The following is a 57,285-nucleotide window of genomic DNA, read 5'->3' as shown; positions in this document are numbered from 1 at the left end:
ACGCCGCGCGCCGCGCAGCCGCGTCAAACCTCTCTGTCTGGAGATTTGTTGTCCCGCGCTTTAGTGGGCGAGAACGACATGCAAGACGCCGCTATTTCCCAAGCTCCTATTATTGCGGATGTTCTGCGTGCCTTATCGCAGCAAGCGGGGTGCGAGCTGGCACGTATGTCAGGCTCGGGCGCGACATGTTTCGGGATTTTTCGGTCAGACGCACAAGCCCAAGCCGTCGCGCAAGCAATTGAAGCGGCGCACCCTGACTGGTGGGTCCGCGATTGTCGCCTAGGTGACGCGGCCTAATGTTGGCGCAGAACATATGGCTTTGGGCGCAGGTCGGGGCCTTGGCTTTCTTCGCAAGCCTCGCCGTCACGGGCTTTATGTCCATTGCGGGTTTGGGCGACGCCTCAGATGGCCGATCTGCTCATAGCGGCGTCGTTCCAACCTCTGGCGGTCTGGGCATCATCACAAGTTTCGGATTAGCGCTCTGCGGCGTCGCGCTTTTATTTCCAAGCCTCAAATTGGGTATCGGGTTTGCGCCCGTCATGGCGCTTCTCTTTGCCGTTGGTTTTTTGGGCCTCGTCGATGACGCGATGACCTTAGGTCCCAAATTGAAATTTGGGGTGATGCTGGTGATCTGTGGTGCGGCCGTTTGGTCGATAGGTCCGCCCGTGACACTTCCTTTTTTGGATAGACCCATTCCCCTGCATCCAGCGCTAGGCTTTGGCGGCGCTGTGCTTTGGATCTTTGTGGTCATGAACGCTATCAACTTCATGGATGGTGCGAACGGGTTAATGGGCCTGACGATGACGATTGCAAATTTCGCGCTTTTCGGCGTCGGATTGATTAGCGGATCACCCACAACACTGCTTTTGTCGGCCCTGGCGCTTATGGCGCTTCTAGGGTTTTTGCCTTATAATTTACGGCAGGAAGCGCGCGTCTTTTCGGGAGATGTAGGCTCGTTGAGTATCGGGTTTCTTTTCGCTGTTACGATTCTGTTTCTGGTCGCCGAAACCTCAGGAAGGACGTTTCACCTCGTCGGGCCTATCCTGATTTTGCCGCTGCTCGTGGATGTCTTGCTGACCTTGGTTCGACGGGTGCGAAAGCGTGAGAACATTCTGCAAGCTCACAATACGCATCTTTACCAACGGCTGATCCGAAGCGGGCGCGGGCATTTGGCCGTCAGCGGATTTTATGCTCTGGCTGCGTTGATCTGCGCAAACATCGTTGTGATCGGGGCGGCCAAAGGCTGGTTTGACCGCATCCATGTGCCGCTGATGTTATTGGGGGCGAGTGTAACAGCCTATATTCTCATCAGCCGTGGCCTAGATAGTCGCAGGCCAGATCATTAGCGTCTAGCTAATCCGCGCGACGACGAACCCAGCCAAATCTTTGAGGGTATCGCGCAGCGACGACTGCTGGAAAACATCCAGCGCGTCTGCGGCGTCTTGCGAATATTGCTTCGCTAACTCCATGGTGGATTCCAGAGCGCCCGATGTGCGCAGCATGGATACAGCCTTTTCCAGATCGACGTCTTTTTGATCGTGATCGACAATGACGCGACGCCAAAAGGCTTTGTCATCGTCCGAGGCCGTTTGCAGAGAGCGGATCACGGGCAGTGTCATTTTACCTTCGCGGAAATCATCCCCGACGGATTTACCCAAGGCGCTCGCCATGCCGCCGTAATCTAGCGCGTCATCAACGAGCTGAAAAGCGAGCCCCAGCTTGAGACCATATTCGCGCAAAGCATCACGTTCTGCGACAGGGCGCTGTGCGATCACGGGCGCGACTTCAGTTGCCGCGGCGAAAAGAGCCGCTGTTTTGGCCTCAATCACGCGCATATAGTCGGCTTCCGTCATCGCAAGGTTACGCAGTGCCGCGAGTTGTTGCACTTCGCCTTCGGCAATGACGGAGGACGCATTGGATAAAATACCGAGCGCTTCCATTGATCCCGTTTCAACCATCAGGTTGAAGGCGCGGGCAAAGAGGAAATCACCGACCAAGATCGACGCGCTATTTCCCCAGATCAGATTCGCCGGCTTTTTACCGCGACGCAGCGCGCTTTCATCCACCACATCATCATGAAGCAATGTGGCAGAGTGAATAAATTCAACAGCGGCGGCCAGCTTGTGATGGGCGTCGCCTTCATAATTACAGAGCTGCGCGGCCGTAACGGTCAGCAAAGGCCGCAAGCGTTTTCCACCTGCACCAACTAAATGCTGGGCAAGGTCAGGGATCATCCCGACGGAGGACTGCATCCGCTCGAGGATGAGAGCGTCAACGGCTCCCATATCGTCGCCCGTCAGGTCCCAAAGGGTCTGTGCCGGGGAGAGGGCTGCATCTTGGCGTATTTGAGCGGGCGCATTCACGTGAGGGGGAGACCACCTTTATTTCTATGTGCCTTACGTAGGGCGCGCGATGGAGCGCCGCAAGCCGTTTCCACGTCGCACATGGCGGCTTTGCACATATGCAAGGGCTAAAAACGTAGGCCTCGCGTCCAATTGTACCTGTGTGCGCAAGGTCGTGGACTTGTAGAATGACAACAGCGCCTTAGGTAGAGTGTATGAAAAACATTCTGACGACGAATAATCCCGCCACGCTTAATTTTGCGGAGGCAATCCTGACCGAAGCCAAAATTGAATATTTTGTGCTCGACCAAAATATGAGCGTTTTGGAGCCTGGCATCATGATTCCTCGCCGCCTGATGGTTGTGGACGAGGATGAGAGCGCCGCACGGCGTCAGTTGAGCCTCGCGGGTATGGAGCGGGATTTAATGGCAGTTTAAGGCGATTTCCAGAGACTTCGAATCCAGTCGACGAAATCAACTAGAATTAGATCGCGAAAAACACCCGCGTCTTTCCAACCCCAACACCCGCCGAAGATGGCCAGAAGCAATCCAAGAACTAGAGCGAGATCAGAAACCCAGAGTCCAGCTTTATAGTCACGAGAGACAAATTCCCAACGACTAAGCTCTAGCAATACCTCAAAGCCTACCGCCCCAACACAGCCGAAGACAGCCGAAACCAATACGGCGATTATAGATCTTCGAAATGTTTTTGATGTGACCATGGCTAACTTCTAATGTTTTCCAAACGCTGCCGAAGGATGGTTTAGATCGAGAATATACCTAAAACCGCATTGGTTATTGTCGAAAAAATCGCCCCTGTGACGATGAGTTGCGAATGTACCCAACCCAAATATCCGCCAATCACGGCTGCGACGAGGCCCAAGCCGCCACTCACGCAGAAGATTTGAAGCTCTGTCGCTTCGCTTCCCGTTAGAAGCGCCGCGATAGAGGATGACAGGCCCAATCCCAAAAGCGCCGCCAAACCCGCAGCGCAGATCAATTTTCCGATGAAACTTGTTTCTTTCATGCCTCAGACATAGCCGAGAGGTCTGAAAATCCGGTTACAATCATAGCCCTAATTTAGGTTTCTAACAATTTAGGTAAGGCGTCTTTCAAACTTGCGCTTTTCCCGTGATTCCGTAGAACGCGCCCCATGACCGCCGAAACAAAAAAACCGTCCTCCTTCCAAGGATTGATCCTGACACTGCAAGCCTATTGGGCCGAGCAGGGCTGTGTGATCCTCCAGCCATTTGATACCGAAGTCGGGGCAGGGACATTGCATCCTGCGACGGTGCTGCGCTCGCTTGGGCCGAAGCCTTGGAATTGCGCCTATGTGCAACCGTCGCGTCGTCCTGCCGATGGTCGCTACGGGGAAAACCCGAACCGCTTGCAGCATTATTACCAGTTCCAAGTCATCATGAAGCCGAACCCAGAGAACCTACAGGAACTCTATCTTGGCAGTCTCGATGCCATCGGCATTGATCGCGATTTGCATGATATCCGCTTTGTCGAAGATGACTGGGAAAACCCCACGGTGGGCGCTTGGGGCCTGGGCTGGGAAGTCTGGTGTGACGGTATGGAAGTCAGCCAATATACATATTTCCAACAAGTCGGCGGCCAAGACCTTGATCTTGTCTCGGGCGAATTGACTTACGGTTTAGAGCGCCTCGCCATGTATGTGTTCGACGTCGATAACGTCTATGATCTGCCCTATAATGATCATGGTGTGAGTTACGGCGATGTGTTCCACCGCAATGAAGTTGAACAGTCGACCTATAATTTCGAACATTCCGACGTGGAAAAAATTCGCGCACGTTTTGAATTTGCCGAAGCCGAATGTAAGGCGCTCCTCGCGCTCGACAATCCACTGCCGCTGCCCGCTTATGAGCACGCGTTAAAAGCCTCGCATTTGTTCAATATGCTAGACGCGCGCGGCGTCGTGTCCCCAACGCAACGCCAAGAATATATCAAACGCGTACGCAATTTGGCAAAGGGCAGTGCGGAAGCTTATGCGGCGAGTGAAAAAACCTCGGCAGAGATAGAGGGAGCCGCGTAATGGCTGAATTCCTTTTTGAAATCCTCTCCGAAGAAATTCCTGCGCGTATGCAGGTGCGGGCGGGGGCTGACTTGCAAAAACTGATGGTCGCTGGCCTCACGAAAGCGGGCCTGACCGTTGAAAATATCCGCGTTCTGACGGGCCCGCGCCGCCTGACTTTCGTGGCGGACCTGCCCGTGCGCTCGCCTGATGTGACGGACATTCGCAAAGGTCCACGCGTGGGCTCGCCTGAGCGCGCGCTTGAGGGTTTCCTGAAAGCCGCCGGTCTCTCCGATATTTCGGAGGCGGAAACGCGGACGGACCCGAAAAAAGGCGAATATTATGTCGCCGTTATTCAAAATTCGGGACAAGATACGCGTGCGATCCTGCAGGCCCTAATCCCTGACGTCATGGCGAATTTTCCGTGGCCGAAGTCGATGAAATCGGGCGGATCGAATTTCCGTTGGGTGCGGCCTTTGCGTGGTCTGCTGGTCCTGTTTCAGATGGAAGTGGTTCACCTTGAGGTCGGCGGGATTACCTCGTCCAATACAACTATCGGCCATCGTCGCCACGGGCCGGGGCCTTATGCCGTTTCGACATTCGAGAATTATCGATCCCAGTTGGAACAGGCGGGTCATGTCATGCTGTCGCATGAGGACCGCAAAGCCGTGATATTGTCGAATGCGTCAGAGCTTTGCGCGGATAAAGGTCTGGAATTGGTCGAGGATGAAGGCTTGCTCAATGAAGTTGCGGGTCTGACCGAATGGCCTGTTGTTTTGTTTGGCGATATGGATGCAGATTTCTTGAACCTGCCCGATGAAGTCATTCGCTTGACACTGAAATCGCATCAAAAGACATTTACTGTACGTGATCCCAAAACTGGAAAGCTCGCGGCGCATTACATCATCGTCGCAAACCAAATCGCGCCCGATGGCGGAGAAGCGATCAAGGCGGGGAATGGCAAAGTCATTTCTGCGCGCCTGTCTGATGCTGTGTTCTTCCAAACCGAAGATGCGAAGAAAAACCTGATCGACTATTACGAGAAACTCGACACGGTTGTGTTCCATAAGAAACTTGGGACGATCAAAGACAAAGCCGAACGGGTTGCGGCGCTGGCGCGTGACCTCGCGGCCAAAGTGGACGCTGATCCGGATTTGGCAGAACAAGCGGCCAAGCTCGCCAAATGTGATCTGGTGACGCAAACCGTGATTGAGGCGACCTCGCTACAAGGGCAAATCGGACGTTTGATGTTTGAACGCGAAGGCGGAAACGCATCCGTCGCCACTGCGATTGAAGAGCATTATAAACCGCAAGGCCCCAGCGACGACGTCCCAACCGACCCCGTCGCCATCGCCGTGGCGCTAGCTGATAAACTCGACACATTGGTCGGGTTCTGGGCGATTGATGAAAAGCCAACAGGCAGCAAAGATCCGTTTGCGCTGAGACGGGCGGCGCTGGGCGTGGTTCGTATTATTTTGGAGAATGATGTCCGAATTTCTCTCATTGACGTGACTATTAAACATCTAATTCAATTAAAGATGCAATTATCACAGAATAAAGCGGCAACAGGTTGGGCGGACTCCAAAAGCAGAACTGATAGTCGTGAAAACACTGTGGTGATACAAAAACTTCTCGTGGAAATAGATACACTGAAAACTCTTCTGGACGGTAGTCCATCGAGAGAATTTGAAAATTCAGATGTTGTGCTTGTAATACCTAGCCTGCTCACCTTCATCCTAGACCGCCTAAAAGTCTATCTCCGTGATCAAGGTATGGGTCATGACATTATCGACGCGGCTCTGACTGAAGGCCAAGACGACCTCGTCGCCATCGTCAATCGCGTGAATGCGCTCCAATCTTTCCTCTCCACACCCGAGGGCGAAGACCTTCTAGCGGGGTATAAACGCGCGGCAAACATTCTGAAAGCGGAAGCCAAAAAGGGTGAGCTGCCATCTGGCGCGGCGAATCGGCCGTCCGACGAACAGGGCGCAGCCCTGTTTGATGCGCTGACTGCGGCCAAACCCGCCATCTCTAAGGCTTTGGAATCAGAGGACTACGCAAAGGCCCTAACCAGTCTTGCGGGTCTGCGCATACCAATCGATGCGTTTTTCACAGACACGCAAATTATTTCAGATGACACCGCTGTCAAAGATAACAACCTTCGACTTCTTGGCATGATTAGTGATACGTCGCGACAGATAGCAGATTTTGAGGCTATTCAGGGCTAAACCCCCAAGACTCAAGTCTGTTTGTTTACACCAAGCTTCTCGTCTGTGAGAGGCGTGGGGCGCAAAGACGAGGGACTGTCATGACAAAATGGGTATACGCATTCGGCGGCGGAAAAGCCGAAGGCGACACGTCCATGAAAAACCTTTTGGGCGGCAAAGGCGCGAATTTGGCTGAAATGGCCAGTCTCGGTTTGCCCGTGCCACCCGGGTTTACGCTGACGACGGATGTCTGCACCTCCTATTACGAGAATAACGAAACCTATCCCGAAGATATGGACGCGCAAATCGCGGACGGTCTGGCGCAGGTTGAAAAGATCACAGGCAAAGTCTTTGGCGATGCGTCAAACCCGCTGCTCGTCTCTGTACGCTCTGGCGCACGGGCCTCTATGCCTGGCATGATGGACACCGTCCTGAACTTGGGCTTGAATGACGAAACCGTCGAAGGCCTCGCAAAACTCTCTGGCGATCGCCGTTTCGCCCTCGATAGCTACCGCCGTTTCATCACCATGTATGCCGACGTGGTGTTGGGTGTGCACCACCACACTTACGAAGATATCCTTGAAAATCATAAAGATGATCAAGGCTATATGCTCGACACAGAGATGACGGCAAGCGACTGGGAAACCGTTATTGGCCAGTTCAAAGAGGCGACGAAACGCGCGCTGGGTCGGGATTTCCCGCAAGACCCACAGGACCAACTGCAAGGCGCTGTGGACGCTGTTTTTGGTAGTTGGATGAACGACCGCGCCTGTGTCTACCGCCGCCTGAATGACATTCCTGCCGCTTGGGGCACAGCCGTAAATGTCCAAGCCATGGTCTTTGGCAATATGGGCGAAACCTCCGCGACAGGCGTGGCCTTCACCCGCGACCCGTCCACGGGCGAAAACGAATATTACGGCGAGTTTCTGATCAACGCGCAAGGCGAAGATGTGGTCGCGGGTATCCGCACGCCGCAAACCCTGACGAAAAAAGCGCGCGAAGAGATGGGCGAAACCGCGCTGTCGATGGAAGAGGCGCTACCCGAAGTTTACGGGCAGTTGGCCGAGACTTTCGTCACGCTGGAAAACCATTACCGCGACATGCAGGATATTGAGTTCACGGTAGAGGAGGGCGTGCTTTGGATGTTACAAACCCGCACTGGGAAACGCACAGCCCGTGCGGCGGTGAAGATCGCCGTGGATATGGCCGAAACGGGGCAAATTACGCGTGACGAAGCCCTGATGCGGATTGACCCGCTCGCGCTGGATCAACTTCTCCATCCGACACTTAATCCTGATGCGCCGCGCGATATTATCGCGATGGGTTTGCCTGCCTCTCCGGGTGCAGCCATTGGCGAAGTTGTGTTCAATTCCGACGAAGCCGAAGCCAAAGCCAAAGCGGGCCATAAAGTCATTTTGGTGCGTATCGAAACATCGCCTGAAGATATTCATGGCATGCATGCGGCCGAAGCCATTGTCACCGCACGTGGGGGCATGACCTCTCACGCGGCCGTGGTCGCGCGCGGCATGGGCACACCTTGTGTGTCGGGCGCTGGCGGCATTCGCATTGATTATGAGGCGCAAGAATTCTCCGTCGCAGGCCGCATCGTCAAAGCAGGCGATATTGTCACCGTCGATGGCGCAACAGGGCAAGTCTTCGCTGGCGCAGTTGATATGGTCCAACCTGAGCTTTCGGGCGACTTTGGCAAGATTATGGAATGGGCTGACGAGGCCCGCACCTTGGGTATTCGGACCAATGCCGAAACACCTATGGACGTTCAAACCGCTGTCGATTTTGGCGCGGAAGGCATCGGCCTCTGCCGCACGGAACACATGTTCTTCGAAGCTGACCGCCTCGCCAATTTCCGCGAGATGATTTTGGCCGAACATAAAGAAGGTCGCGAGATGGCGCTGGAGAAAATCCTGCCCGTTCAGCGCGACGACTTCGCGGCGATTTTCCGCATTATGGGTGATTTGCCGAGCACTATTCGTTTGCTCGACCCACCATTGCATGAGTTCTTGCCACATACGGAAAAGGACATTGAGTCCGTCGCCAAGGAAATCGGCGTCCCAGCACGTGAGCTGATGCGTCGTGCGCATGAGCTCCAAGAGAGCAACCCCATGCTTGGCCATCGCGGGTGTCGCCTCGGCATTTCCTACCCTGAAATCTACGAGATGCAGGCGCGCGCAATTTTCCAAGCGCAGAAAATGGTCGCAGACGAAACAGGCACGCACCCCATCGCAGAGATCATGATCCCATTGGTGTCCTCCGCTAAAGAGCTTGAAATTCTTAAGGGTCGTATCGACGCGATTGCCGCAGAAATCGGCACATCTGATTACGTTGTCGGAACGATGATCGAGCTGCCACGCGCCGCTCTACGTGCGGGCGATATTGCGGAGTTTGCAGAGTTCTTCAGCTTTGGAACCAATGATCTGACACAGACAACCTTTGGTCTGTCCCGCGATGATGCGGGCCGGTTCTTGCCTGATTATGTCGCGGCTGGAATTGTTGAAAAAGACCCGTTTGTCTCGCTCGATCAAGAGGGTGTGGGTGACCTCATCCAAATCGCGGTGGAACGTGGACGCGTCACGCGTCCAGACATCAAGCTCGGCATTTGCGGCGAACATGGCGGCGATCCATCCTCAATCGATTTCTGCCATCGCGCAGGCCTGAACTATGTCTCCTGTTCGCCATATCGCGTCCCAATCGCGAAGTTGTCTGCGGCGCAAGCGGCAATTCGCGCGAAGGGGTAGAGCCCTCGCAGGTGAACGCTTTTTAGAAGTTAATTAACGTGGATCGCTGCGTTTCGAGCTATTTATAACACGCCGCCAATGATGCCTGCATCGCGTCCAACCCGAGGGCCCGCGTAAGTTCGATATTTCGATCTGGGATTTTTTCGGGATTTGGGTGGTTATTGATTGCGCGCTCTACACTCGCCTCACGCAAGATGTGTAGCATGGGATAGGGCGAACGGTTTGTGTAGTTGCTGGCGTCATTTTCATCCGCGCCGTCAAAGCGGTATTGCGGATGGAAACTTGCGAGTTGATAGACGCCCTCATAGCCCTGATCGTTTAGCACGGCCGTGGCAACGTCTAATAAATCTAAATAAGTTTCGAAATCTGACAGAGCTGTTGGAAAAATCAAAAGGCTCGTTTCTCTGTCTGGGTCCGCATCTAAAGCGAGACACTGCAGCATGATTTGCTCAAGCTGGCTTTGTAAATCACCGGTCTCAATCACCGCATAGTGTATGCGACCCGCATCATATTCACGTTTCGCGAAGGGGCATAATCCGTGGTGGATGATGACCTCAGAAAGCCATTTTTGGGTATGAGATATGAGTGTCAGGTGATCGGGCATGGGGGACGGGATAGGCGACATAGCGGCGGGACGATAGGGTGGATGTCGTTGGGCAGTATAGGTGCCAAGCGCTGCGGGTCTGTTGAAGTGTGGGGCAATCCGCCCCTCGTTGTTACCAGAACAGGTCCCTTATGAGGGAAGAAGTGGCCGCAAAATCTTCCTTTTCAAACTCCTTCCCGTTTTAAAAAATGAAGTGGTGATGAAATACCACTTAAAATCAATGCGTTGAATTTTTTCTAAGAGATGCGTCCCCGCTGCCAAATTCTATGTCATTTTAAAGCTGTCTTCTTTCAACGGGCGGTCATGTGCACATTGACCTGATCGGAAAGAAGCGGCGCCTGTCATTGGATGAAACTGGGTAATGTCAGTGAAGTTGGGTGGCCTAACGAGAGCTGATTACCCCACGACTGGGTTGTTCGGCCGATTCGTGCATTTCTGTTTTCACAAAAAATAGAACCATCGAAAATTGAGCAGCCTTGGCCCAATTTTCGATTCCGAATAAACAGAATTGCACCAGGAAAAAGGCGTCGTCGCGAGTGTCCCTTCGGGGTCGAAAACCAAAACCAAGCTTTTCCAGTTCCGCTGGACCCTAGAATACACTCGTGAACATCCCGACCTTCGGGGCATTTTTCCAAAGCAGAAACTGAAGACCGAGAGATACAGGACGTCACTGAAACACAGGGGCGTCTGAGGGTCCCAAAGGCGGCTGCATCAATTCGTCCTGACGCCGCACACAGATAAGATTCCGACTCACGGGCGGGTGACAATGTCTCGTGTCTGCTCGGTCGTGCCGACTTGCTGTGCGTTTCGGCATGCGACAAATCTGGAGCCCAGCACAAATAGTCCGAAATCTGACATGACAGCGCCGTGGAAGCTGACTAAGAAAAAGACATGAAACATTTAATCTCCCTCTTGGCCACGGCCGCACTGTCGTCTTGTTTCCTCGCCGCCTGTGCGACGATGCCTTCATCCACCTCCGATCCCGTTGAAACGGGTGTAACACCCATGACGTCTGCGCCGTTAGATATGTCCAAACCTTTGACCCGCATTGCTTTCGGCTCCTGTTTGGATGAGACGAAAGATCAGACAATTTGGAATAAGGTCGCTGTAGAAAATGCCGATCTTTTCCTGTTCACGGGCGATAATGTCTATGGCGACACTTATAAGTCAGACCCGCGCTGGACTGATCCGACGATGCCCAAGATGCGCGACAGTTATAACACGCTGGCCGCGGTGCCCGAATTTGCCAATTTCCGCGCCAAGACGCCGATGCTGACCACATGGGATGACCATGATTATGGCGCGAATGATGCAGGGGCCTATTATCAGTTTAAAGACCTCGCCCAAGAGATATATCTGGATGCTTGGGCCGTTCCCGCCAATGACGAACGCCGCAAGCGTAATGGGGTGCATACTTCGAAGATTATTGGTCCCGTAGGACAGCGTGTACAAGTCATCATGTTGGACACGCGGTTTTTCCGCACAGAGCTGCAGGCGACGGATGAACGTAATGCCGCCGGGAAAGAACGTTATGTCCCGCTTGAAGGTGGGCACGGGACGATGTTGGGCGATGACCAATGGAAATGGCTGGCGGCGGAGTTGAAAAAGCCTGCAGAGCTGCGTCTGCTAGTTTCATCTATTCAAGTCCACGCGGATGGCCATGGCTGGGAAGCGTGGCGGACAATGCCGGCAGAGCGCCAAAAGCTCTATGATCTGATCGACGACAGTCAGGCCGAGGGCGTGGTTCTTATATCGGGCGATCGTCATGCCGGTTCCATCTATCGCCGCAATGATATTACCGATTATCCGCTCTATGAGGTCACGGCTTCGTCTTTGAATTTGCCGCAATCCACATGGCGCGCGGAAGCCGGCAATACCGACATGGAGGACGGCCCATATCGTTTGCATCCGATGCAATTTGAGGTGAATTACGGAATTATCGACGTGGATTGGGACAAAAAACAGGCGAAATTGAAGGTTGTCAGTCCAAAAGGCGGCGATTTCGTCAATATTTTTTCCTTTTAGGCCCGTTTGCGAATTCTTCCAAAAAGCTCAATTTTCCAAAGTGTGATTGTGAAAAACAGTTATTAAACAGAGTGTTAATGCTGATTAACCTTGATTTTCTTGGCCGTAATATCACTTGCCACCCGTTGCAAAAGAGTCACAACCTTCGAAAAAGGCGCGTGATTTGCAACGGTTCACGGTGAAACACATTGTGTGGGCGCCAAAATCGGCTAGGGAGCGCGGGTTATGCGCAACGTGCAAAACATATCGGGCTGGCTGGGAGCTATTGCCACTATTGCAGTCGTCTCGGCTACGATTCCTGCGATCAGCGGTAAGACCGCCGCGCAGCGTGACAATGCCGTATGGGCGGAAGCCGTCGCAGACTTTCAAGCTTTTGACACTGCCGCGATTGAATTCGACATCACGAAAACGCCTAGATTGCGCGATGCGTCCGATATTCGAACGCTTTCTCCGCTCCGCATTGAACATCGTCGCTGGGCAGAAACACGCGCGGCTGAACATAAGTGTCTTTCGGAAGCCGTTTATTATGAGGCCCGCTCTGAAACGCGTTCGGGGCAGCTAGCTGTGGCTGATGTGGTCAAGAACCGAGTGAAGTCGAAACATTATCCCGACACGATCTGCGGCGTTGTCTATGAAGGTGCTCATCGTCCTTTCGCCTGCCAATTCTCTTTTGCCTGTGACGGATCAATGGATCGCGCGCCCAAGGGCAAAGCTTGGGAACGCTCGCAAGCGATCGCGCAGGTTTCCCTCACGGGGTTTGTGCCAGATTTAACGAAGAATTCGACGCATTATCATACGGTCGAAATTCAACCCGATTGGGCCGAAACGCTCGAGTTTAAAGCCAAGATTGGCTTTCACAAATTCTATCGCCCAAGCTGGCGCGAGCGCAACACGAGCGTATCTGCCATCGCGATTGCCCCGCCGACCTAAGTCGCGCGTCTTCGCTGATCTAAATTTTCAGTATCTCTGGGCGGTCTATTTCACGTCGGTCACAAGCGGCTAGAACCGTATTTCGTAACAAGCAGGCGATTGTCATCGGTCCCACACCGCCTGGAACGGGCGTGATGGCGCCCGCCACGGATCGGGCTTTTCTGTAATCTACATCGCCAACAAGGCGAAATTGACCTGGACGCTTTACACTGGGAACACGGTTGATTCCGATGTCGATAACGCAAGCTCCGGCTTTCACCCACTCGCTCTTCACCATTTTTGGGCGTCCAACCGCGGCGACAAGAATGTCGGCGCTTCGGCAGACAACCGGTAAATTTTCCGTACGCGAATGCGCAATCGTTACGGTGCAATTCTGCTCAAGGAACATCAACGCGGCGGGTTTGCCAACCAGAATCGAGCGGCCGAGAACAACGCAATGTTTGCTTGTCAAATCACCCAGCGCCGCTTTGGCCAAAATGACAGACCCAGTCGGCGTGCAGGGCCGTAGTCCGGGTTGACCCAAGACAAGGCGGCCTGCCGAGACCTCGGTTAATCCGTCAACGTCTTTAGAGGGGTCGATTTCTGCGATAACGGCATTGGAATCGAGATGATCGGGAAGGGGTAACTGCACAAGAATTCCATCGACCTCTGCGTCAGCATTTAAGGCGCGGACGATAGCGACGACTTCTTCCTGCGTGGCTGTCGCGGGTAAACGATGTTCTAGAGATCGCATGCCCGTTTCTTCGGTGAATTTGATTTTATTACGGACGTAGACTTGGCTGGCGGGATCGTCGCCGACAAGAACAACGGCGAGCGTTGGTGTGATTGGGAGGGCTGCGACCGCTTTGGCGACCGTATCGCGGGTTTGGGCGGCAACGGCCTTACCATCTATCAAATTGTCCATGAGGGAGCCTCGAAATGCAAACTGTGGAGATGTTAAGGCGTCCTAGCAGGTCCATCGTCGATTGCATCGGTTTTTTCAGCTTTGACACTTTGTAACGTCATAAGCTGTCGCCTTGGCAGACCTGACCCGCTATGGTTTAAAAGAAAGCTCTAGAGGCTGATTTGAGAAGGACCACATGCAGGCTGCTCGCATAGCTTTAAATACTGGAAGTGCCGTCCTTGTCGCCGTGTTGGGCTGGTTGATTGTACGTATAGTCTTGGGCGTGGCGAGTCCGTCGAGTTTACGGACTGCCGATCCAATCATCGCGCCAAATTTCGGCGGGGCCGCTCTTGCATCCAAGCGCGCCTATGATTTTACATCCGACCCTTTCTCGTTCGGAGAGGTGGCCGCGCCGCTTTCAACGGAACCTGTCGAGGACGCACCAGAGACAAGCCTAAATCTGAAGTTAAAAGGCATTGTTTCCGATAGCAGTGCCGTCTTTCGTCTCGCGGATGGGAAAGATAAACCTGTCGCGATAGGTGATGAGGTCATGAGTGGTGTCACGTTGACCCGCACGACAAAGACGTTTGTAATTTTGGATGTAAATGGGGAAACGCAGAAGCTGACACTGGAACGCGTCAAGCTGGACCCGAAAGGCGAAAATGCTGTGATTGGACGCGCGCCTGTTGCCCCAGTGACAATGCCGACCCGTGCGGAAGCGGAAGCTTTGTTCTCACAGATTTCTCTCAAGCCGCAGTTGGAAATTTTGCCGGACCGCACAACCCGTCTGCAAGGGTACCAAATCACGCCGCGCTCTGGCGCTGATCTCTCGAAATATGGGCTTCGCTCTGGGGATATCGTGACGCGCGTGGGGCCTGTGCTTTTAAACGCGAACCGTGTGAATATTAAAGAGCTCAGCGAGTTAATCTCGACCGGTGCTGCACAAGATTTAGATGTTATCCGTGATGGTTCATCCGTTACGATCCGCTTAGGCCAATGACCATGTCCATCCGAAAACTTTTTGCTTCCGCTGCCGTCGCCTTGGCGTTGTCTGCGACCCTGCCGAGTCCCGCATGGGCCGCCGATGATCATATCATAAATATGCAAGATGTAGATATGAAGGTGTTCATTGAGAATGTGGGGATCGTGACAGGCCGAACTTTTGTCATTGATCCGCGCGTGAATGGAAAGGTGAATATTGTTTCGGAAAAACCGCTCAATGAGAATCAGGTTTTTGCGGTTTTTAAGGAAGTTTTGCGCGTACATGGCTATACGGTTGTTCGCTCCGCCAATGGGGAATATCGGGTGACCTTGCTGCAAGGTGCCGCACAAGATGCCCCTTTATCGGTATCGGGCAATGGAATTGAAGGTCAATTTGCAACGACCATTTTGCGCGTCCCAGATGGTAAATCTGCGGAAGCCGCCCGCCTCATCAAGCCAGTTATGCATTCGCAAGGACAAGTCTCCGCAAACCCAGATGGCGACATTATCGTTATCACAGATTTCGCCGAAAACCTGCGCAAGGCGCGCGCCATTGTTGAAGCAATGGGCGAAGGCGGGAATGTTCGGGAGACCATTCAGCTTTCGCAACTTTCCGTGTTGGACGCGCAAGAGGCCCTAAAACAGTTGAGTGGGGCAAAGGCTCCTTATAAACTTGCAGCGCTTGAGGCGACCAATAGCTTAATTGTCGAGGGTACCCCGAGCGAAGTTGCGAAGCTGCGGACTTTACTTCAGAGTATGGATGTCGGCAGTTCTGTTCCCCGCGGCGCGATTTCGGTCGTGCCCTTGCGCTTTGCAGACGGAGAAGGCCTCAATGAGCTAATTCAACAGCTCCTACCCACCTATGTGATTGAGGGACAACCGACGCCGACCGTCGCGTATGAAGCTGGATCAAATACCCTTGTGATCAGCGCTGCAGGTCAAGTTCAAGCGGACTTAGAACAAATCATTCGGCAGCTCGATAAGCGCCGCCCGCAAGTCCTCGTCGAAGCCATCATTGTCGAAATCTCTGACAATGCTGCCAAGGAACTGGGCGTTCAATTCGCTCTGGGCGGGATTAACGGGTCAACGGTGCCTTTGCTGTCATCAAATTTCTCGCGGCAGGCAGGAAACCTCCTTAACGTCATTGGCGCGATTGGCGCGGATGACGTCGGCTTGAGCGAAACGACCCGTTCGGCATTTGAGACGGCAGCGGTCTCCTCTATCGCGGGTATTGATGGAGGTTCATTCGGGGTTGGCGGGAACAGTGGTGATACACTTTTCGGCTTGATCATCAATGCGCTCGAAACGGACGAAGACAGCAATATTTTGTCGACTCCCTTTGTCACGACCTTGGATAATGTGCCCGCAACATTTCTTGTTGGCCAAGAAATTCCGATCACAACAGGGGAAAGTTTGGGCGGGACTAATATCAATCCTTTCCGGACATTCGAGCGTCAAGAAGTTGGTATCCAGTTAGATGTCCTGCCGCAAATTTCAGATGGCGACGTTGTTCGTCTGGAAATCGAACAAATTGTTTCCTCTATTTCGGGCGTGCTAACCTCCGCAGCGGGCGATTTTGTATTGAATAAGCGTGAGATCACGACGACAGTTTTGGCCAATGATGGCGAGATCATCGTCTTGGGCGGGCTCGTGCAGGATGACGAGCAAGTCAATGTCGCGAAAGTCCCAATTTTGGGCGATATCCCCGTCGCCGGAAAGTTGTTTCAATCCAAGGGACGCACGCGAAATAAAACGAACTTGATGGTGTTCCTACGCCCGACGATTATTCGAAATGCGGCGGATGCACGCCCTCTGACCCAAGAGCGATTGAATCAAATTCGGATTGAGGATCTAAACCAGAGTGGTCGAACGGTATCCAAGATTGACAATCTGCTGGCGCCATCGCGATAATTCGAATGCGACGTTGGATTTTTCCTGCCGCCCTTGGGGGCATCGCTGCCTTTATTTCGGCACTTCCGTTGGCATGGATTGGGCCAACGGCAATGCCCGCGGAAATAAAGTCCCTCGCGCCAGAGCTGAGTTTCGGCGGGACGCTGTGGAACGGCCATGTGTCAGGACTTCCGATTTTGGGAGCGGCCAATTACAATCTTTCGCCATTGGCGGGACGTGTTGATATTGAAGCTGGAGATGGTCGAAATTATTTTTCTGGACGTGTAGGACGCTCACAGCTGGAGAACTCCGAATTCCGAGCAGATTTAAATACTATCCCCTTTAAAGATGGTCGCCTGCAAGGTTTGCGAGGTGAAGTTGCCGCTAAAATTTCTGAAATGACATTCACCGAGACGGGCTGTGAAACCGCAACAGGAACAGCGCGTACGGACGTTTTGGAACGTAATGGCGGTTCAATTCAATGGACAGGTCCAAACCTCAGCGGCCCTATTCGTTGTGAAGCTGGCGCAATTTTAGCGGATTTAACGGGACAAGATTCCCAGCAAACGATTTCGGCATTCATCCGCTTGTCTCCCGATGGAACCTATCGCGCGGATGTGACGGCACGCACCGATCGCGCAGAAGCCGATGCGGTTTTGCCGCTCTTTGGATTTACGCGAGCGGGCCGAGATTTTAAGCTGACAGAACAAGGGCGTTGGCGCTAGGTCATGAATATGCGCTGGATAGGGATGAGTTTTATGTTGTTGGCAATATCTGCCTGCACTACGACGCCGGCCCCTACGTTGGGTGATACAGCCAAGACAGCATCGCGGGACGCCGAGAGAGGCTCTAACACCTGCGCACTCTACGGGTGGACAACGGATGAGAAGCGGAGTTTTGTTTTTTACGCGGATGCTCAGACAGCGCGCTATGACACGTCCGAAGGGCCAGTTGACCTCAAAGCGCAGAGCGAATTTCCGTCATTGCTCTATACAGATCCCGATGGTGAGCGCGTTGAATTGCGGTTGGGTGAAGGTGAGGCAATGACAGACGGCATGCGCTTCCCAACTGCGCGTATCGTCACGCAGACTGATGAGGGGTGGGAGCGCTTGCGACCTGTAGCCTTGGTCCGAAACTGCCAAATTAAATAAAATTCAACCCGATGAAAGTGACCGCAATACCCGCCGCCAGAAACGGGCCAAATGGAAGTTTTAATTCTCGTCGGTTTTCTGAGGGCTGTGTTAAGATAAAGGCCAGGGCTGTACTGCTTGCGATCAGGACGATGAAGGGAAGCGCCACCGCCCCACACCAAGCACCTCCGACCGCGAGTAATTTTGCATCACCGCGCCCCAGGCCGTCCCGTTTTCGGATAAGGCGATAGGCCGTTTCGACAGTCCAAAATAAGGCATAGCCCAAAACGGCGCCCAAGAGGAAAGGGTAAAAATCCAGCGCGACGTTGAAATTATAGATCAAGCCAATCGCGATCAGAGATTTTGTAAGCGGGTTGGGTAAGCGGTAAGTTTGCCAATCAATGACGGATAGCCACAGCAGGCCCCCCAGCAGGACAAGGGTTCCAACCCACTCTATGACACCTGAACTCATGCGTAGGGCCTAACGCCTGCCATTGGTGAGGTAAAATGGATTTACGGATGCAAGCCGAGGCTTTAGGCGGGTCACACGCCATGCCAATTCGGCCATTCCCAAGGTAGACCCATGAGCCAATCTGACTCACACCTCGAAGAAGACACGCCGATCCAGGACGCGCTCGCGATGAACGATGAGGTGTTGCTGTCCGAAACGCTGGCACGCCTTCATCCTGCTGATGTTTCTGACGAGTTGGAACAGCTCTCCGCCGCTGAGCGCGTGAATCTCATTACGCGTGCGCCTGAGCTCATCTCGGGCGATGTTTTGGCAGAGATGGAAGATGATGTTGTCGAAGACATCCTGCCATTTCTGGATGCGGACCGAATTGCTGACGCCTTGTCCGAAATGGATAATGATGACGCGACGCAAATCTTGGAAGAGATGGAAGATGCGCAGCGTGACGAAGTTCTTTGCGCCGCGACCCCCGAAGATCGTGCCTCCTACGAGGAAAGCCTCGCCTTTGATGATGAAACGATTGGTCGTCTCATGCAGCGCGCATTCGTGGCTGCGCCCGAGTTTTGGACCGTCGGAGACGCGATCACCCATATGCGCGAAACAGGTGAAGACCTGCCTGAGCTTTTTTTCAACGTCTATGTCATCGACACCGCGTTTAAGCCCATCGGCTACGTGCCCGTCAGCCAATTGATGCGGGCTCAGGTCGATGTGCGCCTTTCTGATCTCATGATCCGAAAAATTGTCGCGATTGGTCAAGATGTTGACCAAGAAGAAGCGGCGTATCAGTTTGAGAAATATAGTCTTATCTCCGCGCCCGTTGTGAACGCGGAAGGTCGTCTTGTCGGTATGATGACCGTCGATGATATCATCCATATTATTCAGGATGAGAACAAAGAGGACATTCTCGCCTTGGCGGGTGTTACGGACGCTGGCCTTGCCGATACGGCCGTCGAAACGGTGCGCGCGCGCGCGCCATGGTTATTTATCAACCTTCTCACGGCCGTCTTGGCCAGTCTCGTGATTGCGCGATTTGATTACGCGATTACGGAAATTGTCGCCCTTGCGGTGCTTATGCCAATTGTTGCCAGTATGGGCGGGAATGCCGGTACACAGGCGCTCACCGTGGCCGTTCGGGCTTTGTCAGAGCGTGAATTAACTCCGCAATCGGCGTGGCGCGCAATTCGTCGTGAAACCATAGCTGCGGCCATCATTGGGTTGATCTTTGCCGTGGTGTTGGCCCTCATTGCTTATATCTGGTTTGGCGATCGGGAACTCGCTCTGGTGGCGTTTATCGCGATGATCGTGAATCACTTGTTTGCGGGTCTCGCTGGGATTGCGGTGCCTCTAGGGTTAAAGCGCGCGGGTGCAGACCCCGCCGTAAGCTCATCTGTCTTTGTGACAACCGTAACTGATGTGGTGGGCTTCTTTTCCTTCTTGGGAACCGCTGTGATAATTCTTTTATAGTTTCTTCCTAGACGCAATTTCGGCCCGAGTTTTGCAACGCCTCTCCCAACTCAATCGGGCCTTCGCCCGAGTTGTATTGATTTGGGACGCACATGAGCCAAAAACTCACAGATTCTGCGCTGGCAATATCGGACACTGGCCTCAAGCTTATCAAAGCTTTTGAGGGCTATCGTCCTGTCGACCGTGAGCTGGTGACTGGTCAACGCGTGGTCGGTTACGGGCATCGTCTCTATTCTGATACCGCGGTGATGATGAGTAAGAGCGAAGCGGAACGCGTCCTGCGCGCCGATCTTCAACCCTTTGAGGACATGATTAATTCAGAGGTTCATGCGCCGCTGACACAAAGCCAGTTTGACGCGCTTTGCTCCTTCGCATTTAATATTGGCCCGAAGGCTTTCCTGACCAGCGACACGCTACGCGCCCTCAATAACGGACGTCCGTTAGACGCGGCCAATGGTCTGGATATCTGGCGTAAGTCAGAAATTGCAGGAAAAACTTACGTCGTGGATGCCCTGATGCGTCGTCGCACGGCGGAGAAGGCACTATTTTTGCGTACAGAACGCAATTTGCCCGCTGGCTCTATCGATCTTCCGCCTGTTCGCGATACGACTATTTCAGGGCTATCGACGGAAGATGCCTTGCCCGTTTTTTCAGCAAGTGACTCCAATGGCGTGGTCGCAACCGCGCCGCATGAAGCCATCGAACCGCAACATCGCCGCCGCGAGGATGGCCCTGCGGGTGCCTTACAACTCTCCGAATTAGATGTGATCGAGGACGACACAAATCTTGCCGACATAGACGATAAGGCAACGGATGATACGCCGACCCCTGATCCGCATTTGTCTATCGATGTGAATACGGATGGGGATGAGACAGAGCTGAGCCTTGAATCATCAGATAATGTCATTCTGGCCTTCCCTGATCAGACAGCCACTATTGATCTAAGTTCAGATTTGCTGGCGGATATTTCCTCAAGCGAATTGGATATGTCTGCTGACGACCTGTCGTCGATGGATCCGGACTTGGATGCCAAAATAGAGAACGAGCTGCCAGAGACTGCGGATTTTGAGACAGATTTGGCCGCGTTTGACACATCGGACTCAGAAAGTTCAGATGCCGAAGACCCATCATCGGATGAAATCGTCTCTGACACCCCTGTTCGACAGTCTCCTATCGCAGCAGCGGCCTCAGACATTGTCGCGCGGCTCGACGCCTTGATTGAAAATGCGGATGCGCAATTTGATGACCGTGACGAGAGCTGGCCTGAGAGCCTCATTACGACAGAGCTTTCTGAGGATAGCGATCCTGAGCTACCGATGGATCGGGATGAGGATGACCAGGCAATGTCAGTTGAGCCTGAACAGCCAGCGACCCGCCGCGCCAGAAAACGCGCGACTGCCGTGACCCCGAAAGCGGGTCCTGCACCGGCTAAACCAATGATCGTAATTGATGAACTAGCCCAAGATGACGCCTTCCGTGTCCGCAATGACTCTGCCGCGAAATATATTCAATCTCGCCCGCCTTTACGTCAGGCGCAACCCGTTCCGACTGAAAGTAGCTTGGGGCTTTGGATCCCAGTGCTCCTTGGCTTCCTACTGGTCGGGCTGGCTGGCGGCACGATGATAAGCGGGGCAGAAGCGCTGCTCGGAGACTGGGGACCAATCATTGCCTTCACAGGATTTGTCATTGGTTTGGCGCTTATTCTGGCGGGTGTTTACGCGGCATTAAGGATGAATCTACGCGACTAAGGTTCGTCAAGACCTTCGCAATAAATAGGACGTAAGGAAGTTTCTATGTTGAACGATAATACTACACCTTACCATGATGATCAGCCCGAGATCAGCGGCGGGACGCCGATGGCGCCCATGATTCCAGATTGGAGCGCGCAAAATTCAGCAGCCTTCCAGAAAGAGATCACGTCTTTTGAGCATAATTTGGCGGGCACAGGCTTGTTCACAGATGAGGCTCTTATTGATTTGTTGGAGCGTCACCCCTCTGAAAAGCTAGATGTCTGCACGATGGGCGCTTCCGATCATCCGCTTTATCCTAACAAGTTCCGCACAGGTGACTTCCGCGACGTCCCAGGCAAAGTGCTTTTGGATGCCGCAAAAGCTGGTCGCGTTTGGATTAATGTGCGCGAAGCAATGAATATACATCCGGAATATAAGAGCGCGCTTGATCGCATGTATGGCGAATTATCTGAGAAGACGGGCAATCGCGCTTTCAACCCGCGTGGTGGAATATTGATTTCCTCACCTGTTGCCCGCGTGCCGTATCACTTTGACAAAACAGAAACGATCCTTTGGCATGTGCGGGGCCAGAAGAGAATGTACCTCTATCCGCTCACGCAGAAATTCATTCCGGATGAGTCATATGAAGCCAGTATTACAGACTTCTTGAGCGATGATCTGCCTTATGATGCGTCCTATGACGAGGCCGCAACAGTAATTGATATCCCCGAGGGCGCGGCTTTGACCTGGCCATTAAATCAACCGCATCGGGTTGATAATCAGACGTTTTGCGTGTCCGTAACTACCGAATATTCGACGCGCGAATCTGGGATGAAAAATGCCGCAATGGTCACAAATGCTACGCTGCGCCATCGTTTCGGTATGTCGCCCTCATATGCGACCGACAGCGAATTGTCTCGTAAGGTAAAGTCAATTGCGGGTCGGGTTTTGCGGAAAACACCCCTCGTACCTGATACGTCCTCACCGGATATGGTGACGTTTCGTATCGATGCAAATGCCGACGACTTCATCGTCGATACAGATCCATATCCGCGCACCTTCTAGCAATCGGCTTCACCCCGCTCTACATGGGTGGGGATGACCATACATTTGCAAAAACTATCCGTTGGGTCTGAATCGATACAGACGCTTATCGACTGGCAGAACCACGTCGTCGCACGGCGGCGGGATCAAGGTTTGTCTGCCCACCACGTCCACATCACCCGCATGTTCCCTAAACGTCGTGAAGAATTACTCGATGGGGGTTCGATCTATTGGGTGATCAAAGGGAACATAATCTGTCGGAATAGGATTGTCGCTTTGGAAGAGACGGTCAAACATGAACGTCGGGCTTGTGCCATTTTGATGGACCCCGAACTCATTCCCGTTCTTCCCGTCCCACGCCGTGCGTTTCAAGGCTGGCGATATTTGCAGGACAGCGACATACCTGCTGACCTAACGGGGGCGGAGAGCGGCGCTGATCTCCCAGAAGCTTTCCGTGCTAAGTTAATTGAACTTGGTGCGTGGTGATCGTCTAGGGCAACCCAATAATTATCCAGTCATAAAAAAAGCCCCGAACCTAGGTCCGGGGCTTTCGCGTTTCGTTATGCAAGCAACCTAGAAGTTGATGCGAACTTTACCGTAATATTGGCCACCATTGAAGCCAGTTGGTGCCGCTTCAGGATAAAGCTGGCCAGAGCCACCAAAACCTGGGTTCTCATCCGGGTAGTTATCGAACAAGTTGCTGGCACCGATTGCGAACTCTACGCCGCTTCTGACTTCAGCTGCGATTTCAGCATCTACGAGGACTTCGGCTCCAACAGGATTGCCGTTACCCGTATCAAACCACTTACCGTAGTAATTGGCACGTAGAAGACCGCGGAAGATGCCTTGGCTATGAGTCCAAGTTGCGCTGCCTTTCACATTTGGCAGTAGCTCTTCGAGGGACTGTACGCGTCCATCAGAAATCGGGTTAATATCACCACGATTTGTAACTTCCGTGTCTGTGTAGTTCGCAGCGACAGCGATAGCTGAATCTCCGCCCGCAAATCCAAATGGATAGCGTGCAACCAAATCAACACCGCGCGAGCGTGTGTCAAAGCTGTTAGAGAAGAAGCGGAACTGAGCCAAATCATCCAAGCCAACGAAGTCGGCGCGGTTGATTGTGCCTGCAGCGTTTAACTCTGTGAGAGCCCCACCAACAGTGTCGGCCGTTGCGCCTGCAAACTGAAGCGCTTCCAAGAAATTAACATTCGCACCCAAAGCGATCCGGTTGTCCACGTCAATTTGGAACGCATCCAATGTGACGTTTACGCCGGCTGCACTAAAGGCCACACCCGCAGAGAGGCTTGTCGCATCTTCTGTGCCCAATTCTGGTGTGTTACCACCATTTTGGGAGGCGATGAAGTCGGCTGCCAATTGGCCAGCCGCAGTGTTAAGCGGCAAAGTACCTTGGTCAACCAACACGCCATTGACATTTTGTGTTGTCACATTTGTGATGTTGGCTTGGCCAGCTGTTGGAGCATGGAAGCCTGTTGAGAACGTGCTGCGAAGTGAGACATTGTCATTGACTTTGTAAAGACCCGCGATTTTGAAATCGACAGTGTTACCAAAATCAGAAAAATCTTCATAACGCACAGCGCCCTGAAGCGTTAGCTGATCCGTAACTTCAGCTTCTAGATCGATGTAAGTACCGATAGAATCCTGCGAGTTCGAAGAAGAATTCGGGAAACCACCAAAGCCGTTTGAGCTAGACGAGAAACCTTGATCGGCGAGGGGGCCGAGTGCGAAACTCGCCGCATCACCTGCAAAGAGGTCAAATTGCTCTTTACGGTATTCTGTACCGAATGCGATTGAGAGTTCAGAAGCAAGACCGACGTCAAGAAGATAGCTGAAGTCGGCGTTAAGTGTTGTTTCGCTTTGCTCTTGTCCACCTGGAATGAAGTCTCGTGGTGTATTTGGACCTAACGATGCGTTGACAGTGTTGTTGATGAAGAAATCAACACGCGATGCGCCATGTGTCACGGATAGGTCATAGCTTAGGCCGTTTCCGAGATCGAGAAGACCGCGGAGACCACCTGTAAGACCGAAGTCGCGCAAGTCACCACCAAAGCGCGGAACGAAACCGCCAGGAATTGTTTCAATGAATGAGAAACAATTGTCAGACGCTGTAACCTGAGCCAAAACAGTGGCGTCTGGGATCAAACCGTCCGTGCCGGAAAGCGGGATACCTGCAGGGCAGGCTTCGCCGACACCTAGACCATCCAAATCACCAACGCGTACAGAGGCGAGATCGCCACCTAGGTTGCCATCGGCATCAACGCTTGGGCCGCGATAAACGCCGCCACGGTTGGTTGGGTTACGATAGAAGAACCCGCCCGTTGTTGTGCGCTCAGCATAGGTGCCTGTTGCATAGACTTCGGCTTGCTCGTTGAAAGCCAAGGCTGTGTTGAACAAGAGTTTGATATCGTTTTCGACATCTGGCTGGCCCCAATATTGAGCATATTCGTCTGTATAGCCGTTGATGACGCGGTTCTGAGCTGCGGCTGTGTTGCCGGCTGCGACTAGAGCTGTGACATCGGTACGTGGCGCGGCACGGACTGTGCCGTCTGTTTCGCCATATTCCGCTGTGACGTTGAAGAAACCTTGGTCACCGAGCGCAAAGCCCATGTTGGCACCGAAACGGTAATTGTCGCCGTCGCCATCATATGTTGAACCATATTTAGCTTCGATTGCGCCGCCTGTGGAATCGTCTTTCAGGACGAAGTTGATAACGCCAGCAATCGCATCTGAACCATACTGGGAAGACGCGCCGTCACGAAGGACTTCGACTTGCTTCAATGCCATGGATGGGATGGAAGATACGTCAACGCCTTGTGAACCATCAGCGATACCACCGCCGAGGAAGGCGATAACCGCGCCACGATGACGGCGTTTGCCGTTTAAAAGTACCAGTGTGTTGTCAGGTGACAAGCCGCGCAGGTTTGCAGGACGAACAATGGAGGCCGCATCTGAGATCGGCTGGGTGTTCACGTTATAAGACGGAACGGCCGTGCGGAGAAGGTCTTGTACATCATCTGCAGCATTGGCTGTGAATTCAACCGCTGAAATAACATCAACAGGCGCTGGTGTATCGGCCGCAGACCGCAATGCGCGGCGTGTACCTGTTGTGATCACAACGTCTTCAGCTGTGTCGACAACCGTGTCGCCAAGAGAATCTTGGGCGTGAGCGGGCAGGGCAACCAGCATGAGTGAGGAGGCAGAGAGCGCCAACCACGATTTGAGTGCAGACTTTTGCATAATAGTTCCTAGTAGTTTCTTTGTTCCTGACGCAATATTTGAAAGGTTCAGCCCCGATCCCAGAACAATAGCGACCAGCTGTCCTTATCCCTCGGGGTCGGACTCACAAAGCAATTCTACCGAAAACGACATGGTTTGTTTACTAATGTGACTAAAATGACACATTTGCGCTACATTTTAAGGCAAATTTTGCCTTAAGTGAATTCCATCTGCAATTTTGGACCTAATATGACCTTAGTTCAGACTTCCCGCGGCATATTTGATATCAGATTGTCCTCGCCTGGAGACATCCCCGCGATTGCAGCTTTGATGAAGCGGTCTATTGCCGAGCTTCAAGTCGATGTTCTGACACCAGAGGAGATTGAAGCCTCCCATTTTGGCATGGGGCTAGATACGCAATTGATAGAAGACGGCACTTATTTTTCGGTCTGGGATAAAGCGACGTTAGTTGGATGCGGCGGCTGGTCATTCCGCGCAACACTTTATGGGGGGAACCACAGCGCGGGCCGAAATGCGGAGCGCCTAAACCCCAAAAAGCATCGCGCCCGTATCCGCGCCATGTACACGCATCCAGACTATGTAAGACGGGGAATTGGTAAAATGATACTTGAAGCGTCCGAAGCGGCCGCCTGCGCAGCAGGCTTTAGCGCATTGGAGATGGCCGCAACATTAGCGGGTGAGCCATTTTATCTGCAATGCGGTTACACAATCGAAAGTCGGTGGCAGGACGAAAACGGTCCGGTTCCGGTCCCCTTGCTAACAATGGTTAAGTCGCTGTCGCCAAAGTAGAATGCGTCCGCTGCTGAAAAAACCGCATTCGCCACCGAGTTCAGAGAATTTTAATCATGTCTTGTCAACGTCCAGCGGGGGGCAATGAGGGTATGATGAAAGCTTTAAAATTGCGACAATCAGGTAATCAGCGTGTTGCAGCAGAAGACGCTGTTGCCAATATTTTGCGTGCCGCAAATATTGCTTATGCCAGCGTCGACCGAAATCGGGTCATTACGCATACCCAAGGCGACGTCGCTGGTATTCTGGGTCTCGGAACCAATGAACAGCTTGCTGGGTCTATTGTCACGGAAATATTAGGAGCCTTCCAGCTTGAAGATACTGAAACTGGGAGCCGCTATTCTCCTAAATTTGTAGCGCACAGTGTTGAGAAATCTTTGGCGTCTACAAATTCGCACGGAACTTCAGTCCGCTTGACGACATTGGATGGTCGACGCGTCCGCGTTGACACATGGTACCACGGGTCAGATGGCCCGGCTGGATGCACGATGGTTTTCCGGGATGTGACGACTGACAGCCAATATCGGAATCTTTTCGAAATCGCGATGGGGGCCGCGAACGCGGGTTTCTGGTCTATGGACCTCCAGTCAGGCGAATTTACGTTCTCGGATTCCGTGACCAAGCGATTGACCGAAACCGAACAGGCCAAGATGAAGAAGAACGGGATGTTCTCGATTTTGCATCCTGACGATCTAGCGCCAGTTGCCGATCAATGGGCGAAAGCGCTAGAGACACGCGGAGAATTTGATTTCAAATATCGCGTTTGTACCGCCGAAAGCCCGAGCATGTGGCAACGGTCGATCGGTGAGATCGTATGCGCGCCAGACGGTACCCCGCTAGGCGCGACGGCTTTCGTTATGGATATCACAGAGGACGTGAGTAAATCACTGGCGCTGTCGGCTGAACGCTCCGCTTCTAAGGCGAAATCAGAGTTTTTGGCGCGTATGAGCCATGAAATTCGGACGCCTCTGAATGCGATCATCGGCATGAGTGATAGCTTGAGAGATGAACCTTTGAGCGAAGACGTCCGTGAAGTTATTACAGATATAGAAAATGCAGCAGAGGGGCTTCACCATTTGCTCTCGCGCACACTCGACCACGCAAAGCTTATGAGTGAAAAAGTTCAGATTGATTTTGAGCCGACGAATCTTAGCGGCTTACTTGGGACAGTAACCCGTTTGTGGAAACCGCAAATCAGCACAAAAGGATTGGCGTTCAAAACGATTATTGACCCTAAACTACCTGACACGCTCTATCTGGATGAATTCCGTTTACAGCAATGTTTGAACAATCTGCTGTCTAATGCCGCTAAATTCACAAAACTTGGCAGCGTGACCCTGATAGCGCGCCAAGCCGTCATAAACGAAAAAGCCCATTTGGTTATCGCCGTGAAAGACACAGGCATCGGTATGAAGGAAAGCGAAGCCTCCCGTATCTTTGATCCATTCACGCAAGCAGACGGGTCGATCCAACGGGAATATGGCGGAACGGGTTTGGGAATGAGTATTACCAAAAACCTCTGTGAACTGATGGGCGGGCAAGTCCGCTTGAAAACGGCTCCAAATGAGGGCTCCACCTTTGCTCTCATCCTCCCGATCATGACGTCAGCTCAAGAACTGCCGGTCACTGAACCGAAGTCCTACACTTTGCCGTCTGAAGACACCCAGCCCGCTGTTGCGCGAACCGCGCCTCAACTGGCGCCTGAACCTAAACCTTTGGTAGAAGCCGAATTGACGCCCCCAACAGCAATCGCCGAGACCGAAAAGAGTGTCGTTAAGCTGTCAGAAGAAACCGACTCGGAAGCCGAACGGCCATTCGAAGGCCTGAACGTGCTTTGCGTCGAAGACAACCCGATCAACCAAAAGGTTGTCAAACGTTTGATCGGAAAACGTGTTGCTCAGCTTTATTTTGCAGATAATGGCCGTGACGCCTTAAACGTCTTAAACACGGTGCCCGTCGACGTCGTTCTTATGGATATTCACATGCCGGTCATGGATGGGATCGAAGCGACCCTTGAAATACGTCAGTCCAGTCAAGCCTATGCGAATGTCATCATCATCGCTCTAACGGCTGATCCGGATTACCAACAACGCCGCATTTGCAGAAATATCGGTATGGATGATACAATTGCGAAGCCCGTGAAACGTGAAGACATTCTCGGCGCATTTGGCCGAACGCTACATAAACTTTCGAGTAATTATGGTCAGGAAGTCGCGCTAAGCGCTTAGCTTGGCACGCCGTTAAACTTTCCATCTTTTGCCAAGGCCGCTTGCCATGCAGGGCGAGCTTCCATGCGTTCGACATAAGCAAAAATATTGGGGTAGTCTGCGTCTAGCGCCCCACGAAGTTTAGCCATTTGCAGAGTATACCCCATCGCAATATCCGCTGCGGTAAATTCCGCGCCTGCTAGGAATTCATGCGTCTCTAAGTGCGTTTCCATGAGGCCCATCACCGCTTTTAATCGCGGCTGAATAAATGCGCTGTTGAGCGTGTCGACGACTTTTCTGACGATCGGACGTACAAGTATCGGGGCGCGCTGCGTCGCAATTCCCAACACGAAACTGAATGTCTGCATCGGTTGCAAGCTACCTTGAGCCGTATGAAGCCAAAATAGATAGTCTGCACGAGACGCAGCACCTGGGGCGGGGCGAAGGTCCGCGCGGTCTGACGAGTCCACAATGTAATCGATGATGGCGTTACTCTCTGCCAAAACGACGTCGCCGTCGACAATAACGGGCGCGGTTCCGAGCGGTGAAAGTGCCTTATAATCATCAGGTGCCAACATGGTCTTAGGGTCACGATCATACATCTTAAACCCGTAAGGCTTGCCGATCTCTTCCAACAGCCACAGGATCCGAATAGATTGCGAGTTTTCGAGATGGTGTAATGTGATCATGATGTCGCCTTAGGTGAAAACCGTTGGAAGTTGGTCCCGCATTAAAGAAGCGCGACATGATTATACCTACGAAGCGTTGACCCGTTTGGTTGAGGCTGGATATTTTTTTAACATGTCCCCGGCGCGAGTAGGACGTATTTGAAGGTCGCCACCACAGTTTGGGCAGATCGTGTCGTGGCAATCGCTGCAAAAGGTACATTCTAGACTGCAAATTCGCGCAATTTGGCTATTCGCTGGAAGATCGCGATCACAGATTTCGCAGTTTGGGCGCATATCTAACATTTGGACCTCCTAAAGATGTGTTGCTGCGTTTCGTAGCGCTTTAATCTGGCTGTCTGACAAATCTGTTTCCAGTTGGTATCGCACAGGAAGCAAATCTGGGTGAGGTTTGAAGTTTTCTTCCCCTAATATGTTTTCCAGCGTGCCCCAATCGACCTGGTCTATAGGCGTCTTGTCAGACATCTCTTCAAAGCCAAGGATGACGAAATCTGTTTTTGGCAGATAGCTACCTTTGCCAATAAACACGGCGCGGGTTTCAATTTTGGGGGCCGCAGGATCCGTGTTGTCAGATTGCGCCATCACGGCTGCGACGTGAATATCCTGCTGTGTTTTGTCAAAATGTTGCTCAAGTCCATTTTTCTGATCGTCATAGGCCGCCAGTGTTTCGATCAAGCGCGCGCGCCCGACGGCACTGTTTCGATCGTCGGACTCCATGCGCCGCCATTCCCCAGAATCCTGATGCCAAAGAGCCCGACTGAGAGGGCGATGTGTTTCCGCCGACGCGTTTCCTAATTCGACCATACGCGCTAGGGTCGCATCATCAGACTGATCGGTGATCAAACATACCGTATGTGAGGGTGCATAAACGACGGGGTTACCTTCGAACGGAAATTCTAGATGTTCGGGGAAGAGAAAAACGCGTGACGCATCAAAATCGTCATTGAGTTTGGAAATCCAGATATCATCTTCTAATTTTTCCCACATACTCGCGGAACCTTCGGGCGTGACGCTCAACAAATTCTGGCGGGCCATTTGAATAAACTCATCAAACGCAAAACCATGTTCGCGCATCGTTTGTACGCTTATGGGAGACACCGAATTCTCGAGATTTAAGACGGGCTCGAAAAGCATCTCACCTTTGGCGATAATGATCGGTTCAAACGGGTCTTTGCCGTCTTCGGGGCCCATGAGCAATTGTCGGAGAGAGAACTCCTCTGGCGTTCTATTTCGCATCAGAAGGTTCTCGCGTAAGGCGTCTATCGTGACCTCTCCGCTTTGCGCGGCTTGATCTAGAAATTTACGGAGGAAATCTTTTCGGTCCGCTTTCCCCAGTTCGAGCGTTCGATTGCGCAGATTTCCCAAAAATAGGTCCAGGAAGGGCGCGTCATCTTTGTTTTCTGAGGCGATGGGCGAGATCGTATCACTCGCCCTATCATAGCTGAAATTTGAGTCGGGATACACATCCTGAAGTACCGCCAGCATTTCATGGAGGAAGGTGTCGTCTCGGGGTTGTTCTGAGGCATTTTGCGGTGCCTTTTTATTGAGCACATAGATGAGTGCCAAGCCGCCTATGATGAATATGCCAGAGATTATTCCAATTATGTTGATACCCATAGGTCGCCTCCTTAGACGGCAAAATTATCAATGAGCCTCACGCTATTTCCCTGATTTGGGCAATGGGCCGCGACGAGGACACGCGCAGGTCCATTCAGATACCCGCCTTCCAATACGGTTAGCGAGTTTGGACTGCGGACCTCGACGTAATCGACAGAGGAAAACCCGACATCCAATAGGGCTTGTTTTGCCGCATCCGTTGCTTTGTCGACATGCTGACCTTCGCGCATATCAGCCGCACATTTTTTCATGATGACATTCAAGTTTCGCGCAAGCGTCAATCCGTCTTCGTCAAAATAGGCATTGCGCGAAGAAAGGGCGAGACCGTGTTCGTCTCGGGCAATTGGCGCGCCAATAATTTTGATCGGCATGTCCAAGTCCTCGACGAGACGGCGAATGGTGGCGAGTTGTTGGTAATCCTTCTCGCCAAAAATCGCTGTATCAGGTTGGACGCGATTAAATAATTTGGTGACGACGAGGGCGACACCATCAAAGAAGGTCGGACGATAATCGGTTTCCAATCCCTTTGCGACGCCACCGACGGTCACCGAGGTCGCATGATGGACGTCATACATAGTTTGGGGATCGGGAATATAAATCAGGTCGACACCTTCGGCCTCGAGCAGCCGAGAGTCTTCAACCTCTGTGCGCGGATAAGCATCCAAGTCTTCCCCAGGCGCGAATTGAGTTGGGTTTACGAAGATGGACACGACAACGCGTTCACCGTATTTTTTTGCCAATCGTACGAGAGAGAGATGACCTTCATGTAGTGCGCCCATGGTCGGCACAAAGACCATTCGGTCGCCCGATCCTCGCCATCCCCACACTGTGTTGCGTAGGTCTCTTTCTGTCCGCACGATTTTCATGGAAATCGTCTAGGGCTTAGGGCGCGATAAGCCAACATTTGGTTTTGATTTGGGCACAAGTAGTTTTGGCGGCTTGCGCCGACAACCCAGAGAGCCGCGCGTGGAAAATGGGTTGACCGCCACTAAATCCACTCGAGATACTAACCTCCGCCTCAGGCGCGAGGGTAGCCGCCAGAGTACGGGCGTGGGCCTCGCTGGGAAGTTCTCGCAGTTGTACGGCCCAAGGTTGCGGCGCCCGACGGTTATGTGCGCCACGTAGAATGGTGGTGGGGGTCGTTTGCTTTGCAAGGATAAGGGCAGGCGTATCTGATCTTGGGACGACCCCCATGACGTCAAACCCACGCTCCACCAAGTCGCGCATATGGGCGTTTCGACTTTTCCCGCTTGCGCCGCCTAAGACAATTGCAATTTGGCGACGATCATTGCGCACGGCGCTGACCATGAGATTATATCCAGATGCCCGTGTGTAGCCTGTCTTAAAGCCGTCAACTTCTGGCATATCACGCAGCAGGGCGTTGGTGTTTTTCACGCCGCGAAAAGATTTCTGCCCGAAGTAATGGTAGCGATCATAATGTGTTGTCAAAATTGAATGGGCCAATTTGGCCATGTCGCGGGCGGTGGTAACTTGCTCTGGGTGCGGCAAGCCATTGGCAGTTTTAAATGTTGTGCGTTGCATGCCAAGCTCGCGGGCTTTGGCCGTCATCATCTCGGCAAACCGGGCTTCTGTGCCGCCCAAACGTTCGGCCAAAACAACGGCAGAGTCATTATGGCTTCTGACGGCAACCGACTGGATCAACTCGCGAACTGTGATCTTCTGTCCCGCACGAAGGCCTAATTTCACGGGCGGCGTGCGGGACGCTTTGCGCGATACCGTGACAGTTTCGCCAAGGGTCAGGGTGCCTTCGTCCATTGCGTCAAAGACCAGATGTAGCGTCATCACCTTTGTCAGGGACGCGGGAAAGCGCTGGGCGTCAATTTGGCGTGCATGCACAACGTCTAAGGTATCTGCATCGACAATAATCGACGCATATCGATTTTGCGCGTGTGCAGAGGAGGCAATCGCAAAAACAATCATAGCTAAAAGGAGAAACCGACGCATTCACTGTCTCTGTCTTGCAACGGTTAGAATAGGGTTAACGGGATGTTAAAAGTCGCGACACTGTTGCACGCAGATTTCACACCACTCGCCCTTGGCGCGATGAACGAAGCCTCTATATAGGGGCGCATGAGCACAGAACGATTCAAAGACTTACGGGCCGGCCCCGACAGCGAAGATGGAGCCGATGACGGCGCTGAACGCGGCGTCGCGACCAAAGTTCGTCCCAAGACAAAGAAGCCATCGATGTGGCGCGTCATTCTGATGAATGACGACTACACGCCGATGGAGTTCGTTGTGTCGATCTTGATGGGGATTTTTAAGAAGACCTCAGACGAAGCCACCGCGATCATGCTGAGCGTTCACCAGACAGGTATCGGAACTTGCGGTGTTTACACCTTCGAAGTCGCCGAAACCAAAGTCGCCCAAGTCATGGACGCCGCCAAACGCGCTCAGCATCCGCTGCAGTGTACTTTAGAAAAAGAGTAAGCTTTAGCGTTTCTTCACAAACGTTATCTACTTCCAACGGATGGTTTGGCTTCAAATAATCCTTATTTTAATAGCGATTTTCGCGGGCTATGTCTGTGCTTTCGGCGAGAATTTAGACCGGCTTATTCTAGTTTGTGTTTTAGTTTGTTTTGCCGTCTTCTACTTGCCTATTGCCCATACCTGCCTAGAGGCGATACCAAAAGGCGTGTTTGACTATCAAACAATCGCGGGTAAATACGGTCCAAGTCGATATGACTATGTATTTTCTTCAATCCATGGCGCTTTTTTGCTGGCCCTAGAAATCTTTCCTATCGTAGCGATTTTTGCGCCTTTCTCATTTATTGTGACAAGAGAGGGAACCCGCATTTACTTGATGGGCAAAGGTCGCTCGGTTGAGAAATTTCGAGCTTAGACTCTGGTTTCTCTAATCCTCATATTCCATTCTCCATTTTGAGTGGAGTGTGTTGGGGATGATTTCGTAGGTGTAGGGTAGGGAGAAGGCGAGATCGATGTCGCCTTTTCTGTCCCAATAGACCTGACGGTCTAGTCCCTCGATAATTGCCACATATTCTGGTCCCAGGGTTTCCGTGATGGTTTTAATTTCTTTGACGACTTCTGCGACAACCTCATTCCGATATTGGTAAGGGTCGACGACAGACACGGCGGTTTCACCATTTGTGCTGATCGTGATGCGGCCCTTCTCGTCGACTTTATCCACAAAACGAGAGAGTTTGCCCGCAAGATTGGCGCTGTTTTCGACTTGTTCAGGAATCGCCGTTTTGACCCGAATGCGCGCGATAGAGGTATCCGGTCGTCCTCCACGAGAAATGCCTTGCTGATAGTTCATTGTGGTCAGGTTCCGGACCGTCGTGCCAGACTCAACGATGGAGAGCTCGATTGACGTATCGGCCCTCGCAAGGCCGATAAACCGATCAATGGTTGCCGCGATTTCGGAGAGACGCTCTGTCTCGTCACGGGCATCGGATTCAATGAAGACCTCCAGCAGCAAAAAGTCGCCGCGTTTGATAACGGTGACGCCGGGCGCACCACCTTTTTCCTCGAACTTGTTCGCGCGGGAGATCCGAGAGCCGGTCACGACAATTTCATCCTGCGCGGCAACAGGTTCAGGCGTGAGGAGAAACAGACTGAGGGAAAGGCTAAGGGCAACAAAGATAATTCGACGCATAGCAAACTCCTGTTTAGAGTTGTCAACATGACAGTCAGCGCCTTTGAGTGCTAGCATCTTCTTGTTCATGGCGAATCTGTAACGCCGAAATCACAGGGGTGTGACAGTTCGCGGCTTGAATAACGGGAGGGTGTCCCCACATCCTTTTTTCGAAAGGAATACTCATTATGGCATCTTTCTCCCCCGTTTTGGAAGAAACCATCCACCGCGCCCTGACTTTGGCGAGCGATCGCAAGCACGAGCTGGCTACGCTGGAGCATCTTTTGCTCTCGCTCTTGGATGACAAAGACGCCGCCGCCGTTATTTCGGCGTGCGATGTTGATATTGAACCATTGCGCGCCGATGTGCTGCGCTATTTAGACGAAGACCTCGCGTCGCTCGTCGTTGAAGAATTTGAAGAGGCTCGCCCGACGGCTGGGTTCCACCGCGTCATTCAGCGCGCTGTTATCCATGTGCAGTCCTCTGGCCGTGAAGAAGTCACAGGTGCAAATGCGCTGGTTGCCCTCTTTGCCGAACGTGAATCTCACGCTGTTTACTTCCTGCAAGAGCGCGATATGACGCGTTACGATGCGGTGAATTATATCAGCCATGGCATCTCCAAATCTGGCGATAGTTCCGCCTCTAAATCTCCTATGGGGGCGGACACGCCCGATGGAGAAGACGCGAAGAAAAAAGACCCGCTCGAGGAATATACGGTCAATTTGAACCAGAAAGCCAAAGAGGGCGACATTGATCCGCTGATTGGCCGCGATGATGAAGTTGAGCGCTGTATCATGGTCCTGTCGCGCCGCCGCAAAAATAACCCACTTCTTGTGGGGGATCCTGGCGTAGGTAAAACGGCCATTGCGGAAGGTATCGCGCGCCGTATCGTCAATGAGAAAGTGCCCGATGTCCTGATGGACGCGACAATTTACTCGTTGGATATGGGCGCATTGCTGGCTGGCACTCGCTATCGCGGTGACTTTGAAGAGCGTCTGAAAGCGGTCGTGACTCAGTTGCAGGAAACGCCAGGTGCGGTTCTGTTTATTGACGAAATCCACACGATCATTGGTGCGGGCGCTACATCTGGCGGCGCAATGGATGCGTCCAATTTGCTTAAGCCAGCTCTACAGTCGGGTAAACTTCGCTGTATGGGGTCGACAACCTATAAGGAATATCGCCAGCATTTTGAAAAAGACCGTGCGCTATCGCGTCGTTTCTTGAAGATCGACGTGTCGGAGCCAACGGCCGAAGATGCAGTGAAAATCCTGCAAGGCTTGAGCTCCTATTTCGAAGAGTTCCACGGCGTGACCTATACACCTGCGGCCATCCAAGGCGCAGTCGATTTGTCTGTGCGTCACATCACAGACCGTAAGCTGCCCGACAAAGCCATCGACATCATCGATGAGGCGGGTGCGCGCACGCGTCTGGTTCCTGAAGCGGATCGCAAAACGAAGATTGGTATTAAAGAGATTGAAAGCGTTATCGCCAAGATCGCCCGCATCCCACCGAAATCTATTTCGCGTGATGATGAGAAGGCGCTCAAGTCTTTACCAATGGATCTAAAGCGTATGGTCTTTGGTCAGGACAACGCGATTGATCAAGTCGCGTCTGCGGTCAAACTCGCACGGGCTGGTTTGCGTGAACCGAATAAGCCGATTGGCTCTTATTTGTTCGCGGGCCCAACGGGTGTGGGTAAAACCGAAGTCGCGAAACAGCTGGCGATGACTCAAGGTCTAGAGCTGCTGCGGTTCGACATGTCCGAATACATGGAGCGTCACACAGTGTCGCGCCTAATCGGTGCCCCTCCAGGTTATGTCGGATATGATCAAGGCGGTTTGTTGACAGATCAAGTGAACCAGAATCCGCATTCCATTTTGCTTCTGGACGAGATCGAAAAAGCCCATCCGGACATCTACAACATCCTGTTGCAGGTCATGGACAACGGGTTCCTCACGGACGCCAATGGCCGCAAAGTCGACTTCCGCAATGTCATCCTCATCATGACAACAAATGCGGGTGCGGCGGATGCTGCTAAGGCTGAAATCGGCTTCGGACGCGGGTTGAAATCTGACGAGCAAGAAGGGGCGATCAAACGCCGCTTTACGCCAGAATTCCGCAACCGCTTGGACGCTATCGTGTCCTTTGCGCCCCTGACGCCGGAAGATATTTCCAAAGTTGTCGACAAGTTCGTCATACAATTGGAAGCACAGCTTGCAGACCGTAAGATTGAGTTTGAATTGTCGAATGGTGCAAACCTCTGGTTGGCGACGAAAGGCTACGACAAACGCTATGGCGCGCGTCCGCTAGGTCGCACCATTCAGGAATATATCAAAAAGCCATTGGCTGATGAAATCCTGTTTGGAAAGCTTAAACAGGGTGGGTTGGTCAAGGTCGGCGTGGACAGAAAGAAGGAAAACCTAACCTTCAAGATTGTCCCACCGACAAAAGGCAAAGCCACAGGCAAAGGCAAAAGTGCGCCGAAACCAAAGGAAGACGCGTAAATCCTCTAATCTTTGCCCTTAACTGAATGACGAAGCCGCGCTCCTTAAGGAGGGCGGCTTTTTTATTTGGGCCCTAAGGAATGGGCCCAAAATTTTCATGATTAGGTGATTTGCCCCATTTGGAATACAGAGGAGGCGACTGTCTCAGGGTCAAGACGATGCAGGGGTGCGAAATGTCTAGAGTTTTAGTCTTAATTTACGGGGTTTTGGCCTACTTTATCGGTGTTGCTGGCTTAGTCTGTATCATTGCAGCTCTGGCGGGATTTCTGCCCTACGGATTTTTGTCTGATGGGGCTATTACTGGGCTAAACCCTATTATCTGGGACCTTGGACTTGTAACCATTTGGGGGTTTATTCACACGCTCACCGCTCGGCCCAGCTTCAAAGCGGCTCATGCGAAGGTAATGCCCAAGGCCACTGAACGCGCGACATATGTGTTGCTCTCCGGTTTAACCAGCATTGCGTTAATTGGGTGTTGGGCGACGATGAGCGGAATGGTTTGGACGCTATCATCTCCCATCCTGGTTTATATGCTTTGGGGCCTATTTCTCTTCGGGTGGGCCTTTTTACTCGCTTCGACATTCGCGATTAATCACTTCGATTTATTCGGATTGCGACAGGTCTACGCAAACTTTCAAAAGCAACCCATTGCGCCGTTGAGATTTGTAGAACGCGCGATGTACAAATATATCCGCCATCCCATTCAGACGGGTATTTTGCTTGGGGTCTGGGCGACCCCGACAATGTCGATGACGCAAATCTGGTTGAGTATCGGTTTCACGGTCTATATTTTTGTCGGCTTGTGGTTTGAAGAACGGGACCTGATCGCTGAACACGGTGACGTCTATGAGGCCTACCGCCAAAGTGCGGGGAAACTTTTACCCAAATTTCGAAAATAAGGTTTTGGTGTCCTCCAAATTATTTGACGATCAGCGGTAGTTTTTTCAATCCTCGCGTGGATAGTCCTGGCTTGAACGTTACATTCCCCGCAAACTCCATCACGTGAAAACGCGAACATAACGCGTTAAACAAAATTCGCATATTCAACTTCGCAAGCTGATTTCCCAAACACAAATGAGCGCCACGCCCGAAAGCCATATGACGGTTGGGCGCGCGGCGGATGTTAAATGCATCGGCGTCAGGAAATACGTTTCCATCGCGATTAGCTGCGCTGTAAAGCAGGCCGAACGTGGTCCCCGCTGGAAATTTGTGCCCCCGCAATGTTACCGCCTCTGTCGCGTGGCGATGGAAAAATGGTAATGGGGGCTCATAACGGAACATCTCTTCAATCGCGGTGGGCAATACCGACCGATCGTCGCGTAAATCTTGCAGGGCGTCAGGATGATTCAACAGGCTGTTCAGACCGGTCCCAATGACATCGATTGTCGATCCATGTCCCGCCATTAAGATCAACATACAGGTCGCGATTAATTCATCTTTGCGAAACAATCCGTCGGCTTCCTGCATAATCATCTGCGAGATGAGATCGTCCTTTGGCGATGCGCGACGTTTGCGTTTCAAATCAATTAAATAATCATGGAAGGCTTTGACGGCCGCTTCAGCCTTCGCTTTTTTCTCTGGTGTTTTGTCGACGTCATAATAGCTGACGATATCTTCTGACCATTGCCGCAGCTGCGGCGCATCGCGTTCGGGAATCCCCAAAAAGCGACCAATGACCAATCCGGGTAAAGGCGCGGCAACAAGTTCGATAAAGTCAAAAGATAATCCGTGCGGGGCTTTAGAGAGGAGGGCGTCAACATAGGCTTGGATAAATATTTCCAAATGTTTTACCCCGCGTCCCGTAAACGCGCCGAAAATCAAACGCCGCAGGCGTTCATGCTCAGCTCCGTCAGTATCGAGCAAGTTGGTCTGCACAAAGCGCTCATGGAACGGCATATCCGCAAACCCAGATTTGCGTTTTTCCGCCTCTAATTCCGCGTCACTCCGGACTCCCTTCAACGACCTCACCATCGCGGGATTGACGGCGATTTGGGACACATCGGCATAACGCGACAACAACACCATATCGAGGTCGGGCCAATAATAGGGCGCGTCTTGACCCCGCATTTTTGCGTAGACGGCATAGGGGTCAGCGGCGAAGGCAACAGAGGTGGGATCAAAATTGAATGGTGTAGGCATGCCGTTTTATGGGATGACAGAGGTGTAATAGCGAGGGTGAAATAGGCTGTCTTGAAAGTCTTTCCCGTCGTTGATACACGCCAAGCCCTTGTAACAAAGCATTTTCACATAATCGCATCCCCGCTTTCAAAACCGATGATATGGTGTTCAGGTTCTTTCGGACATGGGACAGGCGAGGCCTCGCTTGCTGGTTTGAAGGACGGTGGGTCTGAGCATCGAATGGTGAGACATTTGACTGTGCCGGGACTTTTAGAGTGAGAGCCGATGCCTGGGTCCAACGAGGCCTAACTGGTAGGACAGACGGGCCGCTTTATCAAAAACCGCTGCCGCGTGGCGAGTTGGCATTACAACCCAACTCCTGATTTTCGCGTAAAACAAAACTACACTTCTGGTATTCCATCGCGGATATCGACCACGCGGGCTGTCCTGCTTTGTTTTTGTCGCTCCCTTGATGGGCGATTGGCGGTTTACCCTGCGTAAAAATGCGCCGTATTTTCTGCCCCAATTCCCTTTGTTCTTCTCGACGTGTCGCAGTAAGAGCCTGTTATGACCGATCAAGCTAACCGTCCCACCGTCACCAAAATTGGTGTCATCACCGCCATACTCGCATTTGCGTTGCCGTTTTTGGCGGACCGATGGATTGTAGCGGCCATGTCCGACGTGAAAGCGAGCGGAATTGGCACCGTCATCGGCATGGCGGTTTACACTGCGGCACCTTTCCTCTTGCTCGACAGTGCCATGCGCCCGCGTCGTCGCGTACGGCTGGCGCTTTGGGCTGGCTTGGCCTTGACCACGATTGTTTGGCTCGCCTTTGCGCAGACAGGTCGTGCCGCGCAAACCGATCCAGCGGCCGGGAACGCCCATGTCGGGTTCTTTATGCTGACGATGATTTGGCCAGCTCTCAGCGTCGTTTTGATGGGTGTTGCAGCGAAGGTCGGGGAGCCATCCCATGACGCTTGAGGTCGCCTTATTCCCTTGTCTCTCCGATAATTATGGATTTTTGCTCCATGATGCGCAAACGGGCGCGACGGCCGCCATCGACACGCCCGACGCCAAAGAGATTGCAAAACAATGCGAAGCGCGGGGTTGGACCCTAACTGAAATTTGGAACACGCATTGGCATCCCGATCATGCGGGTGGAAATGTGGCGTTGAAGCGGCGCTATAATTGCCATGTGCGGGGGCCGAACCAAGACGCGATCCCGGCGCGCGATGAAACGCTCAGTGGCGGCGATAGCTTTGATTTTGCAGGTCATCATGTCGATGTCATTCATACCCCAGGGCATACGGATGAGCATATTATTTATCATCTGCCCTCTGCGGAACTCGCCTTCGTCGGCGACACGATATTCGCACTTGGCTGCGGTCGCTTGTTCGAGGGCACGCCGCAAGAAATGTGGGAGAGCCTATCTAAATTGATGGCCCTGCCAGAACAAACGCGCCTTTATTGCGCGCATGAATATACGCTGTCGAACGCGAAGTTCGCGATGTCTGTTGACGGCGACAATCCCGATTTGATTGCTGCGGTGACCGATGCGCAGGCCAAACGTGCCGCCAATATTCCGACGGTCCCAACAACAGTTGGAATTGAAAAACGGGCCAATCCGTTCGTGACGGCGGGCAATGCTGAGGAACTCGGTCGTCGCCGCGCACTAAAGGATAACTTCTGAAGCGAGGGGAATATGGGACAAATCCGCCCGCGTTAAACATGAATGGAGAGTTAACGTGACTCTCAGGGTCCGCTCAGCTTTAATACGGTAGGAGACCCTATGATAACACGACCCACACCCCGTATCTGGCTGATGACAACGGCAGCTTTCGTTCTCACATTGGGGTCGCAAGTCGCGCAAGCACAAACGTCGTATCAAGCCGGCGCGCCAATCATGGTCGCCGCTGCGCCGAGCTTTCCAACAATTCCAGCTGAACAAATCGCGCGGGATGTTACATCAACTTTCAACCCACGGACGGGCGAAAAAGAACTTATCGCCGCACCCTTTGATGCGTTTGAAGAGGACCCGTCTTTGGCGGGCTCTGTAAAGCTTCGGTCTGCGGGATCTGCCGTTGCAATTGACGGTCGTCGCCTGCCAGACGGTGCGTTGCTAGAGGTGGATTTTTATTACAACTCGCCCTCCGATGATCCGTATGGTGGCCGGGGATATGGGGATGTCAGCTTTGTGAATGGAGAGCTGGCGCCCGTCGTTCTGCGCGATAGTCGTGTTCTGGAATGTTCAACTCGCGTCGACAATGTCGTTTACGACCATGTCAGCTATTATGACCGCAGTCCTTTGAGCGGCCTCTATCGACCTTACCGTCATTATGCGGGGCATAGTGGATTTGGGTTTGGCTTTGGTGTCAATTATTATGGACCAGGGTATGGATATTATGCTCGAAATTACAGTCGCCGCAGCAATTATGGCGGGTCAAGATCCTCTCGCCCTGGTATTCATCGCCGCGTCTTAGATGCCGTCGGTGGTGCAGATCGTCGGGATGATCGTAGGGATGGACGCCGCGCAAACATCGGCGCTGACCGAAATGGTAGCCGTGAAACGCCGCGAACAATCCGCCCGCGTCAAAGCGAGCGACAAGTCCGAGATCGGTTGAGCCGTATTGAATCTTATGGTGTCGGAACGTCGCGTAACTCTAACAATGCTGCGACGCGAAATAATGGACCGATGCGTGGTGTAAACCCGCGTCAACGTTTGGAAATGGGGACGCCACCAGCGCAATCTAACTCGCCGACACGATCTTGGACGGAACCGCGTCGCGCAAATCGACGTGCGGCAACCCCAAGAGCGGCTGCGCCCAGAACGCAGACACCAAGAGTCGAAACGCCCCGAGCGGCGGCGCAACCGCGTGCAGAATCACGGCCTGCGCCGCGCCGACAAACACGGTCTCAACCGCGCAGTGAACGCGCTGCACCGCCTAAACGTCCAACGCGCACGGCACCAAACCCGCGTCGTAGTCCGAGCAATATGACTCGTCGCCAGCTCGATTTCTTTCCGAATGATGGCTATGGGGGTCGTAATATCGTGACGACACGCAGTGTCGATTGTGCCCGTGAAGACAAGCTTCGTGTTTTCATTCCAGCCGAACGTTTAGACGCGGCTCGGTTTGATGGATTGACAGTGATTGCGCTGGACGCGCAGGGCGGTGAAACACCGATTTACCTTCCGCCGAATTACATCGAAGGCTTCCGTCTGGCGTCTTCAGGACAAATTCGTCCGCAGGGTTACACATCGCGGCCGTCGCAGAATGATGCGTCTCAATACAGGCCCGCACCTACGCGGGTGATTGAGTCAGCCCCATGTCCTGCAGGGACGTCCGAACAATCAGACGGAACATGCTTGCAAGTTGGAACTGGCGCGTATCCGAATTGATAATTGTCTCAATCTGGTACAACTCTGTGCCAGATTGAACCAGTGGGTCCATTTTCTCGCCCAGAAAGCGAATAAAACGGATAGAAAATCTTGGCACGGGTGTTGCAAAGTATAGTTCGAACCTCGGGAGGCATCCCAAGTTCCCACGTCTGGTTTCGAAATTACTCCCTTCGGGCCAGATGCAAAGTTAGTTACTTTAAAGCCTCGTTTGCCTCATCCTGGCAAACGGGGTTTTCTTTTGCCAAATCTGTCAGAGTGTGGATAAGACACTTTCCAAATCCTTTCCCAATCGGAGGTCCTAATGGGCTTTTCTCTCTCGCGTGAGATCAAATTCGTCGGTGGCTTGCTGCGCATGTTGCGGGCGGTCAAAACTGTTGACGCGTCGTCAAATAATTTGATCGCGGATGAGTTGGAAATGCGCGTTGATGCTTTCGGACCTAACCTCGCCTTTATTGAGGGCGATCGTCAGTGGACCTATAACGACATGGAAACCTACGCGAACCGTGTCGCGGCTTGGGCGAAGGGCCTCGGCCTTGTCCAAGGTGACACCGTCGCCATCTTCGCGCGAAATCGACTGGAGTATATTCCGCTTTGGTTTGGCCTCACAAAGCTAGGCGTTGTGCCCGCGTTGCTAAACTATCAACTCACAGGGAAAGCGCTCGCCCATTGTGTCAATATTTCTGAATCCAAGCATGTCGTTATGGATGTCGAAATGGCTGAACAATGGAATGGCGCAAAAGACCAAGTCGAGGGTGAACCAAAGGTGTGGGCCGCTTTTGGCGACGTTGAGGGTTATGATAGTTTCGACAATGCACTGTCGGAACTTCGACCTGACCGCCCGGCTAGATCGGAACGCGATGGCTTAACTGCGGCGGGCCTCGCCATGAAAATGTTCACCTCTGGGACGACAGGCATGCCGAAAGCGGCAAAAGTCACCCATGTACGCGCTCAAAATTATATGCGTGGTCTAGGTAGCGGTGCGCGCGCATCTGCATCTGACCGCATGATGATGGTTTTGCCAATGTACCATGCCACAGGCGGCCTCGTGGGATGTGGCGCGATGTTGACCTATGGTGGGGCGGTGATCGTGATACCGAAGTTTTCAGCGTCCCGTTTCTGGGATGATGCAGTTAAATATGGGGCGACGATGTTCGCTTATGTGGGCGAGCTCTGTCGCTTTCTGCTGTCTCAACCACCAACGGAAAATGAGCGTGCGCATAGTATCAAATGGATCATGGGCAATGGCTTGCGACCAGAAGTGTGGGAGAGCTTTGTGAGCCGCTTCAACATTCCCCACGTGATTGAATTCTACGGCGCAACAGAAGGTAATGTCAGCTTAATCAATGTCGACGGTCCTGTGGGCGCGGTTGGACGCGTGCCGTCCTATCTGGCTTGGAAGTTTAATATCGATATCATTCGTTATGACGTGGAAACGGGCGAAAATCCGCGAGGCGCGGACGGGTTCTGCATTCGTGAAAACCTAAATACGCCTGGCGAAATGATTGGTGAAATTAGGGATGATGACCCGCGTTTCCGCTTTGAAGGCTATGGCACGAAAGAAGACACGCAGAAGAAAATTTTACGCGACGTGTTCAAAAAAGGCGACGCGTGGTTCCGTACAGGGGACCTGATGAAACGCGACGCGGAAGGCTATTACTACTTCATGGACCGAGTAGGGGATACGTTCCGTTGGAAAGCGGAAAACGTTGCCACGAATGAAGTTGCCGCTGTCCTGTCGGTCTTTCCAGGGGTGACCCAAGCCAACGTCTATGGCGTCGCTGTCCCAGGATATGACGGCCGCGCAGGAATGGCATCCCTTGTCATTGAGGGCGATCCCGATCTTGAGAAGCTGAAAGCCCATGTGGATAAGGAACTGCCGCATTACGCGCGTCCCGTCTTCATCCGTCTGTCAAAAGATTCTGACACGACCAGTACGTTTAAATTCAAGAAAACAAATCTGGTAAAAGCGGGCTTTGATCCCGCTAATATCTCAGAGCCGGTTTTATATGCTGACCCTAAGACGGGCGGCTACTCTCGGATTGACCCTGAGGTTTACGCTGGAATTATTAGTGGATCGGTTCGTCTCTAGAATGAAGACTGCGGCGGATATTTTAGCGTTCTGGTTTTCGCCAGAGGCCAAGAAACACTGGTTCAAATCAACCGACGCCTTTGACGCTCATATACGGCAAAACTTGGAAATGACGGCCATGTCATTGGCGGCGGACCAAGCGAGGGTTTCAACGGTTCACGCGTGGGAAACGCAGGGGCCAGACGCGCATCTGGCGTTGATCATCGCCTTGGATCAATTGCCGCGAAATATGTATCGCGCCACACCCGCTGCCTTTGCGTGGGATGAAAAAGCCTTGGCGGCGGCTAAGCGCATGGTGGCTCTGAAGGCCGACCTAAAGCTTACCCAAGAGCAACGGCCTTTTGTATATATGCCTTATATGCACAGTGAGAATTTAGCGGATCAGGAGGCTTGCGTAACCCTGTGTGATGCCCGGCTCGTTGAGGAGGGGACGCTGAAATTCGCTAAAATTCATCGGGATGTAATCGCAAGATTTGGCCGCTTTCCGCATCGCAACAAATTTATCCGACGAGAAACGACCCCCGAAGAGCAAGCGTTTCTAGACAGCGGCGGATTTTCTGCGTGAAAGCTCCCAGAAATCTATCACAAAATGTAGCGGAGCGCTCCTTTAGGTCTTTTCAGAAAGTTTGGTTTCAGTGATAGATATTGGAATTTTAATCTTTGACGATGTTGAAGAACTTGATTTTGTGGGACCGTGGGAAGTCTGGAACATGGTCAACACGGTGCTTCGAGCTCGTGAAGAACGCGACGCGGTTCGAGTGCGTCTCATCAGTGAGAATGGCGAACAAATTAAAGCTGTTAAAAATATGCGGGTGTTAGCGGATGTCGCAATCGCGGACGTCAGCGCCCTCGATATTATCTGTGTTCCTGGCGGGCAAGGGGTGCGGCCTCTTATCCAACGCCCGCCCGTGATAGAGTGGATCGAGACAATTGCACCGACATGCAAATGGGTCACATCTGTTTGCACAGGTGTGTTTGCGCTGTCCAAAGCTGGGTTGACGACAGAAAAACGGATTACGACCCATTGGGCCGCATTTGAAGAATTTAAACGCCTCGGCTTGGAAGGGATCTTAGTGCCAAACATCCGATATGTACGTGATGGACATCTTGTGAGTTCGGCGGGCGTCTCTGCCGGCATCGATATGGCGCTCTGGCTGGTGGGTGAAATGTTTTCGCCGCAATTTGCGCGGGACGTTCAGCGCGCCATGGAGTATGATCCCGCACCACCCTATGCTGGAGATGTGTAATGAGTGAGAATTTCCTACAGCGTTTAAAACGACGCAAAGACGAAACAAATGCCGAGGAAAAGCCGTCAATTTTTCAACAGCAACTCGCCAAGTTTAAATTTGAACCTGATCAAATCGATGTGTTCCAAGAAAGCTTTCGCCGCGTCACTAACCAATTTGATAAACCTGGTCCACGGATGGCCAACACTGAGAATTTCAACGTTGGGGAAGATGAGAACGCCATTCCCTGCCGTCTATTTGTGCCTTTTGGGGCTGACCAACCTGCTGGACCCTGTCTAATATATTTCCACGGAGGCGGTTTTGTGACCTGCGATGTGGAAACGCATGAGGGTATCACGCGACGTCTCGCAAATGGTGCGATCTGCAGGGTCTTGAGCGTTGATTACCGGCTCGCGCCACAGCACGCCTATCCTGCTGGCCCAGACGATTGCGAAACCGTGTTGAAATGGGCGTTAGACGGACAAGGTCTAGAAGATTATGGCATTGATCCGGCTAACATCGCAGTGGGCGGAGACAGTGCAGGCGGTAACATGGCAGCTTATCTCGCTCAAAAATACCGCAATCAGATCAAGAGCCAAATTCTGTTTTATCCGCTGATGCAACTCATGGAATTTAAGCCGCCCAAGCCAGGACCGCAGGACTGGCTACAACTCGGATTTATGGCGTTGAAGTTTATTGACGAACATTATGTGGCGGGAGCCGATGCGACCGACACGCGTCTCTCACCGCTTTTGGAAAAGAATTTGAAAGGCATGCCACCCGCTTTTGTTTTGACTGCGGGTCTGGACCCCCTGCGGGATGAGGGGAAACTTTATGCGGATAATCTGATCAATCACGGGTGTGATGTGACCTATCATCATGAAAAAGCGATGCCGCATGGCTTCTTAAATTTCGCTCGCGCGTTCCCGAAAGCTAAATCGATCCCACTCGATGCCGCGGATGTTTTGCGCCAGCATTTTCCAAAGCCGCAGCAGATGCAAGACTAGTCAAATGCAAGAATAGCCAGAAGCAATGCGCGCTTTCACGTTTTAGTTCACAAGAGAATGTGATGGTACGGCCAAGAATTAATCAAGACTTTTTGCTTTTTAACTCGTACTTACGTAAAATAGAACTTGGAGATTAAAATGCACCTCGGTAAACTTACTCTTATTTCAACGGCCGCGCTTTTGTCCGCGTGCTCCAATGGCGCAGACACGAATACGGCGAAAATGGACCGCACCGTCGTCGAGGCCGCCACCGATGTGGCTGGCGAAATCGAGATGCGTGGCGCTGATTTATCGGTGCTCCCAAGCGGTACGTATAAGTCAGAGCAGGGACACGCCTATGTCGCGTTCCAATACTGGCATCAGGAATATTCCCGCCCGATCATCCGCTGGGGCACTACGGATGCGACAATTGTTTTCGACAATGAAAACCCAGAAAATTCAACATTAAGCGTCTCCCTCCCCACCGAAGATCTGGATACGGGCGTTGAGGCTTGGGACAAACACATTAAATCAGCAGATTTTTTCGATGTTGAAAACTATCCTGAGGTCACATTCGTTTCGACGGATATCTCACAAATCAAAGATGGCTACGGTACATTGACGGGCAATCTGACAATCAAAGACGTCACCAAGCCGTTCACCCTGACAGGGACCGTGAACAAAGTTGGCAAACATTTCCGGTCAGGTGTTGATATGTTTGGCGTCTCTGCCAAGGGCACATTGAGCCGCTCCGAATTTGGCGTCGATACCTACGCGCCTTCGGCTGATGAAATTGAAATCACCATCGAAGTTGAATTTCAGAAAGTCGAATAGTGGCAACACCTCTGTCAAACGACCGTTATTCACGCGTTGCGATTGCCCTTCATTGGGCGATCGCGCTGATGATCCTGAGCCTGATCGTATTTGGGTTTTTGATGACGCAGGAATGGATGCCGCAGAGGTTCACAATTTATCAATGGCATAAAAGCTTTGGGATCACGGTCCTAATCCTGTCACTTTTTCGGTTGATCTGGCGATTAGGGCATAAGCCGCCACCTCTGTCCGCCGATATGAAAAAGTGGGAGCTCAGCGCAGCCAAAGTGACCCACGTCGGATTTTACGTTCTGATGATTGGGGTTCCGCTGCTTGGTTGGGCTATGGTGTCAGCGTCGCGCTTACCTATTGAAAATAAGCTTTTCTTTCTCATCCCACTGCCTGACATGCCGGGTGTTCCGTCCTCGGATGCGATGACGGACCGATTAAAGCTGCTACATGAGATCGGGGCGAAGTTGATTTTATTCTTATTCGTCCTGCACGTAGGTGGCGCTCTTAAGCATCATTTTGTCGCCAAAGACGGAACACTGGCGCGGATGATTCCGGCTTTACGTCGAAAGTAAATAGATGGCGATCCCGGGTGGATTCGAACCACCGACCTACAGATTAGGAATCTGTTGCTCTATCCGACTGAGCTACGGGACCATCTCCGCCCCTTTATGAAACTTGCCTAAATTGCGCAAGCATAGCCGCCCCTACTGTAGACTCTGTTGCAATACAGATGATTCGACCTGTGGTGGTTTTTATGGGACAGATCGCTTGTGACGTCTGAAGCTGACACAAATATTCTGTTGAGCCGCCGAACCGCGCTCATCACTGGCACCGCTTCGCTCTTCCTCATGGGGAAATCGAAATCGCCGTCAGTACCGAGCCTTTCCAAAGGTGAGATCGGGCAGGTGGCCCGCATTGTAGATGGCGATAGTTTCGTTATGCGCTTGTCCGATGAGAGCGAGCTCTCCGTACGCCTTTCTGCCGTACAAGCCCCACGCACCGCCCAACGTGCGCAAAAGGCTTGGCCCTATGCCAAAGAGGCTAAGGCAGGGCTTGCGGCCATTATCCAAGGCCGCCGTGTTCAGCTTTTTTACGGCGGCGAAAACCGCGACCGCTTTGGCAGAGCTGTCGCGCAGGTTCACACCCTCGACGGACGGGGCGTCCCTGATCTCTGGGTACAGGGTGAGCTTGTGCGTTTAGGACTGGTGCGGGTTTATAGCTGGAAGGGCGAACTAGCTGATATGGAGGCGCTCTACGGGTTTGAGAACCAAGCGCGCGACCGTTCGCGCGGCCTTTGGGCCGACCCCACGTATGCGGTACGGAAGCCGGACCCCGATCCATTGGCGCAAGATGTGGACAGTTGGCAAATCATTGAGGGCGTTGTTACCTCCACCGCGGATGTGAGGGGGCGAATTTATCTCAATTTTGGGGCAGACTATCGAACGGACTTCACCGTTGCTATCGCCAAAAAGAACGTCAAACGTTTCGATGAGATAAAGCCCGTTGAGCTGTCAGGGGCCCGCGTTCGTGTGCGCGGCTGGATTGAAATGATAAACGGCCCAATGATCTGGCTTGATCATCCGGGCCGTTTGGAAGTTTTATCTTAGCGCAAGGCGCCTAGGTGTTTCTATTTATCGACACTGCAAGTCGGGCAGCTCAATTCGCCGACCACCGCCTGCTTCGAGTAGGTAACACATTTCGCCGCGACGCATGAGCGTAAATTCCGTGGGCGTGCCGGGAACACGATCCGTCAAATCTTTAACCGCGATCGGACGAACGATCAGAATTGATGTATCGACGAGCCGACCTGGATCCATATCCAGATCAGAGCGGCCCATCGCTTTATGAACGGCAAGTTTTATGGCTTGGCTTTGCGAGGCATCGGGCGCTATAGATAGCCGAGATGCCTGCGCCTTTGGAACGCTCTGGCAGGCAGTCAAAGCGAGGACTGTGGCGAGAGAGATAAGGCGGGCGATACTCATTGTTCACCTACGATCACGTCATCTGTGACGCCGCCGATACGGCTGGTGCGAAGGAACTCATCCGTTGCCAAGCGAGGGTCACTCATCATGTCCAAGCCAGAGCTAAAGGTAGACTGTAGCTTTGATTGTGCAGGCTTAGTCACAGTCGCGGCTGGACAGGTTCCGTTTTGTGCATATTGCAGGGCCGCAGCCAAGAATGGCTCATCAGCGTCGCCTAAAGCGCCCTGATATTCGTCAGGAATGGTGCAACCAGGGACTTCTTCGCCAAATCCAGCATTGCCGTCATTTGGTAAGAAACCATCGGCATAATCGCCGAACCCTTTGTCATTAGCACCCCGGAATTGAACGGTGAAATAGGTTTCTCCGCAATTATCTGTCGGATAGAATCCGTAAGGTTTGCCACAAGTTTGCGAGCCAATCAGAATGACCTCGATATCGATGCCCCGAAGCCCGTTAATAACGGCTTCCGAAGCAGAACAGGTTCCGCTGGTGGATAGGATGAAGACGCGCTCCAAATTCAATTCTGGAAGGGCAACACCTTGATTGACGGTGAACCCCAAGCCTGTGCTGTAAAACGGCGTAGGCTCAAGAGCTCGACCCGTTACGGGATTGGTCGTTGGGTTTTTATCGTTGAATGTCAGGCGGTCAAAAGTTTTGTTGGCCGTTTCATCCGCGCCCGCCACCATGAAACCAACTTGCGCGGCGACAGCAAGTAGGCCACCCCCATTATACCGCAAATCAAGAACAAGGTCGTCGACATTCGCCGCATCCATTTCCTGCATAGCGGTAAAGATGGCTTCCTCAGAGCTGAAAGGCGAGAATGTTGTGAAATGGATATAGCCAACTTTTTTACTATCTGCCGTGTCGATAATTGACGTTGTTGTCACTGGCTGCTCCACGACGTCTGCGGATGTGATGGTGACATCGCGTTCCGCGCCATCCGTCCCCAAGACAGTGAAGTTATGCTCGACACCTGCGACGGTCGGGAAAGTGCCTTCATTTAGGATATCGAGTTCGGCTTGGGTGCTGCCGCCATTTACCGCGTCAATACCGTCGACGACTAAGATTTTGTCGCCGCGTCGGAAACCACCCGCAGCGCCAGCGGGGCCATTGGACTGGGTGTAGACCACGCGGATATCGCGCGGGGGGGCACTTTGTAGGAGACGGAAACGCGCGCCATAGCCAGCGCTTGCCTCACCCGATTGACGGGCTTCATATTCTTCAGTGTCGATGTTGAAATGGAATTGATCAACAGGCGCGCCGGAAGAGGTTGTTCGGGCGGTACGCAGCTCGTTGAAGTAATCAATGCGGTCGGCAATGGAATTCGGATCACGGTCGGTAACCTCGTTGTACCAGAGGTAAGTTTCATCGGTCCAAGAGCGGAGCCAGAACTTTTCTTCCAAGGTTGAACCTGCTTGGTCCGCTCGACCGGCGCGGGGGGTTTCGCACATGTCCTTAAAGGTTGTCGCCGGCTCGAAAGTGCCGGCTGTGTAAACCGGCGCTGTATCCGTAACCGGTGGTGGGGTTACAACAACGGCAGGTGGCGTTGAACTACCACCTCCGCCACCGCAAGCGCCGAGGAAGGCACCGGAAGCGCCCGTTATCAAAAGTAGTTTCAATGTTTTTTTCATGTCTAAATCCTTACACGCGCCCGCCCCAACGGAGCGTGAACGATGTGTAAAGTGGTAGGACACGTCAAGCGCGTGAGCGCAAAAATTACAGCAAAACAGAAGTTTACCCCACTATGGCAGGGTAGGAGCGGCCTTAGGCCGCAGGTGAATCACCTTCTTGTTCCTCTTTTGCGGCGGCTTCTTTTTCAGCTTTAGCCGCTTGACGAGATCGGGCTTTCGCCAAGGTTTCCAAAACTTCTTCGAGGGCGGCATCACGTGACTGCTTTTTAATCGCGGCCACTTCACGGACCATGCGATCAATCGCGCTTTCATAGAGCTGACGTTCGGAATATGACTGCTCTGGCTGAGCATCCGTACGGTGAAGATCACGAACGACTTCAGCGACAAGGATCAAGTCACCAGAATTGATCTTAGCTTCATATTCTTGCGCACGACGTGACCACATTGTGCGCTTAATGCGCGCACGACCTTTGAGCGTGGTGAAAGCATCTTTGAGCGTCAGATCATCAGAGAGCGCACGCATGCCAGACGTTCCAGCTTTGTCAGTTGGAACGCGTAGGGTCATTTTATCTTGCTCGAACTTTACAACGTAAACTTCGATGTCAAAACCTGCGATGACTTGCTGCTCTATTCCAATCACGTCGCCAACGCCATGCGCAGGATAGACAATATGTTGTCCGACTTTGAAAATACGCTTGTTAACTTTTTTCTTCGCAGTGGTTTTTTTGGCAGCCATTACAGAGTCCCTATATCTTACAAATCAAAAGCGCGGCTGCCTTTTGAAAGGGCGTCCGCGCTCTATAGTGTTTGGATGTACTATATCACAATTTTAGACGAAAAGCGAATCCCAGTTCCGTGTCAGGCCCGTTGGCCGAAAACCTGGTTTATTCGTCGCCCGTGCCAGGTTTAGCGCTAAAGTATTTCTCGAACTTACCTGTTTCGGACTCGTATTTCTCACGATCCGCAGGCGGTTCTTTCTTGACCGTGATAACAGGCCAAAGTTCAGCGTATTTCGAATTAATCTCCAGCCACTTTCCGTCAGGTTCGTCTTCCGTATCGGGGACAATCGCATCAACGGGACATTCGGGTTCGCACACGCCACAATCAATACACTCATCTGGATGGATGACGAGCATGTTTTCGCCTTCATAGAAACAGTCGACGGGGCAGACCTCGACACAGTCCATGAACTTGCATTTGATGCACTCGTCCTTGACGATATAGGTCATGCTTTTCTCACTCCTGTGACGCGCTTGCGAGTTATGTCGCCGCGCGATGTGACGGACGCTGTGGATAGTGTCAACTGCTGGCTAATCAAGTCTTTCCTGCAGAATCGCCGAGTCGCTCATAGAGCGTTTGAGCCTCTGGGGCGGGCCCCCGCCGCGTTCCTGCGTGTTTCATACGTACCGTATAAAGTTCCTTACCGCGCATGAAGGTCACGCCGTCGCCTGGGCGCACCAAAGTATGCGGCTTTTTCGTACGTTCGGTGACACCGTTACGTGTCAGACGCACTTTCCCGTCTGAGACCAATTTCGCTGCGCCAGTTCGCGTCTTTTGCAAGCGGGTTCGAAAGAGCCAGACATCCAATCGACAGGATTCATCGAGCGGTGAGGCTTCAGGCAGTTTTTGTGATGTCGAACGCTGACGTGGCAGGTGTTTAATCCTTCTTAGGGGATTTCAAAGCCGCGAGCGCTGCAAAGGGGGAGTTTTCGACCTGACGGGCTGTGGGTGGTTTCGGGCCTTTCGGCGCGTCACGACGCGGGTTCGGACCTTTGTTCGGTCGCTTGTCTCGCTTGCCCTTAAAAGCAGGTTTGCCTTTGCCGCCAGGTTTGAAACCTTTTTGGCCACGGGTAGGAAAATGCCAATATTCAAGATTTTCTTGCTCAGTTGCTACCCCAGCCTCGTCAGTCACGCGGTTGCGATACAAAGTGAGCGTCTTTTTCGGACGCGGTTTGCTTTGCGGCTTCGGGGGTGTGGCCGTCAGTGCTGGCGAGGCAGGCACGGCGCTCGCATCTGGTGCAGTCGCTTCGGGGGCGGGTGTCTGGCCTGCAACATCCGGAACAGCCGGGGCAGTAACGAGTGCGGGCTCAACGACAGCGGTCTCCGCAGCAGGGGCCGTTTCAGCCGGTTGCTCCGATTGCGTGAGCGGCTCGGCCACTGTTTCTGATTTATAACCTAGAGCTGTGAGTACACCCTGCACATCTTCATATGTCGACCCGAGCAAGGCCAGCATTTCGGCCATGACTTGGAATTTGTGACCACGCACATCTGGCTTTTTGGATTTTTGGAAGTGGTCCTGGGCTTCACGAATGATGAAGGACAAGCGGTTTAGAATATCAAAGCGAATGATGCGGTTACCAACGGCGCGGTACCCGGCGAGAGCTAAAGCCTGATCTGTGAAATTTGACGAGGCCAAGTCGCCTTCGTTTTTAATTGACGTCACACCCGCGAAAGGAATCCACGGCTTTTTGTCGCCACCCACACCAAAGGCAACCAGGAGCGACAGCAAACGTGCAGGCTTTGGCTTGACCATGTCTTGTAAGTAAACGTTATAATGACCGAAAACGACGCCGACTGAGCGAAGTTGGCGTCTCGCGTCTTGATCTAAATCCCGTACAGTTTGCAAATGCTCGCGCCGTTCAACCGATCCATTGTTCTCGAGAAGGATATATCCAAAGCCTTTGGCCGCGGGCAGGGTGTCGTCGGCGGCGATCATGTCTTTGAGCGCCTTGAGCGGTACAAGATGATCATTCACGGCGGCGCGTAAAAATTCCCGCATGCGATCGGCAGCCATTTCGCGCAGGACGTCTTTGCCCAATTCGCCGCCAATGACTTCGGCGTCAGGCGTAAAGACGGACCCGCTTGGCGCAATGCGGCCGACGACCATGCCGCCCCACATGATATCGCCTGTATCCGAGAGCGTAAAAATCTGATGGGTGCCAGATGAGATAGATGTCAGACGACGATCAACTTCTGGTCCAACGGCTTGTTGCGCTGCCGCAGCAAGGGCTTGGGCTTCCAGCCCGCCTTGGCTGGCGTCTGCCGTGAATTTTAAACCGTCAAGACGACCGATCAGATCATCGTCAACATACACCTCTCCGGTGTCTTTAATGGTGGCGCTCATGTCCAGATCGGCTCCTATGCCCTTCAGCAGCTTCCGCGTTCGCCGATCGACGAAACGTGCTGTTAATGCTGCGTGTAGCGCGTCTGATAGCCTGTCTTCAACCTCTCGCGCATGATTTATCCAATGTTCTGCCCCACCAGAGCTATTTGGCATCCAATTTACCTTGGATGCGCAATAGGTCCAGGTCCGAATATGGGCCAAACGGGCCGAGAGTTGGTCAACACCGCCAAAAGTATCGTCGCAGCGATTGATCTTACGCTCCATGAAATCATCAGAGAGCCGCCCGCCGCCGCGCATGAGGGTGCGCCAAATATCTTGTAGCATCTTCACATGTGTATCGATGGTCAGATTGCGGAAATCTGGAACTTGGCAAACGTCCCAAAGCATCTTGACTTGGATGCGGGTTTTCAACGCGTCATGAACCTCATCAATGGCTTTTAACCGCTCAAGAGCGGCCTCATCATCGGCCCCTTTGATGCGTCGGAGGCGATTGGTGGGACGAGGGGTGTGAAGGCTCTCCATCAAGCTATCAATGGTCGAAAAATCCAAGTCTGAATTGCGCCATTCAACATAGTGTAGCGGTTCAAATTCATGGGCTTCAATGCGTCTGACCAAATCCTCATCCATCGCCGGACAATCGCCCGTCGTGCCAAAGGTCCCGTCGTTCCTGAAACGTCCCGCGCGTCCCGCGATTTGTCCCGCTTCCATAGGAGTGAGATAGCGACGGCGGCGGCCATCAAATTTGGTTAGTCCCGCAAAGGCGACATGATCTGTGTCGAGATTGAGCCCCATACCTACGGCGTCGGTCGCGACCAGAAAGTCCACTTCGCCCGATTGGAACATTTCGGCTTGGGCATTGCGTGTCCGTGGCGATAATCCCCCCATCACGACGGCCGCCCCGCCGCGATATCTACGTATCAACTCGGCAATGGCGTAAACTTCGGCTGTGCTAAACGCGACAACAACGGAGCGTTTAGGAAGGCGAGTGAGCTTCGTCGGTCCACTATAATGTAGTTCGGAAAAGCGTTCGCGGTGGTCAAATTTAATACGCGGCACCAAAGTTGCGAGAACGTCCCGCGCGGTTTCGGCGCCCATGAACAGCGTTTCCTCCATGCCGCGCGCATACATAACGCGATCCGTGAAAATATGGCCGCGCTCATGGTTGGCCATCAACTGAACCTCGTCGACCGCAAGAAAGGCAAAACGTTTTTCGACGGGCATGGCCTCGACGGTGCAGACATAAAATCGTGCGCGGGGCGGAATGATTTTCTCTTCACCTGTGATCAGCGCGACTTGTTCAGTGCCTTTTAGACCAACGATTCGGTCATAAATTTCGCGGGCGAGAAGTCGCAATGGCAAGCCGATAACGCCCGAACTATGGCCCAACATACGTTCGACCGCATAATGGGTTTTACCCGTATTGGTCGGGCCAAGGACGGCCTTAACGATGGGATCAGAGTAGCGGGACATGAGGTGACTACGTTTCAGTCGAGAGGTTGGGGATGGGATGGAACGATTCGTCGGTGCCGTTAAGCCAAGTTGGAGAATTAGACCAAACTAATATGCCCTGTTGTTACGAAAAGGGCCGCGACTTTGCGCGACCCATTCCATTTTTCAGCATCAGGTGATTTGAAGCCAAGCGTTAGCGCGGGGGAACGATTTCGATATCATCGACCTTCACAACAGCGGTGAAGCCGCTGATTTTATATGTGAAGCGTACGGGAACGTGGACGCCTGCCTCTTCATAATATTTGAAATAGACATTAATCGGTGTCGAGGCTTCCTCCTCGCTGGGCAAATCCTCAGGGTCATATCCTGCAACTGGCTCATAATAAGCCTGACAATGAATGGCCTCTTCCTTGTCGCCATCAAACTTTACGCGCTCGGTACCAATCCGCTCGAGGCGGAGATTATAGTGCTGTTTGCTGTCAAAGAATGGGACGCGACCTTCACAAAGCTCGCCGTTGATCTTTGTCCCCATCATCATGAGGTGCATGATGCCAGAAATCGTATCATTGGCGCTGTAGCGTTCGCGCGGTGTCGCGGGCGGGACGCCTTGGCTGCCCAAACGCGGTTCAATCGCGACGTCTACCGCACCGGCATTGCGATCGTAATTCATCTCAACGCGGCGATTCTTTTTATCGGTGTTTTGCTGCACGTGCCAATCAGGACGCAGGCCCGTCTTGTCATAGCGACCTTTTGTGACGGACCAGATTTCCATCTTTTTGAGCAAAGCTGCGAGGCCGGATGATTTAGCATCGGTATAAGAAGCATAGCTATTGTCATCGAAGGTCGTGATCAAATCCGATTTAATGACCCGAAAGCCAAACACATAGCCCTTGAGCTTCATACGAATTTGCGTGGCATCAGGGCCGGGTGCGGGGACGACGTATGACCGATCGCCGAGATTTTGGGCGTTCAGAACGGCCATGTTCTCGCCTTTCAGCAAGAGATTCGGCGTGACAGACGGCGAAAGGCTTTGCGCAGTCGCCAATTCGCCCAGACTTAAGGCCCCTAAACTAAGAGCGGATACGGCGGCGATCGATTTTAATGTCGTTTTCATAATGAGGGGTATCGCAAATCATTTGTGGCGCTAGAATGAACAAGTGGCCCCTATAGCATTACAAATGGGTGAGGTAGAGCCGTAAAAATCTATTGACGAGCGGGCAGACAGCCCTTAGGTCGCGCCTTCAAGTTACTACCCACCTTGTGTGGGTCATTTTTTTATGTCTGATAGGTGTTCCAAT

Annotated in this window: 55 protein-coding genes and 1 tRNA gene (2 of these 56 only partly in view); 33 read left to right on the top strand and 23 right to left on the bottom strand. The window is 52.6% G+C overall.

Annotated features, from left to right (window positions below):
• A protein-coding gene (locus IE073_RS06310; protein ID WP_189582826.1) for a 4-(cytidine 5'-diphospho)-2-C-methyl-D-erythritol kinase crosses the window boundary here: on the top strand, positions 1-297 show its end. 531 nt of this gene lie to the left of the window's left edge; 297 of the gene's 828 nt are visible here — the last part of the coding sequence; its start codon lies off the left edge, out of view; its stop codon occupies positions 295-297.
• Positions 297-1,346 carry an MraY family glycosyltransferase gene (locus tag IE073_RS06305; RefSeq protein ID WP_189582823.1) on the top strand — a complete coding sequence of 350 codons (1,050 nt, stop codon included), beginning with the start codon at positions 297-299 and terminating at the stop codon, positions 1,344-1,346. Before IE073_RS06310 ends, IE073_RS06305 begins: the two co-directional genes overlap by 1 nt.
• A gap of 3 nt (positions 1,347-1,349) precedes the next feature.
• Here IE073_RS06305 and IE073_RS06300 read toward each other — a convergent pair whose 3' ends face one another.
• Positions 1,350-2,363, bottom strand: a complete 1,014-nt coding sequence (locus tag IE073_RS06300; RefSeq protein WP_233349864.1) for a polyprenyl synthetase family protein — start codon at positions 2,361-2,363, stop codon at positions 1,350-1,352.
• Between the two features lie 194 nt (positions 2,364-2,557).
• On the opposite strand from IE073_RS06300, the gene IE073_RS06295 reads away from it, so the two are divergent.
• Positions 2,558-2,779 (top strand): putative signal transducing protein, encoded by a 222-nt coding sequence (locus tag IE073_RS06295; RefSeq protein WP_189582820.1) that lies wholly within the window; start codon positions 2,558-2,560, stop codon positions 2,777-2,779.
• On the opposite strand, the gene IE073_RS06290 is transcribed toward IE073_RS06295, so the two are convergent.
• Positions 2,776-3,063 (bottom strand): hypothetical protein, encoded by a 288-nt coding sequence (locus IE073_RS06290; protein ID WP_189582817.1) that lies wholly within the window; start codon positions 3,061-3,063, stop codon positions 2,776-2,778. The two genes, IE073_RS06295 and IE073_RS06290, sit on opposite strands and share 4 nt — an antisense overlap.
• Before the next feature lie 41 nt (positions 3,064-3,104).
• Positions 3,105-3,368, bottom strand: coding sequence for a hypothetical protein (locus tag IE073_RS06285; RefSeq protein WP_189582815.1), 264 nt, complete (start codon positions 3,366-3,368; stop codon positions 3,105-3,107).
• 126 nt (positions 3,369-3,494) lie between these two features.
• Here IE073_RS06285 and IE073_RS06280 point away from each other — a divergent pair, with 126 nt between their 5' ends.
• The 3 genes from IE073_RS06280 to ppdK all read left to right on the top strand — a co-directional run bounded on the left by IE073_RS06280 (position 3,495) and on the right by ppdK (position 9,336).
• Positions 3,495-4,397 carry a glycine--tRNA ligase subunit alpha gene (locus IE073_RS06280; protein WP_189582813.1) on the top strand — a complete coding sequence of 301 codons (903 nt, stop codon included), beginning with the start codon at positions 3,495-3,497 and terminating at the stop codon, positions 4,395-4,397.
• Entirely contained in the window at positions 4,397-6,604 is a 2,208-nt protein-coding gene (gene glyS / locus IE073_RS06275; protein WP_189582811.1) for a glycine--tRNA ligase subunit beta, read from the top strand. Before IE073_RS06280 ends, glyS begins: the two co-directional genes overlap by 1 nt.
• A gap of 80 nt (positions 6,605-6,684) precedes the next feature.
• Complete coding sequence (ppdK, locus tag IE073_RS06270; RefSeq protein WP_189582809.1) at positions 6,685-9,336, top strand: pyruvate, phosphate dikinase; 2,652 nt, start codon at positions 6,685-6,687, stop codon at positions 9,334-9,336.
• 58 nt (positions 9,337-9,394) lie between these two features.
• Here the strand turns inward: ppdK and IE073_RS06265 are convergent, their stop codons facing one another.
• The gene (locus tag IE073_RS06265; protein ID WP_189582807.1) at positions 9,395-9,940 is read right to left on the bottom strand and encodes a DUF1415 domain-containing protein; all 546 of its coding nucleotides are present in this window, start codon (positions 9,938-9,940) and stop codon (positions 9,395-9,397) included.
• Positions 9,941-10,690: 750 nt separating this feature from the next.
• Entirely contained in the window at positions 10,691-10,840 is a 150-nt protein-coding gene (locus IE073_RS14130; protein ID WP_233349862.1) for a hypothetical protein, read from the bottom strand.
• Between IE073_RS14130 and IE073_RS06260 the strand changes: the two genes are divergently transcribed.
• Together IE073_RS06260 and IE073_RS06255 are read left to right on the top strand one after the other, a co-directional pair.
• Positions 10,832-11,965: an alkaline phosphatase D family protein gene (locus IE073_RS06260; protein WP_189582805.1), complete on the top strand. Its 1,134-nt coding sequence runs from the start codon at positions 10,832-10,834 to the stop codon at positions 11,963-11,965. The genes IE073_RS14130 and IE073_RS06260 overlap by 9 nt on opposite strands.
• A gap of 225 nt (positions 11,966-12,190) precedes the next feature.
• Entirely contained in the window at positions 12,191-12,895 is a 705-nt protein-coding gene (locus IE073_RS06255) for a cell wall hydrolase (protein WP_189582799.1), read from the top strand.
• A gap of 19 nt (positions 12,896-12,914) precedes the next feature.
• On the opposite strand, the gene folD is transcribed toward IE073_RS06255, so the two are convergent.
• A complete protein-coding gene (gene folD, locus IE073_RS06250) occupies positions 12,915-13,799 on the bottom strand; it encodes a bifunctional methylenetetrahydrofolate dehydrogenase/methenyltetrahydrofolate cyclohydrolase FolD (RefSeq protein ID WP_189582796.1) in 885 nt (294 codons plus the stop codon).
• A 175-nt stretch (positions 13,800-13,974) separates the two neighbouring features.
• Here folD and IE073_RS06245 point away from each other — a divergent pair, with 175 nt between their 5' ends.
• The 4 genes from IE073_RS06245 to IE073_RS06230 are packed head-to-tail and all read left to right on the top strand — an operon-like array spanning position 13,975 to position 17,800.
• Entirely contained in the window at positions 13,975-14,778 is an 804-nt protein-coding gene (locus IE073_RS06245; protein ID WP_189582793.1) for a type II secretion system protein N, read from the top strand.
• Positions 14,779-14,780: 2 nt separating this feature from the next.
• The gene (locus IE073_RS06240; protein ID WP_189582788.1) at positions 14,781-16,670 is read left to right on the top strand and encodes a secretin GspD/PilQ domain-containing protein; all 1,890 of its coding nucleotides are present in this window, start codon (positions 14,781-14,783) and stop codon (positions 16,668-16,670) included.
• 5 nt (positions 16,671-16,675) lie between these two features.
• Complete coding sequence (gene gspN, locus IE073_RS06235) at positions 16,676-17,374, top strand: type II secretion system protein N (RefSeq protein ID WP_189582785.1); 699 nt, start codon at positions 16,676-16,678, stop codon at positions 17,372-17,374.
• Positions 17,375-17,407: 33 nt separating this feature from the next.
• A complete protein-coding gene (locus IE073_RS06230) occupies positions 17,408-17,800 on the top strand; it encodes a hypothetical protein (RefSeq protein ID WP_189582782.1) in 393 nt (130 codons plus the stop codon).
• Here the strand turns inward: IE073_RS06230 and IE073_RS06225 are convergent.
• Positions 17,793-18,251, bottom strand: a complete 459-nt coding sequence (locus IE073_RS06225; RefSeq protein WP_189582779.1) for a prepilin peptidase — start codon at positions 18,249-18,251, stop codon at positions 17,793-17,795. The two genes, IE073_RS06230 and IE073_RS06225, sit on opposite strands and share 8 nt — an antisense overlap.
• Positions 18,252-18,362: 111 nt before the next feature.
• Here IE073_RS06225 and mgtE point away from each other — a divergent pair, with 111 nt between their 5' ends.
• The 4 genes from mgtE (at position 18,363) to IE073_RS06205 (ending at position 22,972) form a co-directional block, all read left to right on the top strand.
• A complete protein-coding gene (mgtE, locus tag IE073_RS06220; RefSeq protein ID WP_189582776.1) occupies positions 18,363-19,712 on the top strand; it encodes a magnesium transporter in 1,350 nt (449 codons plus the stop codon).
• Positions 19,713-19,804: 92 nt separating this feature from the next.
• Positions 19,805-21,460: a lysozyme gene (locus IE073_RS06215; protein WP_189582773.1), complete on the top strand. Its 1,656-nt coding sequence runs from the start codon at positions 19,805-19,807 to the stop codon at positions 21,458-21,460.
• 45 nt (positions 21,461-21,505) lie between these two features.
• Complete coding sequence (locus IE073_RS06210) at positions 21,506-22,507, top strand: hypothetical protein (RefSeq protein ID WP_189582770.1); 1,002 nt, start codon at positions 21,506-21,508, stop codon at positions 22,505-22,507.
• Positions 22,508-22,540: 33 nt separating this feature from the next.
• Positions 22,541-22,972, top strand: a complete 432-nt coding sequence (locus IE073_RS06205; RefSeq protein ID WP_189582767.1) for a DUF1489 family protein — start codon at positions 22,541-22,543, stop codon at positions 22,970-22,972.
• Positions 22,973-23,059: 87 nt separating this feature from the next.
• Here the strand turns inward: IE073_RS06205 and IE073_RS06200 are convergent, their stop codons facing one another.
• On the bottom strand, positions 23,060-25,741 hold the full coding sequence (locus IE073_RS06200) for a TonB-dependent receptor plug domain-containing protein (protein WP_233349860.1): 2,682 nt from the start codon (positions 25,739-25,741) through the stop codon (positions 23,060-23,062).
• Positions 25,742-25,969: 228 nt separating this feature from the next.
• On the opposite strand from IE073_RS06200, the gene IE073_RS06195 reads away from it, so the two are divergent.
• Positions 25,970-26,530, top strand: coding sequence for a GNAT family N-acetyltransferase (locus IE073_RS06195; protein WP_189582764.1), 561 nt, complete (start codon positions 25,970-25,972; stop codon positions 26,528-26,530).
• A gap of 92 nt (positions 26,531-26,622) precedes the next feature.
• The gene (locus tag IE073_RS06190; RefSeq protein ID WP_189582761.1) at positions 26,623-28,758 is read left to right on the top strand and encodes a PAS domain-containing hybrid sensor histidine kinase/response regulator; all 2,136 of its coding nucleotides are present in this window, start codon (positions 26,623-26,625) and stop codon (positions 28,756-28,758) included.
• On the opposite strand, the gene IE073_RS06185 is transcribed toward IE073_RS06190, so the two are convergent.
• The 5 genes from IE073_RS06185 to IE073_RS06165 all read right to left on the bottom strand — a co-directional run bounded on the left by IE073_RS06185 (position 28,755) and on the right by IE073_RS06165 (position 33,005).
• The gene (locus IE073_RS06185) at positions 28,755-29,426 is read right to left on the bottom strand and encodes a glutathione S-transferase family protein (protein ID WP_189582759.1); all 672 of its coding nucleotides are present in this window, start codon (positions 29,424-29,426) and stop codon (positions 28,755-28,757) included. The two genes, IE073_RS06190 and IE073_RS06185, sit on opposite strands and share 4 nt — an antisense overlap.
• A 66-nt stretch (positions 29,427-29,492) precedes the next feature.
• Positions 29,493-29,708 carry a DUF1272 domain-containing protein gene (locus IE073_RS14290; protein WP_189582756.1) on the bottom strand — a complete coding sequence of 72 codons (216 nt, stop codon included), beginning with the start codon at positions 29,706-29,708 and terminating at the stop codon, positions 29,493-29,495.
• 9 nt (positions 29,709-29,717) lie between these two features.
• A complete protein-coding gene (locus tag IE073_RS06175; RefSeq protein WP_189582753.1) occupies positions 29,718-31,040 on the bottom strand; it encodes a DUF1444 domain-containing protein in 1,323 nt (440 codons plus the stop codon).
• An 11-nt stretch (positions 31,041-31,051) separates the two neighbouring features.
• Positions 31,052-31,906, bottom strand: a complete 855-nt coding sequence (panC, locus tag IE073_RS06170; RefSeq protein WP_189582750.1) for a pantoate--beta-alanine ligase — start codon at positions 31,904-31,906, stop codon at positions 31,052-31,054.
• Between the two features lie 16 nt (positions 31,907-31,922).
• On the bottom strand, positions 31,923-33,005 hold the full coding sequence (locus tag IE073_RS06165; protein WP_189582747.1) for a D-alanyl-D-alanine carboxypeptidase family protein: 1,083 nt from the start codon (positions 33,003-33,005) through the stop codon (positions 31,923-31,925).
• 126 nt (positions 33,006-33,131) lie between these two features.
• Here IE073_RS06165 and clpS point away from each other — a divergent pair, with 126 nt between their 5' ends.
• Together clpS and IE073_RS14125 are read left to right on the top strand one after the other, a co-directional pair.
• Complete coding sequence (gene clpS / locus IE073_RS06160) at positions 33,132-33,491, top strand: ATP-dependent Clp protease adapter ClpS (protein ID WP_189582742.1); 360 nt, start codon at positions 33,132-33,134, stop codon at positions 33,489-33,491.
• A gap of 40 nt (positions 33,492-33,531) precedes the next feature.
• A complete protein-coding gene (locus IE073_RS14125) occupies positions 33,532-33,903 on the top strand; it encodes a hypothetical protein (protein WP_233349858.1) in 372 nt (123 codons plus the stop codon).
• Between the two features lie 12 nt (positions 33,904-33,915).
• Here the strand turns inward: IE073_RS14125 and IE073_RS06155 are convergent, their stop codons facing one another.
• Positions 33,916-34,746, bottom strand: a complete 831-nt coding sequence (locus IE073_RS06155) for a hypothetical protein (protein WP_233349856.1) — start codon at positions 34,744-34,746, stop codon at positions 33,916-33,918.
• A gap of 98 nt (positions 34,747-34,844) precedes the next feature.
• Here IE073_RS06155 and clpA point away from each other — a divergent pair, with 98 nt between their 5' ends.
• Together clpA and IE073_RS06145 are read left to right on the top strand one after the other, a co-directional pair.
• Positions 34,845-37,160, top strand: a complete 2,316-nt coding sequence (gene clpA / locus IE073_RS06150) for an ATP-dependent Clp protease ATP-binding subunit ClpA (RefSeq protein ID WP_189582737.1) — start codon at positions 34,845-34,847, stop codon at positions 37,158-37,160.
• Between the two features lie 173 nt (positions 37,161-37,333).
• Entirely contained in the window at positions 37,334-38,059 is a 726-nt protein-coding gene (locus IE073_RS06145; RefSeq protein WP_189582734.1) for a methyltransferase family protein, read from the top strand.
• A gap of 19 nt (positions 38,060-38,078) precedes the next feature.
• On the opposite strand, the gene IE073_RS06140 is transcribed toward IE073_RS06145, so the two are convergent.
• Positions 38,079-39,299 (bottom strand): cytochrome P450, encoded by a 1,221-nt coding sequence (locus IE073_RS06140; RefSeq protein ID WP_189582730.1) that lies wholly within the window; start codon positions 39,297-39,299, stop codon positions 38,079-38,081.
• Positions 39,300-39,845: 546 nt separating this feature from the next.
• Between IE073_RS06140 and IE073_RS06135 the strand changes: the two genes are divergently transcribed.
• The 9 genes from IE073_RS06135 (at position 39,846) to IE073_RS06095 (ending at position 48,373) form a co-directional block, all read left to right on the top strand.
• On the top strand, positions 39,846-40,259 hold the full coding sequence (locus IE073_RS06135) for a hypothetical protein (protein WP_189582727.1): 414 nt from the start codon (positions 39,846-39,848) through the stop codon (positions 40,257-40,259).
• A complete protein-coding gene (gloB, locus tag IE073_RS06130; RefSeq protein ID WP_189582724.1) occupies positions 40,249-40,968 on the top strand; it encodes a hydroxyacylglutathione hydrolase in 720 nt (239 codons plus the stop codon). Before IE073_RS06135 ends, gloB begins: the two co-directional genes overlap by 11 nt.
• 99 nt (positions 40,969-41,067) lie before the next feature.
• Entirely contained in the window at positions 41,068-42,675 is a 1,608-nt protein-coding gene (locus tag IE073_RS06125; protein WP_189582719.1) for a hypothetical protein, read from the top strand.
• 301 nt (positions 42,676-42,976) lie between these two features.
• Positions 42,977-44,764 carry a long-chain-acyl-CoA synthetase gene (locus IE073_RS06120; RefSeq protein WP_189582716.1) on the top strand — a complete coding sequence of 596 codons (1,788 nt, stop codon included), beginning with the start codon at positions 42,977-42,979 and terminating at the stop codon, positions 44,762-44,764.
• A gap of 1 nt (position 44,765) precedes the next feature.
• Entirely contained in the window at positions 44,766-45,329 is a 564-nt protein-coding gene (locus IE073_RS06115) for a DUF924 family protein (RefSeq protein ID WP_189582713.1), read from the top strand.
• 70 nt (positions 45,330-45,399) lie between these two features.
• Entirely contained in the window at positions 45,400-46,011 is a 612-nt protein-coding gene (locus tag IE073_RS06110) for a DJ-1/PfpI family protein (protein ID WP_233349854.1), read from the top strand.
• Complete coding sequence (locus IE073_RS06105; RefSeq protein ID WP_189582709.1) at positions 46,011-46,997, top strand: alpha/beta hydrolase; 987 nt, start codon at positions 46,011-46,013, stop codon at positions 46,995-46,997. Before IE073_RS06110 ends, IE073_RS06105 begins: the two co-directional genes overlap by 1 nt.
• 138 nt (positions 46,998-47,135) lie before the next feature.
• Positions 47,136-47,810 carry a YceI family protein gene (locus IE073_RS06100; protein WP_189582706.1) on the top strand — a complete coding sequence of 225 codons (675 nt, stop codon included), beginning with the start codon at positions 47,136-47,138 and terminating at the stop codon, positions 47,808-47,810.
• Entirely contained in the window at positions 47,810-48,373 is a 564-nt protein-coding gene (locus tag IE073_RS06095; RefSeq protein ID WP_233349852.1) for a cytochrome b, read from the top strand. Before IE073_RS06100 ends, IE073_RS06095 begins: the two co-directional genes overlap by 1 nt.
• 5 nt (positions 48,374-48,378) lie before the next feature.
• Here IE073_RS06095 and IE073_RS06090 read toward each other — a convergent pair.
• Positions 48,379-48,455: transfer RNA gene (locus IE073_RS06090), tRNA-Arg, on the bottom strand.
• 116 nt (positions 48,456-48,571) lie between these two features.
• Between IE073_RS06090 and IE073_RS06085 the strand changes: the two genes are divergently transcribed.
• Entirely contained in the window at positions 48,572-49,408 is an 837-nt protein-coding gene (locus IE073_RS06085; RefSeq protein WP_189582704.1) for a thermonuclease family protein, read from the top strand.
• A 24-nt stretch (positions 49,409-49,432) separates the two neighbouring features.
• Here IE073_RS06085 and IE073_RS06080 read toward each other — a convergent pair whose 3' ends face one another.
• From IE073_RS06080 to IE073_RS06050, 7 genes are all read right to left on the bottom strand, one after another.
• The gene (locus tag IE073_RS06080) at positions 49,433-49,783 is read right to left on the bottom strand and encodes a hypothetical protein (RefSeq protein ID WP_189582702.1); all 351 of its coding nucleotides are present in this window, start codon (positions 49,781-49,783) and stop codon (positions 49,433-49,435) included.
• Complete coding sequence (locus IE073_RS06075; RefSeq protein WP_189582700.1) at positions 49,780-51,414, bottom strand: S41 family peptidase; 1,635 nt, start codon at positions 51,412-51,414, stop codon at positions 49,780-49,782. Before IE073_RS06075 ends, IE073_RS06080 begins: the two co-directional genes overlap by 4 nt.
• 133 nt (positions 51,415-51,547) lie before the next feature.
• Positions 51,548-52,150 carry a CarD family transcriptional regulator gene (locus IE073_RS06070; protein WP_189582698.1) on the bottom strand — a complete coding sequence of 201 codons (603 nt, stop codon included), beginning with the start codon at positions 52,148-52,150 and terminating at the stop codon, positions 51,548-51,550.
• A 148-nt stretch (positions 52,151-52,298) separates the two neighbouring features.
• Positions 52,299-52,643, bottom strand: coding sequence for a ferredoxin FdxA (gene fdxA, locus IE073_RS06065; RefSeq protein ID WP_189582696.1), 345 nt, complete (start codon positions 52,641-52,643; stop codon positions 52,299-52,301).
• An 85-nt stretch (positions 52,644-52,728) separates the two neighbouring features.
• Positions 52,729-53,001 (bottom strand): RNA-binding S4 domain-containing protein, encoded by a 273-nt coding sequence (locus tag IE073_RS06060; protein WP_189582694.1) that lies wholly within the window; start codon positions 52,999-53,001, stop codon positions 52,729-52,731.
• A 70-nt stretch (positions 53,002-53,071) separates the two neighbouring features.
• Complete coding sequence (locus tag IE073_RS06055) at positions 53,072-56,008, bottom strand: helicase-related protein (protein ID WP_189582691.1); 2,937 nt, start codon at positions 56,006-56,008, stop codon at positions 53,072-53,074.
• A 172-nt stretch (positions 56,009-56,180) separates the two neighbouring features.
• Positions 56,181-57,101 carry a DUF3108 domain-containing protein gene (locus IE073_RS06050; RefSeq protein WP_189582688.1) on the bottom strand — a complete coding sequence of 307 codons (921 nt, stop codon included), beginning with the start codon at positions 57,099-57,101 and terminating at the stop codon, positions 56,181-56,183.
• 182 nt (positions 57,102-57,283) lie between these two features.
• Here IE073_RS06050 and rpmB point away from each other — a divergent pair, with 182 nt between their 5' ends.
• Positions 57,284-57,285, top strand: a 2-nt sliver of a protein-coding gene (gene rpmB / locus IE073_RS06045; protein ID WP_189582683.1) for a 50S ribosomal protein L28. 292 nt of this gene lie beyond the right edge of the window; just 2 of its 294 coding nucleotides fall inside the window; its start codon straddles the right edge of the window (only 2 of its three bases are visible, at positions 57,284-57,285); its stop codon lies off the right edge, out of view.

It is taken from the genome of Litorimonas cladophorae, assembly GCF_014652455.1.
Taxonomy (GTDB): domain Bacteria; phylum Pseudomonadota; class Alphaproteobacteria; order Caulobacterales; family Maricaulaceae; genus Litorimonas; species Litorimonas cladophorae.
This window is presented reverse-complemented; position numbering and strand designations above follow the sequence as displayed.

Bases quoted from the DNA above. Each gene is read 5' to 3' on its own strand.
- IE073_RS06290 (WP_189582817.1), bottom strand. From the start codon at position 3,063: ATGGTCACATCAAAAACATTTCGAAGATCTATAATCGCCGTATTGGTT.
- IE073_RS14290 (WP_189582756.1), bottom strand. From the start codon at position 29,708: ATGTTAGATATGCGCCCAAACTGCGAAATCTGTGATCGCGATCTTCCA.
- glyS (WP_189582811.1), top strand. From the start codon at position 4,397: ATGGCTGAATTCCTTTTTGAAATCCTCTCCGAAGAAATTCCTGCGCGT.
- IE073_RS06055 (WP_189582691.1), bottom strand. From the start codon at position 56,008: ATGTCCCGCTACTCTGATCCCATCGTTAAGGCCGTCCTTGGCCCGACC.
- IE073_RS06295 (WP_189582820.1), top strand. From the start codon at position 2,558: ATGAAAAACATTCTGACGACGAATAATCCCGCCACGCTTAATTTTGCG.
- IE073_RS06125 (WP_189582719.1), top strand. From the start codon at position 41,068: ATGATAACACGACCCACACCCCGTATCTGGCTGATGACAACGGCAGCT.
- IE073_RS06200 (WP_233349860.1), bottom strand. From the start codon at position 25,741: ATGCAAAAGTCTGCACTCAAATCGTGGTTGGCGCTCTCTGCCTCCTCA.
- clpA (WP_189582737.1), top strand. From the start codon at position 34,845: ATGGCATCTTTCTCCCCCGTTTTGGAAGAAACCATCCACCGCGCCCTG.
- IE073_RS06075 (WP_189582700.1), bottom strand. From the start codon at position 51,414: ATGAAAAAAACATTGAAACTACTTTTGATAACGGGCGCTTCCGGTGCC.
- gloB (WP_189582724.1), top strand. From the start codon at position 40,249: ATGACGCTTGAGGTCGCCTTATTCCCTTGTCTCTCCGATAATTATGGA.
- IE073_RS06265 (WP_189582807.1), bottom strand. From the start codon at position 9,940: ATGCCCGATCACCTGACACTCATATCTCATACCCAAAAATGGCTTTCT.
- IE073_RS06190 (WP_189582761.1), top strand. From the start codon at position 26,623: ATGATGAAAGCTTTAAAATTGCGACAATCAGGTAATCAGCGTGTTGCA.
- IE073_RS06145 (WP_189582734.1), top strand. From the start codon at position 37,334: ATGTCTAGAGTTTTAGTCTTAATTTACGGGGTTTTGGCCTACTTTATC.
- IE073_RS06165 (WP_189582747.1), bottom strand. From the start codon at position 33,005: ATGCGTCGGTTTCTCCTTTTAGCTATGATTGTTTTTGCGATTGCCTCC.
- IE073_RS06210 (WP_189582770.1), top strand. From the start codon at position 21,506: ATGTTGAACGATAATACTACACCTTACCATGATGATCAGCCCGAGATC.
- IE073_RS06185 (WP_189582759.1), bottom strand. From the start codon at position 29,426: ATGATCACATTACACCATCTCGAAAACTCGCAATCTATTCGGATCCTG.
- IE073_RS06260 (WP_189582805.1), top strand. From the start codon at position 10,832: ATGAAACATTTAATCTCCCTCTTGGCCACGGCCGCACTGTCGTCTTGT.
- mgtE (WP_189582776.1), top strand. From the start codon at position 18,363: ATGAGCCAATCTGACTCACACCTCGAAGAAGACACGCCGATCCAGGAC.
- IE073_RS14125 (WP_233349858.1), top strand. From the start codon at position 33,532: ATGGTTTGGCTTCAAATAATCCTTATTTTAATAGCGATTTTCGCGGGC.
- IE073_RS06140 (WP_189582730.1), bottom strand. From the start codon at position 39,299: ATGCCTACACCATTCAATTTTGATCCCACCTCTGTTGCCTTCGCCGCT.
- IE073_RS06280 (WP_189582813.1), top strand. From the start codon at position 3,495: ATGACCGCCGAAACAAAAAAACCGTCCTCCTTCCAAGGATTGATCCTG.
- panC (WP_189582750.1), bottom strand. From the start codon at position 31,906: ATGAAAATCGTGCGGACAGAAAGAGACCTACGCAACACAGTGTGGGGA.
- IE073_RS06255 (WP_189582799.1), top strand. From the start codon at position 12,191: ATGCGCAACGTGCAAAACATATCGGGCTGGCTGGGAGCTATTGCCACT.
- IE073_RS14130 (WP_233349862.1), bottom strand. From the start codon at position 10,840: ATGTTTCATGTCTTTTTCTTAGTCAGCTTCCACGGCGCTGTCATGTCA.
- IE073_RS06120 (WP_189582716.1), top strand. From the start codon at position 42,977: ATGGGCTTTTCTCTCTCGCGTGAGATCAAATTCGTCGGTGGCTTGCTG.
- IE073_RS06285 (WP_189582815.1), bottom strand. From the start codon at position 3,368: ATGAAAGAAACAAGTTTCATCGGAAAATTGATCTGCGCTGCGGGTTTG.
- IE073_RS06080 (WP_189582702.1), bottom strand. From the start codon at position 49,783: ATGAGTATCGCCCGCCTTATCTCTCTCGCCACAGTCCTCGCTTTGACT.
- IE073_RS06115 (WP_189582713.1), top strand. From the start codon at position 44,766: ATGAAGACTGCGGCGGATATTTTAGCGTTCTGGTTTTCGCCAGAGGCC.
- folD (WP_189582796.1), bottom strand. From the start codon at position 13,799: ATGGACAATTTGATAGATGGTAAGGCCGTTGCCGCCCAAACCCGCGAT.
- IE073_RS06195 (WP_189582764.1), top strand. From the start codon at position 25,970: ATGACCTTAGTTCAGACTTCCCGCGGCATATTTGATATCAGATTGTCC.
- IE073_RS06155 (WP_233349856.1), bottom strand. From the start codon at position 34,746: ATGAACAAGAAGATGCTAGCACTCAAAGGCGCTGACTGTCATGTTGAC.
- IE073_RS06245 (WP_189582793.1), top strand. From the start codon at position 13,975: ATGCAGGCTGCTCGCATAGCTTTAAATACTGGAAGTGCCGTCCTTGTC.
- clpS (WP_189582742.1), top strand. From the start codon at position 33,132: ATGAGCACAGAACGATTCAAAGACTTACGGGCCGGCCCCGACAGCGAA.
- IE073_RS06105 (WP_189582709.1), top strand. From the start codon at position 46,011: ATGAGTGAGAATTTCCTACAGCGTTTAAAACGACGCAAAGACGAAACA.
- IE073_RS06305 (WP_189582823.1), top strand. From the start codon at position 297: ATGTTGGCGCAGAACATATGGCTTTGGGCGCAGGTCGGGGCCTTGGCT.
- gspN (WP_189582785.1), top strand. From the start codon at position 16,676: ATGCGACGTTGGATTTTTCCTGCCGCCCTTGGGGGCATCGCTGCCTTT.
- IE073_RS06225 (WP_189582779.1), bottom strand. From the start codon at position 18,251: ATGAGTTCAGGTGTCATAGAGTGGGTTGGAACCCTTGTCCTGCTGGGG.
- IE073_RS06100 (WP_189582706.1), top strand. From the start codon at position 47,136: ATGCACCTCGGTAAACTTACTCTTATTTCAACGGCCGCGCTTTTGTCC.
- IE073_RS06205 (WP_189582767.1), top strand. From the start codon at position 22,541: ATGACCATACATTTGCAAAAACTATCCGTTGGGTCTGAATCGATACAG.
- IE073_RS06215 (WP_189582773.1), top strand. From the start codon at position 19,805: ATGAGCCAAAAACTCACAGATTCTGCGCTGGCAATATCGGACACTGGC.
- IE073_RS06135 (WP_189582727.1), top strand. From the start codon at position 39,846: ATGACCGATCAAGCTAACCGTCCCACCGTCACCAAAATTGGTGTCATC.
- fdxA (WP_189582696.1), bottom strand. From the start codon at position 52,643: ATGACCTATATCGTCAAGGACGAGTGCATCAAATGCAAGTTCATGGAC.
- ppdK (WP_189582809.1), top strand. From the start codon at position 6,685: ATGACAAAATGGGTATACGCATTCGGCGGCGGAAAAGCCGAAGGCGAC.
- IE073_RS06175 (WP_189582753.1), bottom strand. From the start codon at position 31,040: ATGGGTATCAACATAATTGGAATAATCTCTGGCATATTCATCATAGGC.
- IE073_RS06230 (WP_189582782.1), top strand. From the start codon at position 17,408: ATGTTGTTGGCAATATCTGCCTGCACTACGACGCCGGCCCCTACGTTG.
- IE073_RS06240 (WP_189582788.1), top strand. From the start codon at position 14,781: ATGTCCATCCGAAAACTTTTTGCTTCCGCTGCCGTCGCCTTGGCGTTG.
- IE073_RS06070 (WP_189582698.1), bottom strand. From the start codon at position 52,150: ATGGCTGCCAAAAAAACCACTGCGAAGAAAAAAGTTAACAAGCGTATT.
- IE073_RS06050 (WP_189582688.1), bottom strand. From the start codon at position 57,101: ATGAAAACGACATTAAAATCGATCGCCGCCGTATCCGCTCTTAGTTTA.